This is a genomic window from uncultured Veillonella sp. (genome assembly GCF_963543145.1).
GTDB lineage: Bacteria > Bacillota > Negativicutes > Veillonellales > Veillonellaceae > Veillonella.
This window is the reverse complement of record NZ_CAUTZP010000012.1, coordinates 1-57,671: the sequence shown is the minus strand read 5'-3', so window position 1 is coordinate 57,671 and position 57,671 is coordinate 1. Positions and strand designations below refer to the sequence as shown.

At 39.6% G+C, this 57,671-nt stretch carries 56 protein-coding genes and 8 tRNA genes; 10 read left to right on the top strand and 54 right to left on the bottom strand.

The window, feature by feature from the left end:
- Positions 1–119 precede the first annotated feature (119 nt).
- A complete protein-coding gene (locus RWZ05_RS06610) occupies positions 120–1,736 on the top strand; it encodes a glycosyltransferase family 39 protein (RefSeq protein ID WP_314643062.1) in 1,617 nt (538 codons plus the stop codon).
- A gap of 158 nt (positions 1,737–1,894) precedes the next feature.
- On the opposite strand, the gene rplL is transcribed toward RWZ05_RS06610, so the two are convergent.
- The 24 genes from rplL to hcp form a co-directional block, all read right to left on the bottom strand.
- Entirely contained in the window at positions 1,895–2,263 is a 369-nt protein-coding gene (rplL, locus tag RWZ05_RS06605) for a 50S ribosomal protein L7/L12 (protein ID WP_005385476.1), read from the bottom strand.
- Between the two features lie 70 nt (positions 2,264–2,333).
- On the bottom strand, positions 2,334–2,840 hold the full coding sequence (gene rplJ, locus RWZ05_RS06600) for a 50S ribosomal protein L10 (RefSeq protein WP_314643061.1): 507 nt from the start codon (positions 2,838–2,840) through the stop codon (positions 2,334–2,336).
- Between the two features lie 174 nt (positions 2,841–3,014).
- Entirely contained in the window at positions 3,015–3,716 is a 702-nt protein-coding gene (gene rplA / locus RWZ05_RS06595) for a 50S ribosomal protein L1 (RefSeq protein WP_399554343.1), read from the bottom strand.
- An 85-nt stretch (positions 3,717–3,801) separates the two neighbouring features.
- Positions 3,802–4,227: a 50S ribosomal protein L11 gene (gene rplK / locus RWZ05_RS06590; protein WP_004693535.1), complete on the bottom strand. Its 426-nt coding sequence runs from the start codon at positions 4,225–4,227 to the stop codon at positions 3,802–3,804.
- A gap of 102 nt (positions 4,228–4,329) precedes the next feature.
- Positions 4,330–4,866 (bottom strand): transcription termination/antitermination protein NusG, encoded by a 537-nt coding sequence (nusG, locus tag RWZ05_RS06585; protein WP_314643059.1) that lies wholly within the window; start codon positions 4,864–4,866, stop codon positions 4,330–4,332.
- An 11-nt stretch (positions 4,867–4,877) separates the two neighbouring features.
- Positions 4,878–5,099: a preprotein translocase subunit SecE gene (gene secE / locus RWZ05_RS06580; RefSeq protein WP_314643057.1), complete on the bottom strand. Its 222-nt coding sequence runs from the start codon at positions 5,097–5,099 to the stop codon at positions 4,878–4,880.
- 41 nt (positions 5,100–5,140) lie between these two features.
- The gene (gene rpmG, locus RWZ05_RS06575; RefSeq protein WP_004693530.1) at positions 5,141–5,290 is read right to left on the bottom strand and encodes a 50S ribosomal protein L33; all 150 of its coding nucleotides are present in this window, start codon (positions 5,288–5,290) and stop codon (positions 5,141–5,143) included.
- 295 nt (positions 5,291–5,585) lie between these two features.
- On the bottom strand, positions 5,586–7,823 hold the full coding sequence (locus RWZ05_RS06570) for a nitric-oxide reductase large subunit (RefSeq protein WP_314643056.1): 2,238 nt from the start codon (positions 7,821–7,823) through the stop codon (positions 5,586–5,588).
- A 283-nt stretch (positions 7,824–8,106) separates the two neighbouring features.
- Positions 8,107–9,294 carry an elongation factor Tu gene (gene tuf / locus RWZ05_RS06565; RefSeq protein ID WP_314643054.1) on the bottom strand — a complete coding sequence of 396 codons (1,188 nt, stop codon included), beginning with the start codon at positions 9,292–9,294 and terminating at the stop codon, positions 8,107–8,109.
- Between the two features lie 211 nt (positions 9,295–9,505).
- Positions 9,506–9,582 (bottom strand) — tRNA-Met (locus RWZ05_RS06560).
- Positions 9,583–9,587: 5 nt separating this feature from the next.
- Positions 9,588–9,663 (bottom strand) — tRNA-Thr (locus RWZ05_RS06555).
- 32 nt (positions 9,664–9,695) lie between these two features.
- Positions 9,696–9,771 (bottom strand) — tRNA-Met (locus tag RWZ05_RS06550).
- A 5-nt stretch (positions 9,772–9,776) separates the two neighbouring features.
- Positions 9,777–9,861, bottom strand: a tRNA-Tyr gene (locus RWZ05_RS06545).
- A gap of 10 nt (positions 9,862–9,871) precedes the next feature.
- Positions 9,872–9,947, bottom strand: a tRNA-Thr gene (locus RWZ05_RS06540).
- A 382-nt stretch (positions 9,948–10,329) separates the two neighbouring features.
- Positions 10,330–10,794 carry a BREX-3 system P-loop-containing protein BrxF gene (brxF, locus tag RWZ05_RS06535; RefSeq protein WP_295276044.1) on the bottom strand — a complete coding sequence of 155 codons (465 nt, stop codon included), beginning with the start codon at positions 10,792–10,794 and terminating at the stop codon, positions 10,330–10,332.
- 28 nt (positions 10,795–10,822) lie between these two features.
- Positions 10,823–12,235, bottom strand: coding sequence for a hypothetical protein (locus tag RWZ05_RS06530; protein WP_314643053.1), 1,413 nt, complete (start codon positions 12,233–12,235; stop codon positions 10,823–10,825).
- Positions 12,232–12,885 carry a hydrogenase nickel incorporation protein HypB gene (gene hypB, locus RWZ05_RS06525; RefSeq protein ID WP_314643051.1) on the bottom strand — a complete coding sequence of 218 codons (654 nt, stop codon included), beginning with the start codon at positions 12,883–12,885 and terminating at the stop codon, positions 12,232–12,234. The genes RWZ05_RS06530 and hypB overlap by 4 nt, the downstream gene beginning before the upstream one ends.
- 15 nt (positions 12,886–12,900) lie before the next feature.
- Positions 12,901–13,242, bottom strand: a complete 342-nt coding sequence (locus RWZ05_RS06520; RefSeq protein ID WP_314643049.1) for a hydrogenase maturation nickel metallochaperone HypA — start codon at positions 13,240–13,242, stop codon at positions 12,901–12,903.
- The gene (locus RWZ05_RS06515; protein ID WP_314643047.1) at positions 13,235–14,062 is read right to left on the bottom strand and encodes a bifunctional 5,10-methylenetetrahydrofolate dehydrogenase/5,10-methenyltetrahydrofolate cyclohydrolase; all 828 of its coding nucleotides are present in this window, start codon (positions 14,060–14,062) and stop codon (positions 13,235–13,237) included. Before RWZ05_RS06515 ends, RWZ05_RS06520 begins: the two co-directional genes overlap by 8 nt.
- 118 nt (positions 14,063–14,180) lie before the next feature.
- The gene (locus tag RWZ05_RS06510) at positions 14,181–16,148 is read right to left on the bottom strand and encodes a penicillin-binding transpeptidase domain-containing protein (protein WP_314643046.1); all 1,968 of its coding nucleotides are present in this window, start codon (positions 16,146–16,148) and stop codon (positions 14,181–14,183) included.
- Positions 16,148–17,566: a CCA tRNA nucleotidyltransferase gene (locus tag RWZ05_RS06505; protein ID WP_314643045.1), complete on the bottom strand. Its 1,419-nt coding sequence runs from the start codon at positions 17,564–17,566 to the stop codon at positions 16,148–16,150. Before RWZ05_RS06505 ends, RWZ05_RS06510 begins: the two co-directional genes overlap by 1 nt.
- Before the next feature lie 69 nt (positions 17,567–17,635).
- On the bottom strand, positions 17,636–18,508 hold the full coding sequence (gene sdaAA / locus RWZ05_RS06500; protein ID WP_314643068.1) for an L-serine ammonia-lyase, iron-sulfur-dependent, subunit alpha: 873 nt from the start codon (positions 18,506–18,508) through the stop codon (positions 17,636–17,638).
- Positions 18,509–18,519: 11 nt separating this feature from the next.
- The gene (sdaAB, locus tag RWZ05_RS06495) at positions 18,520–19,182 is read right to left on the bottom strand and encodes an L-serine ammonia-lyase, iron-sulfur-dependent subunit beta (protein ID WP_314643044.1); all 663 of its coding nucleotides are present in this window, start codon (positions 19,180–19,182) and stop codon (positions 18,520–18,522) included.
- Between the two features lie 238 nt (positions 19,183–19,420).
- Positions 19,421–20,986: a hydroxylamine reductase gene (hcp, locus tag RWZ05_RS06490; RefSeq protein ID WP_314643042.1), complete on the bottom strand. Its 1,566-nt coding sequence runs from the start codon at positions 20,984–20,986 to the stop codon at positions 19,421–19,423.
- A gap of 272 nt (positions 20,987–21,258) precedes the next feature.
- Here hcp and RWZ05_RS06485 point away from each other — a divergent pair, with 272 nt between their 5' ends.
- Positions 21,259–21,984 carry a Crp/Fnr family transcriptional regulator gene (locus RWZ05_RS06485; protein ID WP_314643040.1) on the top strand — a complete coding sequence of 242 codons (726 nt, stop codon included), beginning with the start codon at positions 21,259–21,261 and terminating at the stop codon, positions 21,982–21,984.
- 162 nt (positions 21,985–22,146) lie between these two features.
- Here the strand turns inward: RWZ05_RS06485 and RWZ05_RS06480 are convergent, their stop codons facing one another.
- The 4 genes from RWZ05_RS06480 to RWZ05_RS06465 all read right to left on the bottom strand — a co-directional run bounded on the left by RWZ05_RS06480 (position 22,147) and on the right by RWZ05_RS06465 (position 26,124).
- Entirely contained in the window at positions 22,147–23,916 is a 1,770-nt protein-coding gene (locus RWZ05_RS06480; protein WP_314643038.1) for an LPO_1073/Vpar_1526 family protein, read from the bottom strand.
- Between the two features lie 9 nt (positions 23,917–23,925).
- Complete coding sequence (locus RWZ05_RS06475; RefSeq protein WP_314643037.1) at positions 23,926–24,477, bottom strand: TIGR01440 family protein; 552 nt, start codon at positions 24,475–24,477, stop codon at positions 23,926–23,928.
- A 224-nt stretch (positions 24,478–24,701) separates the two neighbouring features.
- Positions 24,702–25,262: a Fe-S-containing hydro-lyase gene (locus RWZ05_RS06470; RefSeq protein ID WP_009352515.1), complete on the bottom strand. Its 561-nt coding sequence runs from the start codon at positions 25,260–25,262 to the stop codon at positions 24,702–24,704.
- A gap of 19 nt (positions 25,263–25,281) precedes the next feature.
- Complete coding sequence (locus tag RWZ05_RS06465; RefSeq protein WP_314643036.1) at positions 25,282–26,124, bottom strand: fumarate hydratase; 843 nt, start codon at positions 26,122–26,124, stop codon at positions 25,282–25,284.
- 738 nt (positions 26,125–26,862) lie between these two features.
- Here RWZ05_RS06465 and RWZ05_RS06460 point away from each other — a divergent pair.
- From RWZ05_RS06460 to RWZ05_RS06445, 4 genes are all read left to right on the top strand, one after another.
- Positions 26,863–26,938, top strand: a tRNA-Asn gene (locus tag RWZ05_RS06460).
- Positions 26,939–26,942: 4 nt separating this feature from the next.
- Positions 26,943–27,017: transfer RNA gene (locus RWZ05_RS06455), tRNA-Glu, on the top strand.
- A 3-nt stretch (positions 27,018–27,020) separates the two neighbouring features.
- A tRNA-Val gene (locus RWZ05_RS06450) sits at positions 27,021–27,096 on the top strand.
- Positions 27,097–27,217: 121 nt separating this feature from the next.
- Positions 27,218–28,126, top strand: coding sequence for a hypothetical protein (locus tag RWZ05_RS06445; protein WP_314643035.1), 909 nt, complete (start codon positions 27,218–27,220; stop codon positions 28,124–28,126).
- A gap of 133 nt (positions 28,127–28,259) precedes the next feature.
- On the opposite strand, the gene atpC is transcribed toward RWZ05_RS06445, so the two are convergent.
- From atpC to RWZ05_RS06365, 16 genes are all read right to left on the bottom strand, one after another.
- Positions 28,260–28,667, bottom strand: a complete 408-nt coding sequence (atpC, locus tag RWZ05_RS06440; protein WP_314643034.1) for an ATP synthase F1 subunit epsilon — start codon at positions 28,665–28,667, stop codon at positions 28,260–28,262.
- Between the two features lie 3 nt (positions 28,668–28,670).
- The gene (atpD, locus tag RWZ05_RS06435; protein ID WP_314643033.1) at positions 28,671–30,095 is read right to left on the bottom strand and encodes a F0F1 ATP synthase subunit beta; all 1,425 of its coding nucleotides are present in this window, start codon (positions 30,093–30,095) and stop codon (positions 28,671–28,673) included.
- Between the two features lie 18 nt (positions 30,096–30,113).
- Positions 30,114–30,968: an ATP synthase F1 subunit gamma gene (gene atpG, locus RWZ05_RS06430; protein WP_265137783.1), complete on the bottom strand. Its 855-nt coding sequence runs from the start codon at positions 30,966–30,968 to the stop codon at positions 30,114–30,116.
- A 3-nt stretch (positions 30,969–30,971) separates the two neighbouring features.
- A complete protein-coding gene (gene atpA, locus RWZ05_RS06425) occupies positions 30,972–32,510 on the bottom strand; it encodes a F0F1 ATP synthase subunit alpha (protein WP_314643031.1) in 1,539 nt (512 codons plus the stop codon).
- Between the two features lie 16 nt (positions 32,511–32,526).
- The gene (gene atpH, locus RWZ05_RS06420; protein ID WP_314643030.1) at positions 32,527–33,078 is read right to left on the bottom strand and encodes an ATP synthase F1 subunit delta; all 552 of its coding nucleotides are present in this window, start codon (positions 33,076–33,078) and stop codon (positions 32,527–32,529) included.
- A gap of 4 nt (positions 33,079–33,082) precedes the next feature.
- Positions 33,083–33,580 (bottom strand): F0F1 ATP synthase subunit B, encoded by a 498-nt coding sequence (gene atpF / locus RWZ05_RS06415; protein WP_314643029.1) that lies wholly within the window; start codon positions 33,578–33,580, stop codon positions 33,083–33,085.
- Between the two features lie 18 nt (positions 33,581–33,598).
- Positions 33,599–33,826: a F0F1 ATP synthase subunit C gene (gene atpE, locus RWZ05_RS06410; protein WP_314643027.1), complete on the bottom strand. Its 228-nt coding sequence runs from the start codon at positions 33,824–33,826 to the stop codon at positions 33,599–33,601.
- A 23-nt stretch (positions 33,827–33,849) separates the two neighbouring features.
- Positions 33,850–34,542 carry a F0F1 ATP synthase subunit A gene (atpB, locus tag RWZ05_RS06405; RefSeq protein ID WP_399554342.1) on the bottom strand — a complete coding sequence of 231 codons (693 nt, stop codon included), beginning with the start codon at positions 34,540–34,542 and terminating at the stop codon, positions 33,850–33,852.
- 177 nt (positions 34,543–34,719) lie between these two features.
- Positions 34,720–35,088: a Tat pathway signal protein gene (locus tag RWZ05_RS06400; RefSeq protein WP_314643025.1), complete on the bottom strand. Its 369-nt coding sequence runs from the start codon at positions 35,086–35,088 to the stop codon at positions 34,720–34,722.
- Positions 35,089–35,098: 10 nt separating this feature from the next.
- Positions 35,099–35,293 carry an AtpZ/AtpI family protein gene (locus RWZ05_RS06395; protein WP_314643024.1) on the bottom strand — a complete coding sequence of 65 codons (195 nt, stop codon included), beginning with the start codon at positions 35,291–35,293 and terminating at the stop codon, positions 35,099–35,101.
- A gap of 1 nt (position 35,294) precedes the next feature.
- Positions 35,295–36,437 carry a non-hydrolyzing UDP-N-acetylglucosamine 2-epimerase gene (wecB, locus tag RWZ05_RS06390; RefSeq protein ID WP_314643023.1) on the bottom strand — a complete coding sequence of 381 codons (1,143 nt, stop codon included), beginning with the start codon at positions 36,435–36,437 and terminating at the stop codon, positions 35,295–35,297.
- 57 nt (positions 36,438–36,494) lie between these two features.
- Positions 36,495–37,646 (bottom strand): MraY family glycosyltransferase, encoded by a 1,152-nt coding sequence (locus RWZ05_RS06385; protein WP_314643021.1) that lies wholly within the window; start codon positions 37,644–37,646, stop codon positions 36,495–36,497.
- 34 nt (positions 37,647–37,680) lie between these two features.
- Positions 37,681–39,039 (bottom strand): PFL family protein, encoded by a 1,359-nt coding sequence (locus RWZ05_RS06380; RefSeq protein WP_314643020.1) that lies wholly within the window; start codon positions 39,037–39,039, stop codon positions 37,681–37,683.
- An 8-nt stretch (positions 39,040–39,047) separates the two neighbouring features.
- On the bottom strand, positions 39,048–39,323 hold the full coding sequence (locus tag RWZ05_RS06375) for an ACT domain-containing protein (RefSeq protein ID WP_314643019.1): 276 nt from the start codon (positions 39,321–39,323) through the stop codon (positions 39,048–39,050).
- 187 nt (positions 39,324–39,510) lie between these two features.
- Entirely contained in the window at positions 39,511–41,148 is a 1,638-nt protein-coding gene (locus tag RWZ05_RS06370) for a phosphoglucomutase (protein WP_314643018.1), read from the bottom strand.
- Between the two features lie 203 nt (positions 41,149–41,351).
- Complete coding sequence (locus RWZ05_RS06365; RefSeq protein WP_314643017.1) at positions 41,352–42,284, bottom strand: YitT family protein; 933 nt, start codon at positions 42,282–42,284, stop codon at positions 41,352–41,354.
- Between the two features lie 205 nt (positions 42,285–42,489).
- Between RWZ05_RS06365 and ispE the strand changes: the two genes are divergently transcribed.
- From ispE to RWZ05_RS06345, 4 genes are all read left to right on the top strand, one after another.
- Entirely contained in the window at positions 42,490–43,386 is an 897-nt protein-coding gene (gene ispE, locus RWZ05_RS06360) for a 4-(cytidine 5'-diphospho)-2-C-methyl-D-erythritol kinase (protein WP_314643016.1), read from the top strand.
- Positions 43,383–44,075 carry a GntR family transcriptional regulator gene (locus RWZ05_RS06355; protein ID WP_314643015.1) on the top strand — a complete coding sequence of 231 codons (693 nt, stop codon included), beginning with the start codon at positions 43,383–43,385 and terminating at the stop codon, positions 44,073–44,075. Before ispE ends, RWZ05_RS06355 begins: the two co-directional genes overlap by 4 nt.
- 159 nt (positions 44,076–44,234) lie before the next feature.
- The gene (locus RWZ05_RS06350; protein ID WP_314643013.1) at positions 44,235–45,695 is read left to right on the top strand and encodes an alanine/glycine:cation symporter family protein; all 1,461 of its coding nucleotides are present in this window, start codon (positions 44,235–44,237) and stop codon (positions 45,693–45,695) included.
- Positions 45,696–45,968: 273 nt separating this feature from the next.
- The gene (locus tag RWZ05_RS06345; RefSeq protein ID WP_314643012.1) at positions 45,969–47,225 is read left to right on the top strand and encodes a Glu/Leu/Phe/Val dehydrogenase; all 1,257 of its coding nucleotides are present in this window, start codon (positions 45,969–45,971) and stop codon (positions 47,223–47,225) included.
- 97 nt (positions 47,226–47,322) lie between these two features.
- On the opposite strand, the gene RWZ05_RS06340 is transcribed toward RWZ05_RS06345, so the two are convergent.
- From RWZ05_RS06340 to RWZ05_RS06295, 10 genes are all read right to left on the bottom strand, one after another.
- Positions 47,323–47,814, bottom strand: coding sequence for a QueT transporter family protein (locus tag RWZ05_RS06340; RefSeq protein ID WP_314643011.1), 492 nt, complete (start codon positions 47,812–47,814; stop codon positions 47,323–47,325).
- Positions 47,815–48,281: 467 nt separating this feature from the next.
- Positions 48,282–48,971: a 7-cyano-7-deazaguanine synthase QueC gene (gene queC, locus RWZ05_RS06335; protein ID WP_314643010.1), complete on the bottom strand. Its 690-nt coding sequence runs from the start codon at positions 48,969–48,971 to the stop codon at positions 48,282–48,284.
- A gap of 153 nt (positions 48,972–49,124) precedes the next feature.
- The gene (locus tag RWZ05_RS06330) at positions 49,125–49,880 is read right to left on the bottom strand and encodes an exodeoxyribonuclease III (RefSeq protein ID WP_314643009.1); all 756 of its coding nucleotides are present in this window, start codon (positions 49,878–49,880) and stop codon (positions 49,125–49,127) included.
- Between the two features lie 160 nt (positions 49,881–50,040).
- Positions 50,041–50,268, bottom strand: coding sequence for a hypothetical protein (locus tag RWZ05_RS06325; RefSeq protein WP_314643007.1), 228 nt, complete (start codon positions 50,266–50,268; stop codon positions 50,041–50,043).
- 12 nt (positions 50,269–50,280) lie between these two features.
- Complete coding sequence (locus RWZ05_RS06320; protein ID WP_314643006.1) at positions 50,281–51,099, bottom strand: sulfurtransferase; 819 nt, start codon at positions 51,097–51,099, stop codon at positions 50,281–50,283.
- Between the two features lie 314 nt (positions 51,100–51,413).
- A complete protein-coding gene (locus RWZ05_RS06315) occupies positions 51,414–51,959 on the bottom strand; it encodes a hypothetical protein (protein ID WP_314643005.1) in 546 nt (181 codons plus the stop codon).
- A gap of 52 nt (positions 51,960–52,011) precedes the next feature.
- A complete protein-coding gene (locus tag RWZ05_RS06310) occupies positions 52,012–53,820 on the bottom strand; it encodes a DUF262 domain-containing HNH endonuclease family protein (protein WP_314643004.1) in 1,809 nt (602 codons plus the stop codon).
- 118 nt (positions 53,821–53,938) lie between these two features.
- On the bottom strand, positions 53,939–55,231 hold the full coding sequence (gene dcm, locus RWZ05_RS06305; protein ID WP_314643003.1) for a DNA (cytosine-5-)-methyltransferase: 1,293 nt from the start codon (positions 55,229–55,231) through the stop codon (positions 53,939–53,941).
- Positions 55,232–55,312: 81 nt separating this feature from the next.
- The gene (locus tag RWZ05_RS06300; protein WP_314643002.1) at positions 55,313–56,140 is read right to left on the bottom strand and encodes a hypothetical protein; all 828 of its coding nucleotides are present in this window, start codon (positions 56,138–56,140) and stop codon (positions 55,313–55,315) included.
- 7 nt (positions 56,141–56,147) lie between these two features.
- The gene (locus tag RWZ05_RS06295) at positions 56,148–57,533 is read right to left on the bottom strand and encodes a Sau3AI family type II restriction endonuclease (RefSeq protein ID WP_314643001.1); all 1,386 of its coding nucleotides are present in this window, start codon (positions 57,531–57,533) and stop codon (positions 56,148–56,150) included.
- Positions 57,534–57,671: the final 138 nt, after the last annotated feature.

The window sequence follows — 57,671 nt, the reverse complement described above, 5'->3', positions numbered from 1 at the left end:
ATAATTCTTTTTTTGCAAATATTTTCATATTTATCAAAATCATCATTTTATCATTGATTGGTTTAATTATTACACACCCTATAGTACAATAATATAAACTATGTAAGTAAGGAGTAACTATGATTAATAATCACATGCTGCGCATAGGTGCGCTTTTTTTATTGACCGTACTGAGTTACGGCTTCTATAACGCCTATCTACCCATAACAGACCCAGTAGAATCTAACTATGTATTATCTGCTATTACAATGATAAAACATAACTCATGGATATCACCTATGATATATGATCAAGTCTGGTATGATAAACCGCCTCTCACCTATTGGGCACTCATGATAACGTACAAGCTATTTGGCATATCTGACTTTACATCGCGGATACCGAATACGCTTATTGCCGGTGGCAGTGTAGCACTTATGTATCATCTTGTATATCGCATTAAAGAATCTAAGCATATAGCTATTATGAGTGCGCTGATTTTATTTAGTGCCTTACAGTTTTGGTACATTTCACACGCAGTCATAACTGATGGCTTTCTCTTTTTCTTTTCATTAGCCATCTTTGGCTATTCCTATCTAGCTTTCACAAAAAAAGATGCAAATTTCATGGTAAAAGCCTACGGAGCAGCAGCTTTAGCCGTTGTCACTAAAGGCCCTGTTGGTATTGTTTTACCGGGCTTAATTCTATGCTTATTCGTTGCCATGCGATGGTTCAGCCAAAAAGATAATAATAATTACACACTAACTGAAGATATTAAATTACTTTTTAACCCATTAGGAATTTTACTATTTATAGTTCTTGCCAGTCCTTGGTATATTGCTATGTACTCAATTCACGGTCAAGAATTTATATCAGGATTCTTAGGCCTTCACAATATGGAGCGAGCACTAGTTTCTGAACATCCAAAATTCAATGTTTGGTATTATTACTTAATCATTGTCCCCATTGCACTTTTACCTTGGACACCATCAGTTATTTACCAACTCAAAAATATTAAATGGAAAGAAAATTTTTATCTTCTTGGGGCTATCTGGTTTATAGTGATTGTATTATTTTATTCTCTCGTAGCGACTAAGTATATAACCTATACTTTACCAGCAATAATCCCTTGTATTATCTGGGGAGCTGAGGCTATTACAAATAGCTTTCACAATAAGAGTACTAGTTTTAAATATATTGTTACCATTCCATTAGCAATATATGTTCTCTTATTCCTAGTAGCCAGCATAGTAACGCCTGAATTAAATCCAGTACCATTAATCGTTGCATTAATATTAATTGTGTTATTTACGTTATTAGCAAAACAATATAACAACAATAAGTTACCACTATCAATTTATTTAACTACACCTTTAACCATTTTATATACTGCAATCACTATAACTGTAACTCCTATTTTATTTGATCAATCCGGTCTTCAATTCAAACCATATATCGAATCAAATACACACCCTACCTATATATACGGTACATACTATACATCAATTTTGTATTATACCGAAGATACACCAACACAAGTATTTGTACATACTACAGATAACCCTCTATGGACAGCAGGCAAAACATTAATGCCAACCATAACAGTAGAAGAGTTTGAAAAAAGAGTATCCATAGAAAAAGGTGCTATCATTATTGTGCCAAATAAATATATCAAAGAATTTACTAGTTCTCCGACCAATATAATAGCAACAGAAGTTGGTAAAAGCGGAGCAGCTAGAATTTATCAAATTCATTAACCACCGATTTGATGTAGCTATATTAGTTTAATACTATATTGTTATCTTTAGGTAATTATAATTTTTACGTACTATTATGTACATTCATGACAATCTATACCATTTAATGGTAAACAAAAAAGGCGTACCCAAAGGTACGCCTTTTATTATGGCTAGAATTATTTCAATTCTACAGTTGCGCCAGCTTCTTCCAATTGAGCTTTCAAAGCTTCAGCTGCTTCAGTAGCTACGCCTTCTTTTACAGGTGCAGGAGCGCCGTCAACGATAGCTTTAGCTTCTTTCAAGCCAAGACCAGTTGCTTCACGAACAACTTTGATTACGTTAATTTTGGATGCGCCAGCATCTTTCAAGATTACGTCGAAGGAATCTTTAGCAGCGCCGCCTTCAGCACCACCAGCAGCTGCTACAGCTACAGGAGCTGCTGCAGTTACGCCAAATTCTTCTTCAATTGCTTTTACAAGATCATTAAGTTCAAGAATAGTTGCTTCTTTCAATTCAGCAACGATGTTTTCAATGTTCAATGCCATTTTAGTTTTCCTCCATAAAATAGTTTATTGTATCAGTCTTAAGCGACCAATTGATAATGCACAGAAATTATTATTCTGCAGCTTCTGCAGGTTGAGCGTCTGCAACAGCTTTGACAGCGTATGCAACGTTGCGAACAGGAGCTTGCAATACGGAAAGCAACATGGAAAGCATGCCTTCGCGGTTTGGAAGACTTGCAATTGCTTTAATACCAGCAGCATCCATAACTTCGCCTTCAACGATACCAGCTTTAACTGTTACAACTTCTTTCTCAGTATTTTTAATGAATTGTTCGATTACACGAGCAGGTGCAACAGCATCTTCTTTAGAAGTAGCCAATGCAGTTGGACCTTCTAAATGCTCAGCGAAACCTTCAAGATTCAATTCATTTGCAGCAATGCGAGTCAAAGTATTTTTGATTACTTTGTATTCAACACCTTCAGCCAACATTTTGCGGCGAAGATCAGTTGCTTGTGCAACAGTCAAACCAGTGTAACCAATCAATACAGCGCCTTTTGCTTCAGAAAGAGTTTCTTTCATTTGAGCAACGATTGCTTTCTTTTGTTCAGTGACAGCCATTAGATTACCTCCTTGTAGATTTTTTGGTGCTCTATGTACTATCTTAGCGTAAAAAACGACCTCATCGCACGCGATGAGGTCGAACTAGTCCTAGATTGTTCTAGTGTCAGCCTCAGCGGGCGGATTTTCATCCATTATACATACCAGCCGTCTACAGCTAAGAGACATATGTAATTATTGCTCTTTGGAAACGTTGCTCAATTTGAACACGTTCAAAGGCACACCAGGGCCCATTGTAGCGGATAAGGTTACAGATTTAATGTATTGACCTTTAGCTGCTACAGGTTTAGCCTTGATAATAGTATCAACGATTGTACGGTAGTTGTCAAGTAATTTTTCTTCATCGAAGGACGCTTTACCGATGGAGCAAGAGACAATACCTGCTTTATCAGTACGGTATTCGATTTTACCAGCTTTGATTTCGTTTACTGCACGAGCAACATCTGGAGTTACTGTACCAACTTTAGGGTTTGGCATCAAGCCTTTAGGACCCAAGATTTTACCAAGACGGCCAACTTGACCCATCATGTCTGGTGTAGCAACTACTACGTCGAAGTCGCTCCAACCACCTTGGATTTTAGCTACTAACTCTTCAGAACCTACGAAATCTGCACCAGCTTCTTCAGCTGCTTTAATGTTGTCGCCTTTTGCAAATACAAGAACGCGTTTAGTTTTGCCAGTACCATGAGGCAATACTACTGCACCACGAACTTGTTGATCAGCGTATTTAGGGTCGACATTCAAGTTGAAAGCGATTTCAACTGTTTCATCGAAATTTGCAGTTGCAGTTTTCTTAACCAACTCGATTGCTTCTACTGGTTCGTAGAACTTACCAGCTTCAATAAGTTTTACTGCTTCAGCGTATTTCTTACCTATTTTTGCCATTATAATATCCTCCTTATGTGGTCAAACGGGAATTCCCTCCCACCGATTTGCGCCTTATGCGCAAGTCGTACGCTTATTAGTCAACGATTTCAATGCCCATGCTGCGAGCAGTACCTTCTACCATGCGCATACCTTGTTCTACGGTATTAGCATTCAAGTCAGGCATTTTCAATTCAGCAATTTCACGAACTTTATCGCGACCTACTTTTGCTACTTTATCACGGTTAGGTACACCAGAACCTTTTGGAATACCTGCAGCTTTTTTCAACAATACTGCAGCTGGTGGAGTCTTAGTGATGAAGTCGAAGCTACGATCTTCATATACGTTAATAACTACTGGGATAATTAAGCCAGCTTGTTTAGCAGTACGTTCGTTGAATTCTTTTGTGAAAGCAACGATGTTAACACCTGCTTGACCTAGTGCAGGACCAACTGGTGGTGCTGGAGTAGCTTTAGCGGCTTCAATTTGTAGTTTTACTTGTTTAACTAATTTCTTAGCCATGGGTAATTAAACCTCCTATGCTTATACTGTGGTGGTAACGGATATACATCCTCCCACTGGCAACCAAAATCGATTGCTCTTTTTAGAGTCATAATTTATATATTAAAGAGTTTTCTCAATTTGAGAGAACTCTACCTCTACCTCGGTATCTCGGTTGAACATCTCTACATTTAGTTTCAATGTTCCTTTTTCAGGGTTAAGTTCGGTAATAACACCTAGTTTATCTTCAAAGGCCCCGGACGTAATGCGTACCGTTTCACCAACTTCTACGTCGACGTTGATGGTTGGTTTCTTATCCAAGCCCTGAGACTTAAGTATATGTTCTACTTCGGAATCAGAAAGTGGAACTGGTTTAGTGGCAGAACCAACGAAACCTGTTACACCTGGCGTGTTGCGCACAACATACCAAGAGCGGTCGTTAACTTCCATTTCAACCAATACGTACCCAGGAAATATTTTACGTTTTACTACTTTTTTAACCCCATCTTTTTCATCTATTTCATCTTCAAGAGGCACTAGAATTCGACTAATCACATCTTGTAACCCCATAGATTGAACCTTAAGTTCTAAAGTGGTTTTAACTTTATTTTCGTAGCCTGAATAGGTATGAATTACATACCACTTCTTATCTGCTTCCATGAAATGGCCCCCTATCCAACAATCCGCAACAACATATTAATAAGTTGAGCAAAAATCGCATCAAACACATAAATGAGTAAAGCAACAAATATAGTTACCAAAAATACTACAATTGTGTAATTGATGAGCTCTTTTCTTGTTGGCCAGACTACTTTTTTCAGTTCAGCCTTTACACCGCGGAAGAATTTACCAAATCCGCCACGTTGTTGTACTGCTGAGTTAGACTTTGCCATTTGTTCACATCCTCAAATCAACAGGTAATGAATGATAAGAATTATTTTGTTTCACGGTGTAATGTATGTTTACCGCAGAATTTGCAATATTTCATCATTTCAATACGATCAGGATTGTTCTTTTTGTTCTTGTTCGTTTGATAGTTACGTTGTTTGCAATCTGTGCAAGCTAAAGTAATGGCATTACGCATCCGGACACACCTCGCTTTATATTTACTAAATCTGTCTCTTGTACTCGAAAACGCTCGACTACATACTAAAGAAATATATCATACGTAGCAAGCGATGTCAAGATTTTAAGCAACTCAAAAAAGCCAGGCAACGATGCCTGACATGGATAGTATAACAGACAATGGCGCCCCTTGTCTACCCAAAGAACGCCATGTCATGTCAGCTTATAGTTACCTTATATTTCTTTATTATAGTTAATATTATCTCTAGACATTTACTATTACTTCTAGATATTTACTACTACGGCTTCGTTTATTACTGTTTCCTTGTGAAAGTTACTTTCACGATTTGCCAGAAGAAGGCCAGTGCCCCCAATATCATTATGGTATCGCCAACCATACGAAGCCAACGTAAATTTTGTAACAATGGTTGTTGCATAAACTCTTCGCTACGAGCGAACCATAAGCCTTGTGTAACACTTGCCCAACTTTGAATCAAGCCGATTGGCAATAGGCTGATAAGAACCATTAAAGCAAGGCCCCAGTTCAACGCCCAGAAGCCGAATTTCATCAATTTATCGTTGAACTCCACCTCAGGACGAATATAACGAGCGATGAGGAATACAAAGCCTAAACTCAAGAACCCATATACACCGAACAATGCCGTATGAGCATGAACAGCCGTGGTATTTAGACCTTGAATGTAGAATAAAGAAACCGGCATATTGATTAAGAAGCCGAAGATACCGGCCCCTACAAAGTTCCAGAACGCCACAGCAATAAAGCAATATACAGGCCATTTTAATCGATGCATCCACGGTGCACTATGTAGGCGTGTATAATTTTCAAACGCTTCATAACCTAAGAGTACAAGAGGTACGACTTCCAATGCGGAGAAAGATGCCCCTGTAGCTACGATAGTCGATGTAACACCGGTGAAATAAAGATGATGGAATGTGCCCGGGATACCACCGATAAGGTAAATGGCACCGGACGAAATCGCTGCTACGGTACCTGTACGATAGGACACGAGACCAAGAGTTACGAAGATAAAAGCCATCAAAGTAGTAGAGAACACTTCAAAGAATCCTTCTACCCAAAGGTGAATAACCCACCAGCGCCAGTATTCCATGATTGCCAAGTGGCTGTGTTCCCCGTAGAAGAGACCTGGTCCATAGAAAATGCCGACCATCACAACGGAGAAAATAAATGCAGCAATGAGGTTTTTATCCCCTTTATTTTTGAAAGCACCAATGATGCTACGCACCATAAGTACAAGCCAAAATAGAATACCGATATATTCGATCCATTGCCATACGCGCCCCAACTCGATAAACTCATACCCTTGGTGACCCAAGTAAAAGTTTAAGGACGCTGGAATCTCATGAGCAATACCTAAATATGTACCCGTAAAGGATCCCACTACTAATACGACAAGTGCCCAGAACAAAATGTCCACGCCCAATTTTTGGAACTTAGGATCTTTGCCGCCATTAATAATCGGTGCCAAAAATAAACCGGCACTCAAGAATGCCATCGCAATCCAGAACAATGAGGCTTGAATATGCCATGTACGAGCAATGGAGTATGGGAAATATTGCGCCAACGGAATGCCATAGAAAGCTTGACCCTCTACAGTGTAATGTGCAATGATACCACCCATACCAAGTTGTAGTAAAAATAAAGCCAAAATTGTAAACAAATATTTCCCCAAAGACCGTTGAGACGGTGTGAGATTCAATTTGGAAATCGGATCTTCCGCAGGCGGGGTCAATTCATGTTCATCTCTTTTACGACCAAATGCCCACATCCATACAACAATACCAATACCACAAAGTAAAATAATAACACTCACAACAGACCAAACTACGCTTTCCGGTGTCGGATTTTGATCTAATAGTGGCTCATGAGGCCAGTTGTTGGTGTATGTAGCATCTGTACCAGGACGCTGAGTAGATGCCATCCACGTAGTCCAGAAGAAGAAGCGTGCCATATCAATACGATCTTTTAGTTCCGGCAACGTATTATCCTTCATAGCAAAATGCTCGCGCGTTTCGGACAACTTAGGATTATCACCATAAAGCTCAACAAAATATTGTCCTGCTATATTCATAGCTGCAATACGTTCTGGAGAAAGCACTACAGTTCCATCTTCCCGAACGGCACTATTGAAGTACTCCGCTTTAACCGCTTCTTTAACAGCCGCCTTCTGCACAGCACCTAATTGGTCATAGAGAACACCAAAAGCTTGTTGCGACTTGATATCAAGCATTACGGACACTTCTTTATGCAACCAATCAGCTGTCCAATCCGGAGCTTGATATGCACCATGTCCCAATACAGTTCCTACAGATTGACCACCTGTAGATTGCCAAGCCGATTGACCATGTAAGATATCTTCTTTAGTGAACAAGACCTGTCCATCTTGAGATACATACGCAGTCGGTACCGGTGGCGCTTGATGATACACATCAGTACCCAGATAGCCAAGAATAGAAAAACCGATAATAAGAACTGCTACCACGGCTATCCAATACTTTTTGTATTCACCCATCACATTACCTCCTTTTCTATAAAAGCACAAAAGGAGAGCCTATTCTCTCCTTATATATATAATACATCTATTTGATAGATAAGATAGTATCTGAAGTCACAATATATTAAGTTTTTCTCATTTTGTATCAATATATCGCCTAAGTAATCCTGTGATCTTAATTATCTCTGCAGACTTAATCATCACACAAAACACAAAAAAGGACCCATTGGGTCCCTTTTGCAGAATCTATGATTCAGTTATTGTACTCAACGCATCACTACGATGAGCATAAAAGGTTAAATTAACCTTCGATTTCAGTTACTACGCCAGCGCCTACTGTGTGGCCACCTTCGCGGATCGCGAAACGAAGACCTTCTTCAATAGCGATTGGTGTAATCAATTCAATGTTCATTGTTACGTTATCGCCAGGCATACACATTTCTACACCTTCAGGAAGGTTTACAACACCTGTTACGTCTGTTGTACGGAAGTAGAATTGTGGACGGTAGTTGGAGAAGAATGGAGTATGACGGCCACCTTCTTCTTTAGTCAATACGTAAACTTCTGCTTTGAATTTAGTGTGTGGGTTGATGGAACCTGGTTTAGCCAATACTTGACCACGTTCGATGTCTTTACGGTCAACACCACGAAGCAATGCACCTACGTTGTCACCTGCTACTGCAGAGTCCAAAGTTTTGCGGAACATTTCAAGACCAGTTACTACGTATTGTTCAGCTTTTTCTTTCAAGCCTACAACTTCTACTGTGTCGCCTACGTTTACTTGACCACGTTCAACACGGCCAGTTGCTACTGTACCACGACCAGTGATTGTGAATACGTCTTCCACAGGCATCAAGAAAGGTTTGTCAGTATCACGAACTGGAGTTGGGATGTAGGAATCTACAGCATCCATCAATTCGTCGATTTTAGCTACATATTGAGCATCGCCTTCCAAAGCTTTCAACGCGGAACCTACAACGATAGGTACTTCGTCGCCAGGGAATTCGTAGGAAGAAAGAAGTTCACGAACTTCCATTTCTACCAATTCGATCAATTCTTCGTCGTCAACCATGTCAGCTTTGTTCAAGAATACTACGATTGCAGGAACACCAACTTGGCGAGCCAACAAGATGTGTTCGCGAGTTTGTGGCATAGGGCCGTCAGCTGCGGAACATACCAAGATAGCGCCGTCCATTTGAGCCGCACCAGTGATCATGTTTTTAACATAGTCAGCATGGCCTGGGCAGTCAACGTGTGCATAGTGACGATTAGCAGTTTCATACTCAACGTGTGCAGTGTTGATTGTGATACCACGTTCACGTTCTTCTGGAGCTTTATCGATCATGCTGTAATCTTGGAAGTCAGCTTGGCCTTTTTCAGCCAATACTTTTGTGATTGCAGCAGTCAAAGTAGTTTTACCATGGTCAACGTGACCGATTGTACCGATGTTAACATGCGGTTTCGTACGTTCAAATTTTTCTTTTGCCATTAGGATTGTATCCTCCTTCACAAAAACAAATTACATTCTAGTATTAATATAATATATTAACCCTAATTTATCAATGGAATATAACATTCTCCTAAAATTATTATACCATATATACAAACATACAAAAAAGTCGACAGATACGAAGTATTTCTATCTATCGACTTTATTTTATAAGCAGAAACAAAAAAATCCTCACCAATGTGAGGTTTAATGGTGGCGGCACACGGATTTGAACCGCGGACACACCGGGTATGAACCGATTGCTCTAGCCAACTGAGCTATGCCGCCATGTATGGAGCTAGTGACCGGGATTGAACCGGTGACCTTATCCTTACCAAGGATACGCTCTGCCGACTGAGCTACACCAGCACAATGAACGATCATTTCACTGTGAATATTTGTGGTTGCGGGGACAGGACTTGAACCTGCGACCTTCGGGTTATGAGCCCGACGAGCTACCAACTGCTCCACCCCGCTATAGATGGTGGAGGGAGAAGGATTCGAACCTTCGAAGTCGAAGACGGCAGATTTACAGTCTGCTCCCTTTGGCCGCTCGGGAATCCCTCCATAAATAAAATGGAGCTGGCGATAGGAATTGAACCCACAACCTGCTGATTACAAGTCAGCTGCTCTACCTATTGAGCTACGCCAGCATCATTACGACAAGATGTATTTTATCATCTGTCACACTAAGTGTCAAGAACTTTTTTAAAACTTTTTTCTAAGTTTTCTTCGTTCACTGCGGTATCCCTTAGTGCTTAATCATAATAACATGAAACGATACCCCATGCAAGTATTTTTTCCAAACTTTTTAAACTTCATTTCCTCCTCATTAGCAAATGTATTACCCGTAAAAGATCATAGACACAAACAGCGCATTTGAGCTAGAAACTGGTATACATTCTGTTATACCTTCTACTACACCTAAAATGAGGGCAATTACATATTGTTCCATGATATCCACCTACCTTTTATATGTGGTCGCATCTCATGGCAATATATAATGCCCTCACGATTTAATCAATATAACTCTAATTAATCAATAACCATAACACGCTCAGGTTTAGTGATTGTCACCACCGCATGTTTTGGATCATTATTGTGTTCTAGGTACAATTGATCACCTTCAAGATGTCCACGCCAACCTACAACAATCGGATATGTTTTACTAATAGTTTTTAATAGTTCAAGAGGATTCAAATTTAAAATTGGTGCAAACAACACATTAATACCATCGATAAGAACAACTTCTGTATCACTGCGACTTAATGCACGACGAATTACCTCTTCTGCAAGTTTTGGTCTTTCATCACGAGGTACTAACAAAAATTCTTCTTCAATGAGTTGTTTTGCCTCTAAATACTTCCAACCTTTTTGTTCAGATAGTTCACGAATCAATAAACTTTTACCAGAACCAGGACCACCAACAATAAACAATATACGTTCATCATCACCTTGAATTTGTTCCCAACGTTCTCTTACATCTTGAACAGTAACCATATCCTTTGCCTCCTCGCTGCGACCTACCCTACTTAACTGGACGGTCAGATAACATAACGGATTTGATATATTGGTTTTTTTCATCTAGGGCAAACTGTAAATAAGAATTGCTTGCCGCTGGATTTTTATATTCATATACAGTAGACGTTCCCGAATTCGTTGTAGATTCAACGATACGAGTTGGCATACCGTACACAAAGAGCAATAAATACTTAGTATCGCCCATCGCAATACCCCGACGTGTTGGCGTGTAAATATTTAATAGTACACGGTTGATGAGATTCTGTTTATCTACACTTACGCCGTATTCATTATAGCCAATGAACGCAGAGCCGAAGAGCATGCCCTGATGTTTCCAGTCATTATTAGAATCGTTGATGAAATGATCATTTAGCTGTAAGCCACGCAATACGAAATCGTCAGCAGTCAATTTACCCGCTTCGAAATCATATACTGGTGCTTTTGGTAAACCAAATCTAGGCCATACTTGACCACTAATCATATCAACAGCCTCTACATTGCTTTGTTTAATAGTAAAAGCAATATATTCCTTTTGTTGACCAAGCATAGATTGTTGTTGACTATTATTATTTGTATTCTCTATAGGACTCTTAAAATCCTTTTTTTGTGGCCATGAATTTTCAGAATGACCTTCATAGAGGAAAATATATGTCTCATTTTTCTGGTCACGCCACATCGCATTTGGACTGCCATAGGCAAATACCAATTCCATACGCGTGCTACCAGGGCCAATATCACGTACAGTATTAACGCCTTTTTTCGTACTGTGAATATTAGTAATAGTATTTGGCTCAAAGAAATACGTCGCCCCTTGACCGCGTAATTGATTATTCACCAATCGATCCATAGAAGGGCCCGTATATACGGTTACGGCAAGATCTTTCATATGATACGTAGTAAAGTTCTCGCGCACCTCTGTCTTTTCTACATCTTTAGGCACTACAAATTTGTCGCCTAGGCGATAGCCAGCAATAGCGTAGTCATCCTCAGAACCTAAGGATGGCAAATTGTTAGCTGTATAAGACTTACCAATATCTGCTAGATTATTTTGACTGATGCTCGGCAATGGGCCTTCATTTTCACTAGCTGCTTGCCAGAACTGTATAGAGTCACCAAATTCAGTGACTGCCATTTGTTCCGCTAGCCAACCTGTTTTGGTACGCTCATTTTTAGACGTTGCATCAGGTTTAACGACCTTTATGGGCGCATTACCAAGATAAGCTAAGCTGTCAGCTTCACCAGATGCCTCACCTTGACCAATTGCTGCAGCATCTCGGGCTGCCTCGTTCGTTTCATCAGTAGATTCTACTGCAAAAGGATTAACTGCAGAAATTGCAGACTCTTCTGCATATCCGCTAGTAGTAGCAGATAAGCCTACAAGGAGGGCCGCTACAATACGACTCTTCATAGAATAGTTCATCGATTAGTCTCCAATTGTGCACGCAACCATGTCAGCCAAGGTTCAAGACCATTATGGGCCGTGCAACTTACTTCAAATATCTCTCCATTAGGATTTAAATTACGAATATCTTGTATGGCCTGTTCCTTTTTGAAAGGCACATAGGGCAACAAATCAATCTTATTAATGAGAATGGCTTTAGACTCTTTAAAGATTAATGGATATTTAAGAGGTTTATCTTCCCCCTCAGTAACAGACAAAACCGTTACTTTCATACTTTCACCAATTTCAAATTCCGCAGGACATACTAAATTACCTACATTTTCGATAATGATCATATCAAGATCATCAAGATTTAGATCGCCTAAGGCATCTTGAATCATCTGTGCATCGAGATGACAACCACCAACTGTATTAATTTGAATGACAGGCACACCTAAGGCATGAATTCGTTCTGCATCCTTAGCTGTAAACAAATCACCTTCAATAACAGCTAGACGATAATCTTTTTTTAAATCTTGTAAGGTAGCCTCTAAAAGAGATGTCTTACCAGCCCCTGGAGAACCTAACAGGTTAAATACAAATATATTTTTTTCCTTAAACAACTGTTGTAAGGACGCTGCAATGGCATCGTTTTTTGCCAATACATTAGTTTTAACTTGAACTTGCATGTCCTAACCTTTCTATCAATCGATATCCATGGAGGTCACTTGTAATTCGCGGCCTCCGATGGTTTGTACGAAATGACTGTCACAATAAGGACAGATAAACTTATAGTTTTCTACAGGAAAAGTCTTATCACAATCTAAGCACTTTCCTTCTATGGGAATTATGTTGATGTCAATGCGTGACCCTTCAGCAGGAGTTCCTTTCGTAACGGCCTCCCAACAAAAAAGCAATGAATCTGGCTCAACCCCACTCATAAGACCTAAATCGAGCTGCACAGAGTGGATGACTGTTGCATCGTGTTGACGCAATGTATCAAGAGCCACATCAAGAATGCCCTCAGCTATAGACATCTCATGCATGGTACGCCTCATATACAGCTTCTAGCATCATCGTCGTCGTTACAGAACCAACGCCACCTGGTACAGGTGTAATGGCAGATGCAATATTCTTTACCGCATCATAATCAACATCACCTACCGTTTTACCATCCAACTCATTAATGCCTACATCGATAACTACAGCACCTGGTTTAATCATATCCGCTGTAATCATATGAGCACGACCCGCTGCAGCAATAACGATATCACCACGTTTTACTTGTTCTGCCAAATCAGGGGTTCTAGAATGGCACATTGTAACAGTACCATGTGCACCAAGTGTCATAAGAGCTACCGGCTTACCAATCACTTGGCTACGACCGATTACTACCACATGTTTACCCTCTACAGGAATATCATAGTGGTTTAAAATCGCCATGCACGCCTTGGCAGTACAAGGGGCAAAGCCACCTTTACCGGCAGTTACAAGACCAATATTATACGTAGTTAGACCATCGATATCTTTTTTAGGATCTAGCATATCGATAAGAGCCTCTGTATCAATGTGTTTAGGCATCGGCATTAACGGTAAAATCCCATGAACAGCCGCATCATTATTTAATTCTTGCAATGCTGTAACTACTTCATCCTGTGTAGCCGTTTCAGGTAATTGTTTTAACACAAAGCCATAGCCAAAGTTCTTGGCTGTCTTTTCCATAAATGTAGCGTACATATGAGCACCGTGGTCTTCACCAACGAGTAATACTGCCATAGTAATTACAGAGTCGCCAACTGCTGCAACTTTTTCTTGTAAAATCGCCTTGTGAGCGTCTGCTACTGCTTTACCGCGTAATTCGATCATGTGTATCTCCATTCATTCAAACTATCTATAAAATAAGGTGCCTCCGGAGAGGCACCTAAGTCTCTTATTCTATTATATAACGAACTGTCTATAATTTCTAATTATGACCGAATTCGTTTTATCTACGGAAATGAACAGTAATTGCTGTACCAGCCTGAACAGTTGTACCGCTACTTTCATCTTGAGATGTAGCCGTACCAGTTCCATCCGGTTTAAAGGCAAGTCCCGCCTTATGTAACCAATCACGCACTTCACCATAGGTAAAACCAGTAAAGTTAGGCAATGTAACAGAACCATCACTTCCCGGTTTTGGTTCAGGTAATGTATTAGCAGCTTTAACAGCTACCGGTGTACTTTCTTTAACATACGGACTCATTTGGTAATACCGTACAAGTTGAGATACGATGTCCTTAAATACAGGGGCTACAATTTGACTACCATAATAAGAACCCTTTTGTGGGTCATCAATAACGACAAGAACTACAAATTTTGGATCCTCTACAGGGCCAAAGCCAATAAAGGACGCAATGTATTGTCCGTCGAGATAACCGCCATGTTTGGTATCTAGTTTTTGCGCCGTACCAGTTTTACCGCCGAAGTGATAACCTTCTACCATCGCTTTTGTACCGCCACCTTCGGATACTTCTTTTTCTAGAATATCTACGATGGTTTTAGCAGTTTCCGCAGGAACTGGTTGGCCTACAACAGATGTTTCTGTCGTACTTGTCACATCCCCTTGAGAGTTACTATAGGACTTGATAATATGCGGTTTCATCATAGCACCGCCATTAGCAAGGGCACCAAAAGCGCGAACCATTTGTAATGGTGTAACCGCAACACCTTGACCAATAGACATAGTCGCAACGTCTAGCTTACTCATATCATCCGGATTATATAAGATACCTTCACCTTCACCAGGTAATTCAATACCTGTTTCAGAGCCAAAGCCATAATCACGTATATATTTCGAGAGAATATCTGCACCTGTTAATGTACCAATTTCAGCCATACCAGTATTAATAGAGTACTTCAAAATATCTAGCAAACGAACAGGACCATATCCCTCACCATTCCAGTTTCTAATGATATGTCCATTGGCAGCGAAGGCCCCTTTATCGTTATACACAGTCTCTAACTTCCATTTACCTGACGCAAGGGCTGCAGATGCAATGATAGGTTTGAATGTAGAACCCGGTTCATATAGATTCGTAACTGCAATATTTTTGAAAGCTTCTTCACCACTTTTATTATAGTTATTAGGATCATAACTTGGACGATTTGCCATAGCTAGAATTTCACCAGTTTTGGGATCCATGACGATAACGCTGGCATGTTTAGCGCCCGTATCTTCCATCGCTTTATCAAGGGCACGTTCCGCAATAAATTGAATAGTCGCATCAATCGTTAAGGTTACACTTTTACCCTTATCAGGCAAGAATTTAGACAATACAGAGCCAAAAATCGCATTACCTTTATTATCTGTAGCAACGATTTCTTGTTGTACACCGCCCTTTAATTCATCATCAAGAACCATTTCAAGGCCATCAAGGCCCTTATCATCAGTGCCGACAAAGCCTAACACTTGAGCTGCTAGTACGCCATTTGGATAGTAGCGCTTAGACTCCTCTACAAAGTTGAGACCTACAATGTGATTGTCCTTAATAACTTGTTGAACCGCTTTAGATTTATCGGCATCCATCATGCGATTTATCCATACAAAAGCCGTATCCTCTTGCAAGGCTTTTACAATATTCTCTTTGGACATCGTTACATAGGGTGATATGAGATCTGCAATCTCTTGAGGAGACTGTTTAATCATCTTCGGATCTGCATATAAAGATTTTGTAACTACACTCATGGCCAAAGGCTTACCATTACGGTCATAGATTGTACCGCGTGGGGATTGTAATTTTCTATCCACCTGTACTTGTAATAAGTTTTTCTTCTCTAGGTCAAAGGTATCAAAGACCTGTAACTGTGCTAAACGACCGACAAGGACGAAAGCAACCGTCATGAGTATGGCAAGACACCATGTAGTGCGATTCCAATCACTCATACGTAATAACGCTTTATTTAATAACTTCATCATTTCTCCACTGGACGGCATAACTTATGGTCTAATGCGTGATATAGCGCATCTGGTTCATTAGGGATGACTCCATTTTGTACCTGACCTAATAAATATTGCAATCCTTCCCCTACTTGATTCCCTGCGAGTTCAAGAACCCTTTTATCATACCGCAAATCCTTTGTATGTACAGGCATTTCCAAACTAAGATCGGCCATACACGCTCCAAAGGCTAACGTTCCATCAGTTGATGCATAGGGCTTCCCACAACCTAATACATCGGCAGCACAAACCTTGGCTAATTGCTCCCATGCAGTTCGCATGATTTGGCTATCCCGAAACTCACCGCTACGAGCCTCTTTGCGAAGCCATTTCTTTTCATTGGCTTCGCCATTTTGTACAAAATAGTGAAAGCGCATATGATTTTTTACAATCCAAGCTACTCGATGCACAAATGCTTTTGGGTAGCCCAAGCGGGTAAGCAACTTCTCAGTCATCTCAGCACCTAATGTATCATGGCCACGATCCGTCAACCGACCGTTAATAACAGCTCGTACCGTAGGCATCCCCTTTGCTACATCGTGTAACAATGCGCCCCAACGCAATATCAAATCCGGTTCTGTATGAGATACAACGGCTAATGTATGATACCAACCATCAAATTCATGAAAGTCTCTTTCTTGTGGTAAATTCACAAGATGATATAGCTCTGGTAAAATAGGCACTTCACGAGCCACACCATTTTCTACGACGCGACAAGAACACTCTGCCAACCGAGATTGTACCAATACATCTAATCCTTTAGCCACTGCTGGTTCAAGCATAAGACGATTTATTTCATCTCGAACGCGCTCTAAAGATAATCCAGAGACGCGATGAAAAGCCTTCGGCATAGCTTCTAATAAATCTTTGCTAGGCAAAAAGTCTAGCTTCGCCACAAAACGACAAGCTCTAAAGAGACGCAATGCATCCTCTTCAAAACGTTTCTGCGCATCACCAATGGTACGCAATGTCTTATGTTTGATATCGCGGCGTCCACCTACAAGGTCAATGACCTCACCAAAGCGATTCATAGCCATTCCATTTACAGTAAAGTCTCGGCGTAATACATCTTCTTCTAATGTATCGGCATAGGTAATTTCTTCTGGTCGATGACTATCCGCGCCATATCGTTCAGTTCGATACGTTGCAATTTCATATTGCTTCCCCTCTAATGTAGCTACTACTACACCAAAGGATTTTCCTACTAAGTCTGTCGTTTGAATACCTTGTCCCCGTAGAACTTCAATTACCGTATCAGGACGTGCAGACGTCACAATATCAAAATCATGAGGCTTTTGATGCATCAAAATATCGCGCACTGCTCCGCCAATGATATAGGCTTCATAACCTGCTTCTTCTAACACAGTCAATATTCGATTTGCTTGTTCCATCATGCACACTCCTTTCTGAACTAGTCTAACTTTTATTTTACTACAAATGAAAGCATGAAAAAAGTGCAATCCTTATAAGGATTGCACTCTTTCCGCAATAGCTGTACCTGTCGGTGTTACCGCAAGACCACCATCACTTGTTTCACGCAATGCTGCAGGCATAGCGCGACCTATATTATTCATCGCTTCGATGACTTCATCTGGTGGAATTTGGCTTTCAATATTCATTAACGCCATTTCAGATGCAGTTATGGCATGAACTGCATAAAAACCATTACGTTTAACACACGGTACTTCTACGAGTCCCGCTACAGGATCACAGGCTAGGCCCAATAAGTTTTTCATACACAATGCTATAGCATGGCCTACTTGACGTGGCGTACCACCCATCATTTCTACAATGGCACCAGCAGCCATACAAGCGGCTGTACCAATTTCAGCTTGGCAACCACCAACCGCACCAGCAACGCAAGCGCGATTTGCCACTACATTGCCAATCCCAGAAGCAGCTAAGAAACCTTTTACTACTATAGCTCGATCTAATTTGTAGTGGTCAGCTACAGCTTTCACCGCACCAGGCATAACACCACAAGAGCCCGCGGTAGGACATGCAACAATGCGGAACATTTTAGCATTCGCTTCATTTACGGCAATAGCATAGGTCATAGCCTTATACGCAATATCACTCATAAATATTGGTGTTTGGCCATTAAGCTGTGCCGCCTGACCACCGGACATACCAGAGGCCGTTTTCTCCGCATAGTCTATACCATCTCGAATAGAGCCTTCAAAAATGTCTAAACGATGCTCTATTTCACGGATAACCGCATCTTCACTACGGTCGTAATTTTCTAATTCATAACGCAATACTACATCGCCAAAAGAAATGTTATTTTCCTCTGCTAGACGAATAATATCTGCAATTGTATCATATGCATAACTCATCATTCGCCCTCCTATAATGCTTCAAAGGTCATCACATCTTGGATACCTGGAAACTCGCGCATAAACTGAACAGTAATAGGATTTACAACTGTGTCCGTAGTAATAACCATAACAGCGTCCTTGTGTTTACCCTTACGGAATACGCGCATTGTAGCGATGTTAATGTCAGATTCGCTCAATGCTTGGCTCACAAGAGAAATTGCACCAGGCCGATCCTCATGAAATACGACGAGCGTGAACTCATCACCTGTGATAGACATATCATTGCCATCCACTTCGGTAATCATAATTTGACCACCGCCGAGAGACCGGCCAATCACGGTCATATGGCGATTATGGTCATCATACATGTCAAAACGAACAACATTTGGATGCCCTACATCAAGAGGAGACTCTATAAAGGAATACTCCATTCCCTCTTTTTTTGCTAAGTCATGAGCGATACGAATATTCGTATCATCCTCTTTATAACCTAACAAACCGCCTATCAAAGCACGATCTGTACCATGACCTTTATAGGTCTTAGCGAAAGAACCATATAAAGTTAAATCTACCTTTTTTGGAGTGGAGCGGAAAATACACCGCGCCATCTTACCTAGCCGCGCAGCCCCCGCTGTATGCGAACTAGACGGACCAATCATAACAGGCCCTATAATATCAAAAATACTATTCATACACGCCTCTATATACACATAAACAATGTGAAAAAATCTTACGTTACCTATAGTATAACAATCAATATTCAAACATGTCTATATGCACATTAGAGGCATCTTTGTGTAACTATAGAGGACTTATAGTATGGTAAAAAACGCACCTTAGGCGAACCCAAGGTGCGTTATTTATAACAACAGTCCTAAATCATAAAAGAGAGGGGAAGTAGGACTGTGGTTAACAAGTTAACAGATCCTATTAACCCAAGATAGCTTTCATGTCAGCTTCAGGAGTTGTAATTGGATGCAAGTTGAATTTCTCTACCAAAATGTTCAATACATTGTTGGAGAAGAATTTAGGCAAGGATGGGCCGATGTAGATGTTGCGGATACCCAATGCCAACAATGTTAACAAGATACATACCGCTTTTTGTTCGTACCAGGACAATACCAATGTTAATGGCAAGTCGTTTACGTCACATTCAAAGGCACCAGCCAAAGCTACTGCTACTTGAATAGCGGAGTAAGCATCGTTACATTGACCCATATCAAGGATACGAGGGATACCGCCGATTTCGCCGATATTAAGGTCGTTGAAACGGAATTTACCACAAGCCAATGTCAATACTACTGTATCATCTGGAGTTTGTTTTACGAATTCTGTGTAGTAGTTACGGCCTACTTTAGCACCGTCACAACCACCTACTAAGAAGAAGTGTTTGATTGCGCCAGCTTTTACAGCGTCGATTACTTTATCAGCAATGCTCAATACTGTACCATGACCAAAACCAGTAGTTACTTCGTGACCACCGTTGATACCAGTGAATTCTTGAGCTTCTTTATAGCCGCCCAATTCGATTGCACGGTTGATAACTGCGGAGAAGTCTTTAGTACCGTCTTCTTTTTCTTCGATGTGTGCACAGCCGTCGAAACCTACCATATCTGTAGTGAAGATATTTTCTCTGTAGTTTTCTTTTGGTGGCATAATGCAGTTTGTAGTGAACAAGAATGCGCCAGGAACGTCAACAAATTCTTTTTGTTGGTTTTGCCATGCAGTACCGAAGTTACCTTTCAATTGAGGATGTTTTTTCAATTCAGGGTAAGCGTGGCAAGGCAACATTTCACCATGAGTATAGATGTTTACACCTTTACCATCAGTTTGGATCAACAATTGTTTCAAGTCGTGAAGGTCATGACCAGTAACAACGATGAAAGGACCTGGTTCTACAGTCAAAGGTACTGTAGTTGGTACTGGAGTACCATATGTTTCAGTATTAGCTTTATCAAGAATAGCCATGCATTTCAAGTTGATTTGACCGAATTCCATCAACAAGTTCAACCATTCTTCAGCGCTGTGGTCTTTTGCGAATTCTACCAAGCCTTTAATGAACCAAGCATCAACGTCAGCATCATGGAAACCAAGGCGTGCAGCATGCCATGCATAAGCAGCCATACCACGCATACCTAACAATAATGTGGAACGAAGGGATACGATATCTTCTTCACCTTTCCACAATTGTTCCCAATCAAAGTTTTGTTGAGTGCTGTCCACTTGTGCATGGTAAGCGTTTACTTCGTCGATGAACGCTTGAACGCGGTCTTCAGAGAAGTTAACGTTTGTTACACACATGAACAAACCACGCATTAAATAATCGATACCTTCTTTAGTGTGGCCTTTTACGTCTAAAGCGCGAGCCAAGCCAACTAAAGCAGCAGTTAATTCGTCTTGTAAGTTTGCAACTGGTGCAGTTTTACCACATACACCTTGTACAGTACAGCCGCCTGGTGCTGCAGATTGTTCGCATTGATAACAGAACATACTCATTTAAAAATCCTCCTTTGCGAGACTTCCTCGCATTCAAGCTAGATAATATAAAACCTATACATTACACTGATGAATTATCAGGTGTCTGAATGATTACATTTGAAAGTATAACGTAAAGGTGATACAATTTCTGTAGCTTGAGCAACAAATAAAAACTTTTTCAAATTTTTTCCTGACTCCCCTTGTGGAACAGGTAGACCATTTGGCCCTATTCTATTATTATACAATAATCATTATACATTGCTATAGATTTTGTCACACCGGAGGTGCTTATGAAGCAAATACTTTCAGAAGATATTATCAATCAATATATGCCGACCCTCATAAACTGCCCGCTGTTCAATAAACTTGGAGAAAACGAATTGCGTGGCTATTTACACAATGCCAAAGTAATTGTTCATAGCTACAAGAAAAATGATTTTATCGCCCTCTCTGGTGATCCCATGGATGGCATTGGCGTTATCTTAGAAGGTAGTGCACTTTTAACTCGCGAAAACGTAATAGGCCAACGTGTTATCATGGCCAATCTAGAGGAATCCGATATATTCGGGGAAGCATTACTATTCAGTAAACAACCGCTATGGCCAGCTACTATCAAAGCTATAAAAGCTTCTAAGATTATGTTCATTCCCCTCGAAACATTTATCGACACCTTACCAGATTGTCAACAATGCCAAACTAAAATCTTATCCAATCTATTAGAGGATTTATCTGAAAAAGCAATTCTCTTAACGAGAAAGGTTCATTACCTTACATTAAAAGGGATGCGTGAAAAGATCTTTGCTTACTTAACAGATCTATATAAGCGTCAACACTCTACTACTATTCATTTACCTCACAATCGTGAGCAAATGGCTGAGGTGCTCAACGTATCTCGCACAGCGCTTAGCCGTGAACTTGGCCGCCTTCGTGATGAAGGTCTCATCGATATTACAGGCCGCACTGTAGCAATAAAAAATATTGAAGAAATTGAAGAATTCGGTTTTAATAGTTTCTAAGCATGATATGGCTTAATATTTTTATGCATAATAAGGTTACTAGTTTCTAAATTATATAACCCTTAAAAGCTTCTAAACTCAGTCAATGTTAAACTGAGTCGACGAAAATAAAAGAGGTCTCTCTAGATTATCTAGGGAGACCTCTTTCATATGTATTAAGTATTAGAACCAATGAGATAAATCAAACTCTTCACCAATCGTTGCTTTCACATGAGCTCGGCCTAAGTAAAGGCCTAGCAAGGTCAAGCTAATTTTAGACATCGGCGTTTTATCAAACACATCAGCCAAGTCCAAAAGAACTGGAGAAATATCATCCATAATATCACGCGCCTCTTGCCCTCTGAAAGCAGTTGGTTTGCTCTTCATAAGTGCCAAAAGATCTCGTTGAACCATGGAGTCAGAAATACGAGTTTGTCTAAAGAAGCGTGGTGCCATGGATTCATCAACTAAAGCCAATTTATATAAATTAGAGTTTAGGCTGCGCACCACGTAGCGTGGATCTACACCATGACCATCAGTGGCACGGAATAATTCTTCCTTAGAGAATCCACGATAATTAAATACAAATGGATAAGAATTAGATAATACTTGTGCCAATGTAATCGGCTCACGTTCCTCTTGAGTACAGCGCAGGTAATCTAGCTGACGATAGAAGGAATGATTTTGTGGCAGATCAGAAATAAATGGCTCAATATATTTTTCTACATAATGTTGGAAATGAATCAATCCATAGTTATTGGAGTTTCTAGAGTATTGCAATAATAAAGTTAACGCCATGACTTGGAAGTGACCTAGTGTTAAATGTGGTAATACGCGCAATGCGTCAAAGGCCACTAAATACGGCGTACTAGACTTAGGAGATTGCACAACATCGAGGAAAGCCCCTAATGCAGCGGACTTCATCCACTCCGTATTCGTTGCAGCATAAGCCTTTTGCATGCTCATCAAAGCTTCTTGAATAACAATATTGTCTAACAACGCATTCACTTCAGCTAGCTTTGTAATATTAAGTGCCGCCAAAGCATCTCTTGTAATATCTTCTACATAATATTGTGTATCCCCATGCAGTACGCCAAAAGCATGTACAAATGGAGCTATAGCTAGTTCGATGCATTTATCTTCATGCGCTGCTTTAGCCCATTGGCCAGTAGGAACCTCTTCATCAACTAAGCTTGCTGCAGCTAACTGTGCCTCAATTTCAGAGGCATCAAACAAACGAGTTTCATCTAATACAGATGGTCCTTCAGCAACTTGTACCTCGTCAGCACCGCCAATCATTTGAGTGACTTCCAAATTTTCAGCTGCATCTGCCTCGAAAGCCTCAACAGATTCGCCCATAGCAATAGTATCCTCTACAAAACTTGGTCGATTACGAAGCTCATCAGTTACCTTATCTAGGACAATAGTCTTATCCATTAATGAAGTAGCTTGATTGCCATTAGGTTCAGTTCTTGTAGATTGAGATGCACTGATTTCACCAGTATTAGACGCAGTACGAGTTACAGCCTCATTGTGATCCCCTAAGGCCAAGGAGTAACCGGTAGATGTATTTTCTACATGTGTATCCTTACCATCTCTTCGATTGAAAGATGTATCTGTAGAGTCTACTAAAGCCTCTTCAGGTTCATCGTGTACAACCTCTGTAGATTTATCATGTAAAACTTCGCCAGATTGATCTTCAGTGGAATCAGCAATCGATGCAGTATATACATTAGTACCACCTGCATGAGTTATCGTTACATCACCATGCTTGGATTCCATTGCAATTGGACTATCATTATTCTCTTCAACACTATGGTCTACATCTGAATTTCTATGCGTCTTAGGCTTTGATTGATTTTCACCATCACCACGACTAAAAACGGCGTAACAAATAGCAAAAAATCCAAGCGCCACAACGGCTAATACAAAATACGGTATTACGTTTGACATACTATCCCCCTACATCAATGCTTCATTATATGCAGCACGTTCCCCACCGATGCTCTTTGGACGAACACGACAAGCCGTTACATGGGCTTTTCCAATTTCTTTTACACTAAGACGTACTGGTACTGTAACATGTTTCATGTGCATGCCTATGAAAGTATCACCAATATCGATGCCTGCATCAGCTTGAATAAATTCAACCATTACAGGATCATCAAAACGTTCATACGCAGTTACAGCCATAGCACCACCTGCATGACGTTGAGGCACTACATTAACCTCTTCCTCCCAGGTCATTGCACTCCGCTCCATCACAAGAGCACGATTAATATGTTCACAGCATTGAACTGCCAAATTAAGGCCTCTCTCCTTAATAGCTGTATATATTTCATCAAATACGACCTGAGCCACATCTAGATGGGAATCAGTACCGATTTTTTTACCTACAATTTCGCTAGTGGAGCAGCCCACAACGAATAGTTGACCTTCTCGAACCTTTGCCAAATCAAGTAGTTCAGCCATCGCTGTGCGAACTGACTGACGAATAGTTTCTACAGAAGTCATGTTATCGCCTCACTCACTTTGAATGTATAAAATCTATATGTATATTATCATAAAATGGACAGAATCGGTAGACTTTACTCTACACATCTGTGGTGAACATCTCATGATGCTAACTTATAAACTGTAAAAGTATATCCTTATCCTATTATCATACTATTAAAGAATGAAGGCAACAAAAAGAGGCTTGCAAATGCAAGCCTCTTTTTAATCACTCAATGGTGATATTAGATTTTTCTGTAAGGTTTTTGACCTTCTTCGTAGAAGTTGTTACCTTCAGTATCGCCAACTACGATGCAAGGGAAGTCTTCAACAGTCAATTCAGCCAAAGCTTCTGGACCAAGTTCACCATAAGCAAGTACTTCGTATTTTTTGATGGATTTTGCAATCAATGCTGCAGCGCCACCAACTGCTGCGAAGTATGTGCAACCATTTTTCTTCATGGATTCTACTACTGCTGGTTTACGGGAACCTTTACCGATCATGCCTTTGATACCTTGATCAAGCATTGTTGGTGTGTAAGCATCCATACGACCAGAAGTTGTAGGACCAGCAGAACCAATTGGATCACCAGGTTTTGCAGGTGTAGGTCCTAAGTAGTAAACGAATTTGTTTGTCCAATCGATTGGTAATTTTTCACCACGTGCTAAAGCTTCAGTCATAACTTTATGAGCAGCATCACGAGCGGAGTAAATTTTGCCAGTGATAAGTACGCTATCGCCAACTTTTAATTTACGGGAAAACTCTTCATTATATTCTTCAGTATTAATGCGAATTGTTTCAGCCATTGTAATTACCTCCTACCGATTAAAGTACTACGTGTTTATGACGAGCAGCATGACACATAATAGTAACAGCAACAGGAAGGCCGGCGATATGAGTTGCACCCCATTCGATGTTTACACCGATACAAGTTGTTGTGCCGCCCAATTGTGGACCGATACCAGTTTTGTTAACCATTTCCAAAATTTCTTCTTCCAATTTTGCATACTCTGGATCTTTATGAGGAGTGCTAATATCGCGAAGCAAAGCTTTTTTGGACATAACAGCTGCTTGGTCCATAGTACCACCAATACCAATACCAAGTACGATTGGAGGGCATGGGTTAGGGCCAGCATGTTTTACGATTTCAAGAACTGCATTTTTAACGCCTTCAACGCCATCTGCAGGTACCAACATAGCTACGTCAGATTTGTTTTCAGAACCGAAACCTTTAAGTTCTACGTTGATTTCTACTTTATCGCCAGGAACGATATCGATGTAGATAATTGCAGGTGTATTATTTTGAGTGTTTTTACGGTTGAACAATGGTTCTGCTACAACAGATTTACGAAGGTAACCTTCTACATAACCTTGAGCAACACCTTCATTGATAGCTTCCTTAAGATCACCACCAACGAAATGAACATCTTGACCTACTTCTAAGAATACCAATGTCATACCAGTATCTTGGCAATATGGACGATCTTCAGCATCAGCAATTTCTGCATTTTTGATGATTTGATCGAGAACGATGCAACCAACTGGAGACTCTTCTGTTTCACGGCCTTTTTTCAAGCCTTCATAGATGTCTTTTGGCAAGTGGTAAGCTGCGTCCATACACATTTGACGGACTGTTTTTGTGATTTCAGATACTTGAATCTCGCGCAAGATAATCCCTCCTCAGGAACATAGTTGAATATTAATTCTAATACCGTGAGATAACTTTTGCTCTCAAGTATATAAGATTGATTTATCTCATATACATCGAGATTAACTCTATGCATCAATCGTAACACACAATATACAGCCTTTCAACGCTTTAACTATACAGTTTTCTCAATGCTTTTTAGTTTTTGAGAATTATTTTCATGAATATTATTGTATATATTTCGGTATTTTAATGGGCTCTATGAACCTCAATTTATAATAATGAAAGCATACTCACAATGTGATAAAAGTCATAGTTTATCACACATTAATCCCCTTTTTATGATCCTTATCTATATGGACTTACTAATATATAGATTTAGTTTATAATTACCCACAAACCTAGACTATATCTAATAAGATAAATACGCTTTTCTATTAACTGATATTTCTTTTCAAATAAATCTTTTAAACTTTTCTACAATGCATATGTATACCGATTATCTTCAATATACTTATATTGCTAACTCTCTTGTATATATTGTGACATAACAGCTTATAAACCTAGCAATTATCTGTACTTGTTATACTCTATAGATTTTATTGATTTTTATTACTCACTTATCAATATTTTTAATAACTAGTTTTACGTATAAAGTTATGTGTTTTAGTCATACTTAATAAGTTTTAATTTATAGTAGTTTTAAAAAAAAGGCTTGCTTTTATAATTAATCTAACATATAATAACAATCGTACCATTCCTCGATAGCTCAGTCGGTAGAGCAATCGGCTGTTAACCGATCGGTCGTAGGTTCGAGTCCTACTCGAGGAGCCATTCTGGCCCGTTGGTCAAGCGGTTAAGACACCGCCCTTTCACGGCGGTATCCCGGGTTCGATTCCCGGACGGGTCACCACATGGACGATTAGCTCAGCTGGGAGAGCGCCTGCCTTACAAGCAGGATGTCGGCAGTTCGATCCTGTCATCGTCCACCAGACTAAAGGAGCAAGCATACTGCTTGCTTCTTTTTTTTGTATATGTGATATAATAGTACCAGTTGTTTTGTTTGTAATTTTATTTTGTGATTTTAAATGAGTTTTATTAAGAGGAGGAATTATGTTTCGTAACTTCGGACTCTGTAAACGTCCCCTACTTACAGTACTAGGTGTACTACTTGCATCCACATTAGCAACAGCTAATGCTGCTACAATCGATATGAGTCAATTAACTTCTAATGGAACTAAACCGGTAGTAATTAGTTCTGCAGCAGTTAACCAAAATAGTGCTGCACCTATCGTAAATATCGAAACCAATACACAATCAACTACAAAGGTAGTAAATACACCGTTATCTACACCAATTTCAAGTGCCCCAGAAAAGGCAACTATTAATGCATCTAATGCTAATTACGATGGCCATTTAGAGAACTTCCCAAGTCGCAAAGTAACTATCGTTGTACCCGCTAAATTACGCAATGAAAATACAGCACAATTTGGTCGTTATATGACAGATCGCTTGTCTAATACGCTTAAATATCCTTATTATGATACTGCTATTGTAAGTACTAATACACCAACTGCACAAATCAGAGCTGTTGACCTTGCTCAAATTGCAGCAGCACAAAATTCAGAAATCGTAATTATGCCTGTCCCACTACAAGATATCTATGTACAGGTTAGTGGTATAAATAGCCCATATGCATATAACGATGAAGATCGTGAAACTTACATTACTGCAAAAGTGAATGCATTATTGTACTACTACGATGTAAACGACAAAGTTGTTCACACCCTTCGCACAGGCTTTAACCAAACCGATGATTCTTTAACTATGCCAACCCATAAAACTGTTTGGAACAAAGTTATGACAATATTACTTGATAAATTGCCATACAAACGCATTCCCACAGATCGTGACCGCTACCAAGCGCCTGGTATTAATTCTGAAACACCAGTTGTACTTGATTTCCAAGTAGAGCAACCAAGAAATACAGCATACTCCTTAAAAGGCGTTAGCGTGTTATAATGAACAGATAAAAGGATCTACAGATGTAGGTCCCTTTATTTTGTAACAACTATAATAATTTAACAACATATAAATACGCACTAACACGCAAATACGCACAAGAAAAGGCTAGCCCCTCGGCTAGCCTTTTATCTTATAGTTGTTTAGTTACATGCAAACGCAATAAGGCACGTTGCAATGCCGCTTCTGCTCTTTCTACATCAATATCAGGTGTAGGATTGGACAAACGACCTTCAGCACGCTCTTTCGCACGCTGTGCACGCTCCACATCAATAGATTCTGGATCTTGGCAATCTGGTGTTACAATACTCACCTTATTATGTTCGATTTCACAGAAGCCACCAAATACTGCAAGTTCACGAGATGTTCCATCTGGTTGATCAATGCGTAAAGGTGCTAAGTCCAATGCAATAATCATAGGTGCATGATTTGGTAAGATACCAAAAGCACCGTCAATAGCCTTACCTACAAAAAATGTAGATTCGCCTTCAAAGACAATTGCATCAGGTGTGATTATTTGCAGGGTCATAGGTTCCGCCATGGATTATTCCCCCTTCTCTTGCATTTCCTTTGCTTTTTGAACGGCTTCATCGATGGTGCCAACCATGTAGAATGCGCCTTCAGGCAATTCATCATGTTTACCATCTAAGATTTCTCTAAAGCCTCTCAATGTTTCGGACAATGGTACGTATTTACCAGGAGAACCTGTAAATACTTCAGCTACGAAGAACGGTTGACTCAAGAAACGTTGAATCTTACGTGCACGAGATACAGTCAATTTATCTTCGTCAGATAATTCTTCCATACCAAGGATTGCGATAATATCTTGAAGATCTTTATATTTTTGCAATACTTCTTGCACACCACGCGCTACAGCATAGTGTTCTTCACCAAGCACATGTGGGTCCAAAATACGGCTCGTAGAGTCTAACGGATCCACCGCTGGATAGATACCAAGCTCCGCAATGGAACGAGACAATACTGTTGTCGCATCCAAGTGAGCGAATGTTGCCGCTGGAGCAGGGTCAGTTAAGTCATCGGCAGGTACGTATACAGCTTGTACAGAAGTAATAGAGCCTTCTTTTGTAGATGTAATACGTTCTTGTAATGCCCCTACGTCATTAGCCAATGTAGGTTGGTAACCTACGGCAGATGGCATACGACCTAAGAGGGCAGATACTTCAGAACCCGCTTGGATAAAGCGGAAGATGTTATCGATGAACAAGAGCACGTCTTGTTTCTTCACATCACGGAAGTATTCAGCCATTGTAAGGCCAGTAAGACCTACGCGCATACGAGCCCCTGGTGGTTCATTCATTTGACCATATACGAGGGCTGTTTTGTTGATAACACCGGACTCTTTCATTTCATTCCACAAGTCGTTACCTTCACGAGTACGTTCGCCTACGCCGGAGAATACGGAGTAACCACCGTGCTCTGTAGCAACATTGTGAATTAATTCCATGATTAATACAGTTTTACCTACACCGGCACCACCGAAAAGACCGATTTTACCACCTTTTACGTATGGAGCGATAAGGTCAACGACCTTAATACCTGTTTCCAAGATTTTTGTATCTGGAGAAAGGTCATCAAATTTAGGTGCTGGACGGTGAATCGGCCATTTTTCATCAGCCACAACTGGCGCTGGATCATGGTCTACCGTTTCACCAAGTACGTTAAAGATACGGCCCAATACGCCTTCCCCAACAGGGATGGAAATAGGATTGCCAGTATCTTCCGCTTCCATATTACGTGTCATACCGTCAGTAGAGCTCATCGCAACACAACGAACTATGTCATCCCCTAAGTGTTGCATAACCTCTACTACGATTTTTTGTCTATCATGTGCTTTATGGTCATGGTAGATGTGGATGGCGTTGTAGATGGCTGGCAAATGACCAGCATCGAAGCGCACGTCTACAACCGGACCGATGACCTGCACAACTTTACCAATATTATTACTCATCGACAGATGTCTCCTTATCTATTGCAAGGCATTAGCGCCACCAACGATTTCAGAAATTTCGTTTGTAATACTAGATTGACGCAACTTGTTATATTCAAGGCCTAAGGACTCAATAAGTTCCCCTGCATTATCTGTAGCAGATGTCATAGCTGTCATACGAGCACCTAATTCACTAGCTGCAGATTGCAACAATCCATTATAAACAGTAATTTCTAAATATTTTGGTAGCAACGCCTCCAAGACGGATACAGCAGATGGCATGAAATCATACTCCTGCCCTTTTACCTCATCTTGTGGTTGCTCTATCGGCAACAAGCGCTCAGCCTGTGCAATTTGCGTCATAGAATTTACAAAACGTGTATAGATCATGATGACTTCGTCAACTTCATGACGTTCGTATAATGAAAGTGCTTCATGCATAATAGCACGAGCATGTTCATAGGAAGGTTTATCGGAGAAGCCCGCATAGGACTTATCGATATGAATACCTCTAGATTTCATGCTGTCTCTAGGTTTTCTACCCGCCGTGATTACACGGTATGTACTAGGATCTTTGCCTTTTAATTCTTCCATAGCAAACTTAAGTACATTAGATGAGAATGCCCCAGCAAGACCTTTATCTGCACCGACTACAATATAGCAAGTACGTTCAACAGGTCGAACATCTAAAAGAGGACTTTCAAAGCCTTCTAAATCACTATTAGACATATGACGCAAGATTTGCCCAATCTTTTCTGCGTAAGGGCGCGTAGCTTCCGCTTTTGTTTGTGCCCTACGAAGACGAGCAGAAGCTACCATCTTCATCGCTTTAGTAATTTGTTGCGTATTGGTAACACTTTTTATGCGTTTTCGCAAATCTTGTGCACTAGCCATACATTACGCCTCCTTACGAGACACTAATGTATGAGTAGAACCAAATGCTTCTACACATTCTGGGATTGCTTGTTTCAATAGATTTTCAGTTTCGTCCTCGATTTTCTTGGACGTTTCAATGTTTGTGATAATTTCAGGATAGTTAGCTTTCACATAACGTAACAATTCTGCTTCGAAGGTCAATACATCCTCAACTTGAATGTCTGCCAAATATCCTTTTGTGCCCGCATAGAGGTTAATAACCATTTCAGCTACGCTCATTGGCTCATATTGGCCTTGCTTCAACATTTCAGTCAAACGTTCACCACGATCAAGTTGTGCTCGTGTAGCCGCATCAAGGTCTGAACCGAACTGAGCAAAGGCAGCCAACTCACGATATTGAGCAAGGTCCAAACGCAATTGGCCCGCTACTTGTTTCATCGCTTTAGTTTGTGCACTACCACCTACACGGGATACGGACAAACCTACGTCAACAGCTGGACGAATACCAGAGTAGAACATATCTGTACCCAAGAAAATTTGGCCATCCGTAATGGAAATTACGTTTGTTGGGATGTAAGCAGATACGTCACCCGCTTGAGTTTCGATAATAGGCAACGCTGTAATGGAACCGCCACCAAGTTCAGGTGAAAGTTTCGCAGCGCGCTCTAATAGACGGCTGTGTAAGTAGAATACGTCGCCTGGATACGCCTCACGCCCTGGTGGACGGCGTAACAATAGGGACATAGCACGGTATGCAGCCGCTTGTTTTGTTAAGTCATCATATACGCATAATACGTGTTTGCCTTGATACATGAAGTATTCACCCATGGCAACACCAGCGTAAGGAGCGATGTATTGAAGAGGAGCACCAGTAGATGCACTAGCAGATACTACGATTGTATACTCCATAGCGCCTGCTTCTTCAAGCTTTTGCACTACGCGAGCTACAGTAGATTCTTTTTGACCAATGGCTACATAAATACAAATAACGTCTTTGCCTTTTTGGTTCAAAATAGTATCTAATGCAATCGCAGTTTTACCAGTACCACGGTCACCGATAATAAGCTCACGTTGACCACGACCAATTGGTACCATCGCATCAATCGCTTTAATGCCTGTTTGTAAAGGTTCGTTTACAGATTGACGATCCGCAATACCAGGTGCTGGATGTTCGATAGGACGACGTTCTGTAGCTTGGATAGCACCCTTTCCGTCAAGAGGTTGACCAAGGGGGTTCACTACACGGCCAATCAAGGCATCCCCGGCAGGAACATCCATAATTTTGCCAGTACGGCGTACTTGGTCGCCTTCTTTGATCAAGAAGTCATCACCTAATAGTACGGCACCAACATTATCTAATTCTAAGTTCAAAACTAAGCCATATACGCCGTGAGGCAATTCTAATAACTCACCGGCCATGGCTCTTTCAAGACCATAAATATGGGCGATGCCATCCCCTACGTCGAGAACAGTACCCACGTCATCGACATTGAGGTCAACATCATAGTCCTGAATCTGCTGTTTGATTATAGCAGTGATTTCTTCAGGCTTCATTTTCATATATACCCATTCACCCCTATCTAATAGAGTTCGTTCTTAATAAAGATTTTTCTAATTCTTCTAAACGGCGAGCTACAGAGCCATCGATGCGTTTATCCCCTACTTGGATAACGATACCACCCATAATTGATGGATCTTGACGCACGGATAAGATGACATCTTTTCCTGTAACCTCTCTTAGTTTAGCTTGTACAGATGCTTCTACATCAGCTGTGATTGGTTCTGCTACAGTTACAGTAGCTTCTAAAATACCACGAGCTTCACGAGATTTTTGAATAAACGCGGCAATAGCTTGTGCTATATAGCGATGACGTCCACGTTTAATCATCACATAGATAAAGTGTAGAGCAACTTTGTCAATACTAGATTCAAAGATTCTACCAACAAGTTTAATCTTCGCCTCTTCTGTAACGATTGGATTTTCAAGAAATGAACGAAGTTCAGGCTGTTCCGCCATAACGGATGCTACATAGCCTAATTGCTCCTCCATGAGTTCCAAATTATTTTGTTCTTGAGCTAATTCAAACATAGCCGAACTGTATTTATCTGCTACAATTTCTATGCTCATCGTATCACAACCCTATCGTTTTACTATCAAGTTGACGAATAGCGTCTTCGATCAATTTTGTATTAGTTTCGCTGTTCATATCTTTAGCAACAACTTTACCAGCCATAGCGACAGATAAAGAAACAACTTCATTGCGTAAGCTATTCATAGCACGATCACGTTCGATAGCAATATCTTGACGTGCACGATTTTTTTCTTGTTCAATTTGCTCACGAGCTGTTGCCAATTGTTCTCGTGTTGTATGTTCTGCTTCTTGAATTGCTTTTTCAACAATTTGTTGTGCTTCTACACGAGCATTAGAAATTTGAGCTGCATAATCAGCTTTAAACGCCTCTGCCTCTACACGGGCTTGTTCAGCAGCTGCTAAGTCTTTAGCAATTCGTTCTTTACGTTCTGTCATCATAGCCAATAATGGTTTATATGCAAAACGTGCCAATAGCCAAACTAATATAAAAAAGTTCAACATTTGAGCAAGAATCGTTCCAAGGCTTAAGTCAACCAAGGTTATTCCTCCTCATTATTATCTGAATAACAAAATAAATGCAATTACTACACCGATGATAGGCATCGCTTCGATCAAACCAATTGCTACGAACATAGTAGACATCAATTGACCACGCAATTCAGGTTGACGTGTAATACCTTCGATTACTTTACTAGATACAAGACCGTCACCGATACCTGCACCAATGGCACCACAACCTACTGCGATTGCTGCTGCTAATGCGAATAAACCTTGAGCTTCCATAATATATCCTCCATATACAATAATTAATGTTCCTCACTAAGAGCCATCCCCAAGTAGGATGCCGTAAGAACTGTAAAAATAAAGGCTTGAATAATACCGATAAACAAACTAAAAGCAATCCAAATCCATGGTAATGGTACAAACCAAGGCAAGTTATATAATACTTCTAATAAAATTTCACCAGCTACGATATTGCCGAATAGACGGAAAGCAAGCGTAACAGGTCTGGCAATCTCTTCAAAGATATTAAGTACTAGCAAAGCCTTGTAAGGTCGTACAAAATGCTTAAAGTAGGATAAGCCTTTAACTTTAATCCCAATAACCCATACTACTAAGGTACTACATAAGGCCAATGCAATTGTAGTATTGATATCAGCTGTTGGTGATTTTAATGCCTTAAATGTAGGCAGTAAGCCTAATTGATCTTCTACAACAATAAATAAGAAAAACGTAAATAACAAGGAACTCACCATCGGCCAATGACGACCCAAGTTCGGAGCTAATTGCCCCTCTAAGCCTTCTAATATAGATTCCACTATATTTTGCAAGCCTACAGGCACCAATTTACGTCCTCGGGTGGCTAATACTGTTACCAGTATTACAATAGCCATAGCAACCCATGTAGCAATTAAGGTATCTATATGAAATGTCAAGCCCAACCACTGCACGACCTCATGGTGTCCCGCATGTAATTCCACGTTCTCAACCCCTTTCATAGATATAATAAAAACCTAATATATTTACAAATAATATAAATATAATATATATGTATCATCATACATCGTTATAGATATATAATCAACACTTGAAAGGCGAATAATTCTAATTACTCATAGATACTTTGTGTATAATGCATTATTAGAATATTTCTATTCTTTATTAGTATCTCAAGATTAGAAATGACGACTAAGCCACCAGTACACAGCATATAATGCAGGCTGAATAAGAGCTATACCTATAAACATGCTAACAGCCTCAACACCTGGAATTTTTAGACCTAGGACTACTAAAGAACCTACTAACATAAGACGCCAAATCATCTGTCTGCGAGCTTTATGAACGGCTTTATAAGGATTCCCCGACACAATAGATTGTCCATGCAAAGCTAGACTAAGCAAGTAAAGAACCATGATAAAAATTCCCCAAAACCAGCCCCACAAATACTGTTCTAAGCCACATAAAACTTGTATTATACCGCCTAAAAAGGCAATAAAAAAACAAGTCAGTAGCACGCGCACTATGAATTTAATATATTGATTCATATATACCTCACTACTTAACTTGTTTGTATAACATATAAAAACCTGTTATAGCTCCAATTAAACCAAGTATAACCATACAAAGCGGCTCCGTTTGAAGCCATCCATCTAGTTTATACCCCAGCCAAATAAATCCGCCTATACAGGAGACCAGTGTGACCCCCGCCGATGTTGCCATAGCGAGGGCTTTCACAAGATCCTTGTCCATATTATTTACCAAATCGTTCAGGACGATTTGGGTCGCCCAAGAACTCATGGCGTAACGCTTGGATGATACGTTCAGATGCTTTGCCATCTCCGTAAGGGTTAACAGAGTTAGACATCAATTTATAAGCTGCTGCATCGCTCAACAATTCATGAGCCGCTGCGTGTACTGCATCTTTATCAGTACCTACTAAGCGAACTGTACCCGCTTCAACAGCTTCAGGGCGTTCAGTTGTATCACGCAATACGAGAACCGGTTTACCAAGGGCTGGCGCTTCCTCTTGAATCCCACCAGAATCAGTAAGAATCAAATAAGATTTAGCCATTAAATTCGCAAATGGTTCATAATCAAGTGGATCGATTAAGGTAACACGTTCTACAGAACCAAGTTCCTCTTGTACCACTTGGCGAACCTTAGGATTCTTATGTACAGGGAACACAACTTGAATATCTTTAAATTCATTTATTAAATCACGAATAGCTTGGTATACACGGCGCATAGGCTCACCCAAGTTTTCACGGCGATGTGTGGTAACAAGAACCGTACGTTTTTCGGGGTCTAGTCTATTAATAGCCGCATCATCAAATACATAATTATCTTGTACCGTTGTATCAAGAGCATCAATAACAGTATTACCTGTTACATATAAATGATCTATATTGATATTTTCTTTCTTGAGATTGCTTTCAGAACTAGAAGTTGGTGCAAAGTGATAAGACGCAATAGAACCTGTCAATTTACGATTCATTTCTTCTGGGAACGGAGAGTAAATATCACCAGTACGAAGGCCCGCTTCTACATGGCCTACAGGAATCTCTTGATAGAAAGACGCCAAAGCACCTGCAAAGGTAGTTGTAGTATCACCATGTACAAGAACTACATCAGGTTTTGCCTCTTCTAATACATCCTTAAGCCCCATCAAGGCACGATTTGTCACATCGTACAAGGTTTGTCCTTGACTCATAATATTCAAGTCGTAATCTGGGGTAATATTAAACAAGTTTAGTACTTGATCGAGCATATCGCGGTGTTGTGCCGTAACGGTTACAATCGGTTCCATATCTGGTGCTGCTTCTAATGCTTTTACAAGAGGAGCCATCTTGATTGCCTCAGGTCTTGTACCAAAGATTGTCATAACTTTTAACATAGTTGCCTCCAACATAGTAGGATAGAAAAAATGGGGCGCCAAGCGCCCCACATATGGTTATTCCTTATGGGAACCCTCTGATTCCTCTAAAGTTTTTACCAATTCTTCACGATCAAAGGAAATAGTTTCATCTGAATCGCTGCGTTCAATTGTAGGACGTGGTAGTGGATGTCCAGCCGCATCACTATGAGTAATAACCCCAAGACGACGAGCCACAAAAATACTAACTAAGAAAATAACGAGTACCAATGCGATGCCAATCCATGCATTGACCTCTGCTACGATGACGGATACGCCACCGAAAAAAGCTGTTACGGCATACATCATCAACACAGCTTGTTTTTGAGTTAAACCTTGTGCTAATAACCGATGATGCACGTGACCTTTATCGGGTTTGAAAATTGGACGACCGCTAATTTTACGGCGTACAATAGCAAATAATGTATCAAGAATTGGTAGACCTAATACGATAGCTGGCACTACTAATGCAATGGTAGTAGCTGTTTTAACGGCTCCCATAACAGAAATAGCAGCCAATGTATAACCGAGAAGCATAGAGCCCGTATCACCCATAAAGATTTTTGCAGGATTAAAGTTATACCGCAAAAAACCTACCGTGGCACCTGCCAAAGCAAGAGAAATACATGCTAGGTCTGTTTGCCCAAGTTGTAATGTCATCGCACTTACGGCGATACAAGCGATAAAGGAAATACCTGCTGCCAAGCCATCAAGTCCATCGATGAGGTTCACGATATTCGTAAAGCCTACAATCCAAAAGATTGTCAATGGAGCCGCCCAATATTTTAGGTATACTACACCCCCCCAAGGAAGGTTGATGAAATCTACACGAATATCATAAGCTACCAAAATAGCCGCTGCTATGATTTGGCCCATTAACTTAGTTTTTGGCTCAATCTGTTTAATATCATCCCAAATGCCCACAAGGACCAGAATAACAGTCCCGAGTATAAGGCCAAATAATTTATGATCATGCGGGATAGAACCATTAAAGAGGACCGACCCGACATAACCGAGAAAGATCGCTAATCCACCAAGTCGTGGAATCGCGCCCTGATGCACCTTACGGGCATCTGGTTTATCTATTGCCCCGACGGCAACGGCAAAGCGTTTCACCAAAGGGGTTAGTGCAAAGGTTATGATGAACGCTAGAGCAAAGGCCCATACATAATCGAGCACATAATCACTCATAAGACACCTCCAACAACTAGGTTGTAAAACCGTATTAGTTCGTTAAGCTACGAATAGGTGCAGGAATACGACCGCCACGAGCGATGAATTCAGCCGCACTATACGGACTCACTTCAATAATTGGAGCATAACCTAATAGGCCACCAAATTCAACAACCTCTCCAACAGTTTTACCAGGTACAGGAATTACCCGAACCGCAGTTGTCTTATTATTAATCATACCGATAGCTGATTCATCTGCAATAATGGCAGAAATTGTATCAGCCGTTGTGTCGCCAGGAATAGCGATCATATCAAGGCCTACAGAACATACACATGTCATAGCCTCTAATTTGTCAAGTGTTAAGCTGCCACAAGATACGGCATCAATCATGCCCGCATCTTCAGAAACAGGAATGAATGCACCACTAAGACCACCAACATGAGAGGAGGCCATAAGACCACCTTTTTTCACTGCATCATTCAATAATGCAAGTGCTGCTGTAGTACCATGACAACCACAAGAAGATAAGCCCATTTCTTCAAGAACGTGAGCTACAGAGTCACCTACAGCTGGCGTTGGAGCCAAAGATAAATCGATAATACCAAATGGTTTACCAAGACGGCGAGATGCCTCTTGTGCTACCAATTGGCCTACACGAGTAATTTTGAAAGCAGTACGTTTAATAGTTTCTGCCACAACATCAAAAGATTCACCACGAACGGATTCAAGGGCATGTTTAACAACACCTGGGCCAGATACACCTACAGAAATAGCGCTATCCCCTTCAGTGACACCGAAGAAGGCACCCGCCATAAACGGATTATCCTCAACAGGATTACAGAAAATAACTAGCTTAGCACAGCCAAGAGCATCATTATCCTTTGTAAGCTCAGCAGTTTTCTTAACGATGATACCCATGTCGCGCACTGCGTCCATGTTGATACCAGTTTTAGTGGAACCTACCGCAACGGAGCTACATACGATATCCGTAGTTGCCAATGCCTCAGGAATAGAGTCAATTAAAATGCGGTCAGCTCGTGTAGCACCTTTTGTTACAAGGGCTGAGAAACCACCGATAAAGTTAACCCCAACCTCCTTAGCAGCACGATCCATAGCTTCTGCTACAGGAACATAAGATGTTAAGTCACTACCACCGGCTACAAGAGAAATGGGAGTTACAGAAATGCGCTTGTTGATGATAGGAATACCAAACTCGCGCTCAATATCTTCCCCCGTCGCCACAAGATGCTCAGCTTCTTTTGTAATGTGATCATAAATGCGATCACATAGTTCTTTACCAGAACTAGATGCGCATTCTAACAAGCTAATGCCCATTGTAATCGTACGAACATCAAGCTTGTTGTCATGAATCATCTGATTCGTTTCTAAAATATTGTCGATAGATAACATAGTGCCTCCTATCCTACACGGTGCATGCTCAAGAAAATATCAGCATGTTGTGCACGGATCTCAACACCTAGTTCTTGACCTAGTGTAGTCAAAGCCTCTTGAATAGAGGTAAGGTCTTTCACATCTTCAGACTTCGTTTCACACATCATAATCATATTAAAAACACCATCAAGAATGGTTTGATTAATAGACATAATATTAACATCGTGGTTAGCAAGTACAGTACTAACCCCCGCAATGATACCTACGCGGTCAACGCCGACAACGGTAACAACTAATTTCATAACATCACCTTTTCTAAGCACTACAAACTATATAGCCGATATAGGCATTCAATAAACTATATTAATATATTATATCACATTTATTACTTTTCTACGGTGAAATCTTCATGAGTTTTCACGTAAAAGCAGTATATTCCACTTCATCATACACACAGCAGCTGTTATACTGCATCATGCAATGTGGCGGTTACACTTCGTCAGCCAATGCGGCTGTAACAATTTCTTCACCAGCCGTCAATAATGCGATAAGGCCTTTATCCCCTTTATAGCTTTCACCATAAATTTTATATAAGTCTTCAGTGCCAGAAGGACGAGCCACAAACCAACCTGTTTCTGTTTCTACACGAACACCATCGATAGGCATATCCTTGTACAAGGACGTAGTGCGTACATTCGTAATAGCATCTCCATCAACCTCTGTAGCCGTAATAGAGCTTGCATTTAACTGTTTCAACTTAGCCTTAGCAGCCTTCGTACAAACCGCATCAATTCGACCAAAACGAGGGTCTCCACAACCTTCGACTATATTGTTGTACAACCGTTCAACAGTGGCCCCCATTACGGAGTACATTTCCATCGCTAATAGAGCCATTACCATACCGTCTTTATCAGTAGTCCATACGGTACCGTCTTTTTTGAGGAATGATGCACCAGCGGATTCTTCGCCACCAATGCCAATTTCACCATCAAACAATAAAGAACTGAAATATTTAAAACCTACAGGTACTTCATAAACAGGAATGCCTTTGACGGCTGCCCATTTATCTATCATTGTGGTACAAACAACGGTTTTACCTACCCCTTTATTCTTCCAACCACGCGTTGTAAACAGATAATCTGCAGCAGTTACAAGGAATGCATTTGGAGAAGTAAAACCATCGGCACTAACGATACCATAACGGTCATAGTCAGGATCATTACCTACGGCCAGAGCATAGTTACCGATTTGTTTAATAACATCAGCCATGGCATATTCAGAAGAGCAATCCATGCGAACTTTACCATCATGGTCATACGTCATAAAGCTAAAGGTTGGATCATACTCGTCATGGATAATATCCATATTGAGGTTATAACGTTCTTTAATGGCACGCCAATAACCAAGACCACTACCGCCAAGAGCATCTACAAGAACCTTCGGTTTAGCACTTTGAATAGCTTCCATATTAATGATAGAAGATAATTCTTCAACATATAAACCTTTATAATCGTATGGAACTTGTTGGTCTGGTTCAATATTATCAATACTAATGCGCTTGAAGCCTTCTAATTTGCAGTAGGCACGTACATATTCATTAGCGCGAGTTTCAATCCACTTTGTAATGAGCGTATCTGCTGGACCACCATTCGTCGCATTATACTTGATACCACCATTATCTGGAGGATTATGAGATGGTGTGATAACAATACCATCCGCTTTATGATTGTGGCTTTCATTATATCGAATAATAGCGCGAGATATGGATGGAGTCGGTACGAAATCCATATCCGCATCAACCATAGCCGTCACACCATTACCAGCGAGTACCTCTAGCACCGTTTCTAGGGCAGGCTGAGACAACGCATGTGTATCTTGACCAACAAAGAGCGGACCAGTAGCTCCAAATTGCCCACGACCATCACAGATGGCCTGTGTAATAGCCGCTACATGTAAGTCCGTAAATGTACCATTTAAGGATGTACCTCGATGACCAGATGTCCCAAAGGATACGAGTTGTGTCGGATCTGTAATATCCGGTGCATTATCAAAATAAGCATCCACAAGGGTTTGCACATCAATAATATCTTGTTCTTGTACAGGCGTACCTGCTAATTTGTGAGCCATAGGAACCTCCTAACCTCATCATGAAAGAATCTCTCTCGAATTACTAAATTTATATTTTTACAATCAGATACGAGTAATCTACAAAATGTATATAATATTCACAGAACATTATATTTACCCATAATTAATATAAGATGACAAAAAACAACAATTTCAATACCATACGTTAGTTATATTTGTTATTTATTTCTTATTCTTGCTTTTTATCTATTAACTGTTCTAGCATTTACAGTACCTTGTGCATTAGTACCTTGTGCTTGCAATTGGTCAGTTACCTCAGTGGGCAGTATAGGTCGTGTAAAACCTTGTCCAATAACCTCTTGAGCATCAGTAATCAAGATAAATACATTTGGATCTGCTTCTTCAATAACCTCTTTCAATTTATTAACTTGCAGTAGGTTAACCGCGACCATAACGATATTTTTTGGCGATCGAGTATAGGCCCCAATACCTTCGATGATTGTTGCGCCACGACCAACTTTGTTGATGATACATTCGCAAACTTCATCGGTACGATAAGTGATGATGAAAGCAACCTTTCGTTGGTTGAAACCGATGACAACCTTATTGGTTATAATTGTGTATACATACACACTAATAAGTGTTACCGCTACAGCTTCAAGGCCAACAACACCAACAGCGGCTAATAAAATCGCACAGTTGATAGCACTATTAATGGATCCCATTTGAAGGCCATAATATTTACGAACAATAAGAGCAATTGGGTCGAGACCACCTGTATTACCGCCTACACGATAGACAATACCAAGGCCCAGACCAGTCGTAATGCCAGCCATCATGGAACTCAGCAATGGATCCTTAATAATCATGTCATACTGCAGGAAACCAAAGAGATCAATCATCCAGGATAACATAAACGTGCCATATAAAGTCTTGATAACTACACGTGTACCGAGCCACTTCCAGGCAGCCCAAAATATAGGAATATTTAAAATTATATTCCAAGAACCAACAGATAAGCCTGTTACATAATACAAAATTAAACCTACACCACTAATACCGGTACTAACCAGTTTGTGAGGCAATACGAATGCATTAATGCCGGCACCAAATATGGCACACCCAACAGCGACCACAAAGCATTGATACACAACATCTTTATACTTGGCGAACATAGCTTCCTCCAAATTGCCATTTCACTATAAATATTCTATAATGAACTAACTAAACCACACGCTATTTACAATACTGTCAGGAATTGAACAACATGTGTATACAAAATCATCATAAACCACTTAATGGTTATTTTCAATCACTTTATAACAGTATAAAATAAACATATAAACTGCATATATTATGTACATTACGAACGAGGCTATTATGAGTAAAAGTTTTGAGCAACTCGGTTGCAGTAAAATCAACATTGGTCTTGCTATTACAGGTAAGCGTGACGACGGCTACCACGATATCGATTCCATCTTCCAATCTATTCGACTTAGTGATTCTATTTATTTTGCTAAGCATCATTCTGTAGTATTTTCTGGCGGCGCTCCTGAATTACCTGAATATATGCAAAAACTAGTAACTTACGGTGAAGATAATCTTGCACTAAAGGCATTGCGTGCCGTGCAAGATTACACCGGTTGCAAGGCTGGTGCAGCCATTCATTTGTTAAAACGCGTTCCTATCCAAGCCGGCCTCGGTGGTGGTAGCGCAGATGCAGCAGCCATGTTATTAGGTCTCAATCGTTTCTGGGACTTACAGCTCCCCCAAGAGGAGCTGTTAAAAATCGGTGCTACCCTTGGCTCTGACGTACCATTCTTATTGCAAGGTGGTACAGCACGCGGCACAGGTCGCGGCGAAATACTAAGTTTTAAACAATCACCAGAACCACATTGGTTATTGCTTGTTAAACCAAAGGTATCGGTTTCTACAGCAGCTGCATACGGTCGTTTTAACGGCAAATCAGATGCTACTAAGAAAACAATTGACACCGTATTAAGCCACATTGAAAACAATGATTTGAAATCTGCTTTCACTAGTAGCGCTAATACCTTTGAAGAGCTATTATTCCCAGATCACGAAGAACTTGTAATCTGTAAAGAGTTCTTTACAAGCCGTGGATACCCAACCATCATGACTGGCAGTGGTCCAACGATGGTAGTATTACTTAATAAACCAATGGAGGCATTGCAGCTCCAAGAGGAAATTAAAGCAGCTGGCCACGATTGGCTCTCCCTCATTACAAAAACGTGTACACAGGAGGACTTACCATGACAAAACGGTTACAACCTATACGACTCGATGCGTATAAACCACTAAGAGAAGTTGTAAGTGAAACATTGCGTCAAGCCATCCAAGATGGAATATTAAAGCCTGGTGAACGTCTCATGGAAATCCCTCTCGCTGAAGAGTTGGGCGTGAGCCGCACTCCGATTCGCGAAGCTATTCGTAAATTAGAACTAGAAGGCTTTGTCGTTATGGTTCCTCGTCGTGGTACTTACGTGGCTAATATTTCTTTAAAAGATATTACCCAAGTATTTGAAATTCGATCAGCCCTCGAAGAACTTGCTGCAGGTCTTGCTGCAGAGCGCATCACCGAAGAAGAAATCGAAACCTTAGAACGAATGCTTGTAGAAATCGGCGACCACATGGAAAATAAAGACATGGATTCCGTCGTAGCTGCGGATGTAGAGTTCCACGAAGTGCTATACCGTGCATCTCGTAACGAACGATTGGCGGACATTGTCCATAACTTGCGCGAACAAACTTATCGTTTCCGTAGTTTCTCTATGAACCAACCTGGTCGACTTAGAAAAACGTGGGAAGAACATCGGCAACTCGTAGAGGCTATCGCGTCTCATAACGCTACTCAAGCGCGTAAGTTAGCTAGACTCCACATGGAGCATTCAGAACAAACCTTATTGCAAGGTATGGAAGAATCTCAGGAATTTACTAAATCTTAAAGAAACATTCTAGTTGCTCATCTTGGTGGCTATACAATTATAAATTATTAATAAAATCCTTCACTCTTGTGAAGGATTTTTGTTTTACAGAGTCTATAGAAATTGATACAATAACATTAATAATTATATGAATTCTTTTTATAAGAAAGGAGCGTTTTTATGGAAGCAATGCTCAATGATGCTATTTCTACCATTAATGGCTATTTATGGAGTTATTTCATCATTTTTATCCTCATCGGCGCAGGTCTCTTCTTTACTATGACAACGAATTTTGTACAAATTCGTATGATTAAAGAAATGATTCGTCTCGTAGTTAACGGTGCAGGTAGTTCTACTGAAAAAAATCATGTATCCTCATTCCAAGCATTTTGTGTTAGCACCGCATCTCGTGTAGGTGTTGGTAATATCGCAGGTATCGCCATTGCCATTGTACTTGGTGGTCCTGGTGCTATTTTCTGGATGTGGGTTATCGCACTTATCGGTGCTGCAACAGGTTTCATTGAGTCTACATTAGCTCAAATTTATAAAGAACCTGTTGCTAAAGGCGGGTTCTACGGTGGTCCAGCTTACTATATTCGCTACGGTTTAAACAACAAAGCCTTATCTGTTTTATTTGCTATTCTAATCAGTATTACATATGGTTGGATTTATAACTCTGTACAAGCGAACACATTAGCAGCGTCTCTTCAAGTATTTAACTTTGATGTATCCTACACAGGTGCTGTTGTTGCAGTACTTCTAGGCCTCATTATTTTTGGTGGTATTCATCGCGTTGCAAAAGCATCTGAAATCATCGTTCCTATCATGGCTGTACTGTATATTGCTACTGCATTATTCGTGGTCATCATGAACATCACCCAATTCCCACATGTTATTTATACTATTATTACTTCAGCCTTTGAACCAGTCGCTGCAGGTGGCGGTCTGCTTGGCGCTACTGTAATGAATGGTATTAAGCGTGGCTTATTCTCTAATGAGGCTGGTGAAGGCTCTGTTCCAAATGCAGCGGCAACTGCAGCTGTTAATCATCCAGTTGAACAAGGTCTTGTACAAGCATTTGGTGTATTCCTTGATACCTTCATCATTTGTACAGCTTCAGCATTCATTGTCCTCATGGTTGGCGACTATAGCACAACAGGTTTAACTGGTGTTGCTCTAGTACAACATAATCTAGAACAACAACTTGGTTCTTGGGCACCAACAGCGGTGGCAATCTTTATCGTAATGTTCTCCTTCAGTTCCTTAATTGGTAACTATTACTATGGTGAAATCAACATTAGCCACTTAACAGAAAAGAGATTCTATCTTCATTTATTCCGTATCGGTGTAATTATCATGACATTTGTAGGCTCCATCGCCTCTCTTGATCTCGTATGGAATCTAGCCGATTTATTCATGGCTTTCTTAGTATTAACTAATGTAAGTTCCATCGTTCGTATGGGCCGCACAGCTGGTCTTGCTCTTGATGACTATATCAAACAACGTAAGGCTGGTATCGAAAGCCCTGTATTCAACCGATCTGTTCTTAATCATACCTACGGTATTGTATGGTGGGGTGACGGCCAAACTACAGACTCCACCGTTCCTCCAACTCCAGTTGAAGATACAGTGGAAAAATAAAATATTTGTTCCTAAGAGACTATTGAAAATATATTTCAATGGTCTCTTTTTTGTAAAAGTATCCATTTTCAGAGCTACAACTATATCATCTAACCAACCTGTTACAAGTAACAACAATCACAGTAACTTCCTATATTTTTTACGTTTTTTTACACTAAAAACTATAGAATATAGTTATAAAAACTAAAAGGGTATTATGTATACAACGTCGAATACATAAGTATGTGAAAATTTAGCACTAATAAAATTTACTCTTATATACAGGAGGCAATTATGAGCGGTTATAACCCATATGAAAACATGCTAAACACTTTAGACGTAGCAGCTGAGAAACTCGGCTACTCTCGTAGCGATTACGAAGTATTGCGTCATCCGGAACGCGAATTGAAGGTAGCAGTACCTCTTCAACTAGACAATGGTGAAGTTCGCGTATACGAAGGCTATCGTTGCCAACACTCCACATTACGGGGCAGTGCTAAAGGTGGTCTTCGCTTCCATCCAGATTCCGACGAAAACGAAGTTCGTGCATTGGCAGCGTGGATGACTATTAAAAACGCTATCGCTAACATTCCTTACGGTGGTGGTAAAGGCGGTATTAAAGTTGATCCTAAAACGTTAAACCCTCGCGAATTAGAACGCTTAACTCGTAACTTCGTACGTCGTATTGCTCCAATCATCGGCGTTAATACTGACGTTCCAGCGCCAGACGTAAATACAAACTCTCAAATCATGAGCTGGATTGCTGACGAATACAGCACATTAAAAGGCGAATGGAGCCCTGGTATCGTTACTGGTAAACCTATCGAAGTAGGCGGTTCCTTAGGTCGTAATGAAGCGACTGGTCGCGGCTGTCTCATCGCATTACAAAGCTACTTAGCTAAGAAAAACATAGACATCAAAAACCTTACTGTAGCAGTTCAAGGCTTCGGTAACGTAGGTTCCGTAGGTGCTCGTCTTATCGCTCAAGCAGGCGCTAAAGTTGTGGCTATCGGCGACGTAAGCGTTAACATCTACAACCCTAATGGTCTTGATGTTGAAAAAGCATACGAATATGCTAACTCCCATGGTCGTTCCCTTGAAGGTTACAGCGAACCAGGTATGACTACAATTGGGGCTCAAGAATTATTAGCTCAACCAGTTGATGTATTGTATATGGCAGCTCTTGAAAACCAATTGAACAAAGACAATATGGAAAACATTCAAGCTAAAATCATCTTGGAAGGTGCTAATGGCCCTACTACTAATGATGCAGATAAATACTTCTATGAAAAAGGAATCGACATCATCCCTGACGTTCTTGCTAACGGCGGCGGCGTAGTTGTATCCTACTATGAATGGGTACAAAACAAAGCAAGCTTCTACTGGACTGAAGAAGAAGTTAACGAAAGATTAACTAAAAACATGCAAAATAGCTTCGAAGCTGTATGGGAAATGCAACATAAATACAATGTACCACCTCGTCAAGCAGCGTACATGGTTGCTCTTGAACGCCTAGTAGTTGAAACTAGATGGCGCGGTTATAACTGCTAATCCTTTCTACCTCCATAACATTTAGCCATAAAAAAGGCGTAAGCTCATTTGAGCTTACGCCTTTTTGTTTGCCTATAAACCTTTTTATGTACCTATTTTATTTGAAAGCACCTAACAAAGCAGCCATGCTTGGACGGCTGATCAATACTTTCACCAAAACAGAGCCAAGAACAGCTGGGATTGTTTGACCTACGATAAGGTTCAATACTAATGGCCAGTATGGAAGACCAAGCAATGGGCTCAGCCATAATGGTACGCACAATGCAGGTACAAAGATAATTGGCAATATCACCCACCAAGCACTAAGGCCAAGCTTACGCATACAAACAATAATACCTGTTGTTAAAATACCGACGCCAAAGCCCCCCATCATATCGAGGATACCAAGACCGCCGAATAGGAAGTTAGAAATGAGGTTACCAATCCCCATTGGAATTACCAAGAACGGAAAGGCATAAGCAAGTGCATATAATGATGTTGCTATACGAATTTGATACGCTCCGAAAGAAACGCTTTGCGTTACATACAATACAACGATGTACAATGCCACCACCATGGCAGAAATAGTCAATTTACGTGTAGTAATCATAACACTCACCTCCTCAAATAAAAAAAGCATGGCAAAACTACCATGCTAAAATGCTTATGAATTTCCGTAGTTTTGTTTAGAGACAGGATGGTTTCAAACTGTCTTATATAGTTGTGCACTTATAGTATCATATATTTTCGATATTTACAAGTCGAGGGACGTTTAAAGCGGCCTGTTACAGTAACTACTATCAGTGTAATATTGGCAAGGGCGGGGTGGCAGGAGATACCTTTCCTCATCGCTCCACTGGCTTAACGGTCGTCGGCCTAGGGCCTCGACCTGCCAAAGTCACTCTTTGAAAAGGTATCTCCTACCACTGCGAATTTAGCAAATCAACATTGCGATTAGTCGTGACGTAAAAGGCCGCTTTTCACTATATCAGAGCACCGACAATAGATATCGCCTCTATATAACATCACATAGTGACAACTATGACTAACCCAGTTTTAGGAAGGGAGAGAAAAAAGTTATAAAGCTGGGTCTTCGACGCCGTTGGCGTGGAAGGCGGCTTGTCTGTCGATGCAGGTTCCGCAGTGTCCGCATGGTTTGTCGCCGCCTTCGTAGCAGGACCAGGTTAGGTGGTATGGAACGCCAAGGCGTAGTCCTTCTTTTACGATGTCCGCTTTGTTGGAGTTGATAAATGGTGCTTCTAAGGAGCATTCGTTACCAGATCCTTCGAAGATGGCGTCGCCCATGGATTTGTAGAAATGTTCTGTACAGTCTGGGTATGCATTGCCAGCTGCATCATCTCTATGGGCACCGTAGTATATATAGCCACAGTCTAAGGATAAGGCTAGGGAAGCCGCCGCAGATAGAAACAGACCATTTCTAAATGGTACATAGGTGCTGACAGTACCTTCCCCTTCTGCCTCTTGTTGTTCTTTATAGGATCCTTGAGGAATTTCTTCAGTAGATTGTGTTAATAGTGAGCAGTTACTGAAAGCAAATAGTTTGGTAACGTCCATCGTTTTACCTTCAATACCATAGTGCTCTAAAATAGCGACAGCCGCTTCTAGTTCTTTACTATGTTTTTGGCCGTATTGAATGGATAAAGGCACTACATTGTCTTTGCCAAATCTTTCAATGGCAAGGGCTAAACATGTAGTACTATCTACACCGCCGCTAAATAATACAACAGCTTTTTGTTTTTGAGCCATATTATCTCCTCATTTTGAACAATAGTATTTATAAACACATCTACGCCATCTAAAGAAAAAAGTAAATGCATCGCTAAGGAACGTGATATCTCTTAATCCAATTATAACAGCCCCATCAGTAGATGAGGCTGTGCTTTTACATTTCCTAAAATTTTATAGATCAATGACCAATTCTACTGGACAATGATCAGAGCCAAAGATTTGTTGGTGAATTTTTGCTTCTTGAATCTTGTCGTCAAGACGTTTAGAGGTGATGAAGTAGTCAATTCTCCATCCTGTATTCCGCTCACGAGCTTTGCCCATGTAGGACCACCAACTATATTGCTCAATTGCATCTGGATAGAGGTGACGGAATGTGTCTGTGAAACCAGCACCTAACAGTTCTGTCATTTTAGCACGTTCTTCGTCAGAGAAGCCCGCATTTTTACGGTTTGTTTTAGGATTTTTAAGGTCGATTTCTTGATGCGCTACATTGAGGTCACCACAGAGAATGACTGGTTTTTTCTTATCCAATTCAAGCAAATAGTTACGGAATGCATCTTCCCATGTCATACGGTACTCAAGACGAGCTAATTCACGTTGGCTATTTGGTGTATAGCAGCATACTAAATAGAAATTGTCATATTCAGCAGTAATAACACGGCCCTCTTGATCGTGTTCCTCAATGCCGATACCGTTAGTTACGGACAACGGTTTAATGCGCGTAAATACAGCGGTACCACTGTAGCCTTTTTTCACAGCGCTATTCCAATATTGCTCATAGCCTGGCAATACCAAAGAAATTTGTTCTGGTTGCAATTTTGTTTCTTGCAAACAGAAAATATCTGCATCTAATTCGTTAAAGGACTCCATAAAACCCTTTGTTACAGCGGCGCGTAGGCCGTTTACATTCCAAGAAATTAATTTCAATTCTTACTCCTTTGCGATACTTCGCACCAATCTAATCGTATTCACCGTATTTAACTTGGTGAAAGTCTCTTTCACATAAAATATAAGCCAAGTTTTTGCTTAATGTAAGCTAATTTAAAGATTATATGTTAGCTAACCTAAGGATTATATGTTAGTGATATTACTGTTTTTTATGTTTCTTAGCATGTCTTGCTTCAGCGCGAGCCTTGCGCGCATTTTCGTTGGCCTTTAGGTCGCTTTCACGTTTCTCACGAAAATAATTAGCCACCGTAGACAAAACGAGAATCACCAACACTGTCACATTAAACATACCGGGACCGAAGGTATAAATGTGATAACACATGTATCCAAAGGCAACAGCCGTTAATAAATGTTTTAAAAGATTCATTTGACGCCCCCGTTAATTTAATGTTTCCACACCTGTATTGAGAGGGAAACCTTCATAAGTTACCCAATCACTAGAGCTACCAACATATAATGCTGATTCAAGACCTACTTCGCTCATAGTTAACAATGCATTACAAGCTGTAACACCAGAGCCACAGTACGTTACTATAGGTCTGTTTTGATAGATTTCATTATAATACTCTGCTTCCAAGTCCTTCACAGACTTAGGCCCATCCGCTGTATAGCCACTTTCATAAAAATGATTAACAGCACCAGGAATGTGACCAGTCATGCCATCCATCGTATCCACTTGAGATCCATCGTAGCGGAAAGGTGCACGAGCATCAATAATAACATGATCACCACTTTCACTAGCCTTGAGAACCTCATCACGACTCATAACCATATGCGTTTGCAGTTCATAGTTAAAAACAGACGGTTCTACAGGTAATGGAGTTGGCTCTTTAGTTAAAAGATGACCTTCCTTGACCCAACGTTCAACACCGCCAGACAATACGCGTACATCCGTTAAGCCCATGTAGCGCAACGTCCACCAAAGGCGTCCCGCCAAGAAAAGCCAAGAGTCATACACAACAACCTTGGAATCACGAGTAATACCATACGACTCAAAGGTATGAGCTAAACGCTCCATATCTGGCAACGGATGTCGGCCACCATGTTCGCCCAAAGGACCTGTTAAATCCTTATCTAAATCCACCGCGTAAGAACCTTTAATATGGCCTTTTTTATAATCCTGATAACCGCGAGCATCTAAAATAATGACCTCGTCAAGACAAGCTAATAATTCTTTAGGAGTGATAAAATTTGACATGTTGTACTCCTTTCATTGATTATATCGAAAAATACAAATCTGATAATATTATTATATAACGTTTATAGTTCTATGGACAGTCTATATTATATAATTCTAATACTACGTCTTATTAAATTGCTATTCTTATATCGATTATATCTACAAGAAAAATAGGACTGGTTTGCTACGTAGTCGCAAATCATTAAACCAACCGCTATGCGGGTGTAGCAACGAAAGTTATACAAAAAATCACCTTACTTAAGTATAATATGGGTGTTCAAGCCACATTATATGCAAAAGAAAGGTGATTAGTAATGAAAACTAAAATTATACTAAAATCTTAGCCGATAAGCCTTATAAAAAGCTTCAGCTGCAAGATCATAACCTATAGTTAAAAACTTAGTTTGTTTTGATTCATAGCCATAAGGATTACTGCTTAAATCTTCTATTAAAATCCCATCTAAATTATATACTTTCTTTATTCTATGTCCACCTTCAATTCCGGAGTTTTGATATTTTAGCCTAACCACTTCAGCCTTAAAGTCGTCAATAGTTTTAATACTACTAAACTTATTATTTTTTAACAGCATTTCATATGAGTAGTTATAATCATAATTAGAGATTTCTTCAGTCTCTAAAATATAGCCTTGATTATAGTTAACATAATATGTCATGTACTTCAAAGAGTAATAAGGAGGATTATATCTTATACTTTGAATGGAATTTACATTTAAATAAGCATCACCATCGTTTTTTGAACCAACATTTACGAACTGAGAAACGGTTTGTAACTCAGATAGTGAAATAGCAAAACTGAAATTAGAAAAAAATATTAATGGACATACTAGTAAAATCATTTTAACAATAATTTTGTGCATTTCAATTAGCCCCCAACAAAATCTTATTCCCTATTTTAATAGCTGTATAGTCTTAAATATTCCATATTTCTTTAGCAATTTTTGCAAGTTCTTTAGCTCTTTTTTGTACTTCATCATGATTAAATTGACTTGGATACTTTTCTAATAATCGCTTTACTAATTCAAAAGTAATAACCGGTGTGCCTTGCGTTTGACCATTGCACCCATTATTATATACATCTACTTTCTCTTGATATAGATTATTACTTGCTGAAGTATTATCATCAGGGAATAATAATAATTTATTTCCTATATTTTCTACAACAGACTCTGTAAAACTATCTAAAATTTCTCTTGGTGGTAACGATAGTGGTTGATACCACTGAGAAATATCTGGTAACTTTTGCGGAATGATATGCTCAACAGTTAAGTCTCGTGATAAAGGATCTCTCCGTCCAGATTGCTGTCTTAGATAAGTCTCAATACGCCTTAAATATACAGCAGATACTTTATTATCACTCGGCGAAAAGCCTTCAAAAGCAGTTATAAATAAATTATCAGGAACATTATTTCTTATATAGTCCTTCAATTTATCAATGGTAACCGTTAGTGCAGCAGATTGATTTTTCATTGCATCTATACATTGCGAGAATAGATGATCTAATTTATTCATACTTTTATCACAAACTTGCATTCTTATAATCAACGTTAATAAAGTTTGAATAAATTTTAGAAAAGTAGGATTATTTATTGTATCTATGCCATACTGACTTATTGTAGCAAACAAAAGTACATAAACCTGTTCAACTTTTAAAGCTTTAAACTCCCATAATATTTCATTAACAGTAGCATTACGAGTGTTCATCGTACGTAATGTCGAATATAGCTCTGCTTGTCTAAGAAGGTCATTATAAAAGTATAGAAAATCACTAGTAGCAGAAGTCTGATAAGCTCTTCTAAACTCATCAGGTAATTTATTTTTGGGAATACGTTTTCCAGATGTATAAAAAAATAAACTTATGAAGAAACCAGATAAGAAATCTTCTCCAACAGCACTTACTAAAGCATCCCATTTTTGTGCACCTTGCCCAACAGGTGCCCAAGAAATAAAAATGTTCTTAATTCGATCTGCAGCGGTCAAATCTAATCCTTTACCATTTAATGAATCAAACACTTGAAATGCGTCAGCTGCTGCATTACAGTCGATTTCTACAAATGTTAATCTATTAGTTATAATATCAAATAATTTAGTATAAAACTCTGTATTACTATGTAAAATATTCTGCTGAACCATTTCATCTCTTTTTTTTCTGATTTCCTCCCTATACGTTTTAAAGGCTGTAACTAAGCGCTTAGCCCCTCGATACACTTTATTACCATCAGAATATCGTTCATCAAGTAGATGATTGTAACATGCACCTGTATTACCATTTAGAACTAATCTAGGTGCAAATAATGTAGGACTACTAATAGAAGTATTTCGACCAAACAAAAAATTATGTAATTGATGTTGAGTATAAAATGTCTTAGTAGCTGTATCTATTGTACTGTCAGAATCAACTAATTCCTTTAAAACATTTAATAATATAGAAAATGAAGTTAATCGTTGCTGTCCATCAACAACATGCTTTATTTGATTAGGTGTAATATTATAATCCAAATACTTTATACTAGAATTTGTCGCATTATTTATGTCATAAGGAACTGTTACCAAAGCACCAAAAAAATGATCTGAAGTATTCGTTGGATCTTCCAATATAGAAAAGACATCCTCTATCAAGGTTGAGTTTTGAGCATTTGTCCATTCATAATCACGCTGATAATCCGGTACAGAATAATAAACGTTTTGACATAAAATATGGTTAATACTAAGAAAATTCATCACAATCTTCTCCTTAAAATAATTAACAATCCACCCCAGACTTCATTTCTTCCTCATTTTATTATATCAGATTATTAATATTTATCATAAAAAAAAGCTCTTTCGAGCTTTTTTTATCCTACTTATCAATTTTCTGTAGTTCATCACCAATACGTTTTACAATCCCCGTTACGAGTGCATTACCCATGAAGAACATACGCATCCGATCAGAAACTTCTACAACTTCACCCTTTGAATTGAGTTTATAGCGAGTCCAATCATCTGGGAAGTCTTGTAATCGCTCTGCTTCAATTGGGGTAATAAGACGATATTTACCATTAATTTTCAAAAGATGTGTAGAGCGATTTACACTACCTTCAGAAGTAAGCATTGTACGCCCCGGCAGCTCAAGCGAGTCATATTCACTCATACCACCTTCAGAGAAGGTATAAGTATGTCCGTTTGCTGCAGTCCGTGTAATTTTCTTAGGTCCCCGAAGATATTTAAATTTTTCTAATTTTTCACCATCAATATAATACTCTTTCGGCACTTGATTAGGTGAAACCACAATCTCTTTCATTGGTATTGGTTCTTCATCACCTTTAGGTTCAGTTTCAATCGTATAATAGTACCCATTTGTCATGAGACCAGAGTTCCACATCTTTCCATCTGAGAAGTTTGTAGAAACTTCAGCAATATCTTCATCAAGCTTATTTACATTAATACGTTTCTTAACTGCTTCATCTTTAACAGGGAATTGACGAGCAAAAAGCCCATCTTTAAAGATATAAGGTGTATAACAAGCTAAACGAGTATCTAAATCAGCAGCAGTAGGCAATGTGGCTTCATATTTAGTATGTAGTCGTTTTCCCCACTTTGTGTCATTTCTAAATACAAAGAAGAACACGCGACGTCTCCGTTGCGCACGACCATAATCAGCAGCATTGATAACACGCCACTCCACAGAATAACCTAATTGATTGAAAGCAGCCAACATAATCGCAAAGTCACGACCACGTTGGTTAGAAGGAGCCTTCAATAAACGGTCAACATTTTCTAAAATCAAATACTTTGGCTTAATGACTTCAGTCGCTCGGATAATTTCCCAAAAGAGAACTCCTTTTTTCCCTTCGATACCAAGTTCATTCTTCTTACTACGTGCAACCGAATAATCTTGACAAGGAAACCCACCAACAATCATATCTACACCATTAGCCTTCATTTCCTCAAACTTTTCATTAGGAATTAAAGCTACATCAGTTGGAATATGTTCCATATCAGGAAATCTATATAAGCCTACTTCATAGGCATCTTGAGTCTTACGGGATGGCTCATATTGGTTAGAATATAGCGTTTGGAAAACTTCTTTAGAAGAATTCTCTAATCCTACTATAAACCCACCTACACCATCAAACATGGAGAATATTTTCATTACCTTACCCCTTGATTTATAAACTTTATAGATCCTTATTATAGCAGAAATTCAAAAAAAGATCAAGATCAAAATTAGTTATTATTTTTTCGATATTGACTTCTTAACTTCCACACCTTCAGGAGTAACTATCCAATAGCTATTAGCTAAATTAATTAAGTCCTCCTGTTTAACAACAATATTTAAAGGCTCTTCATAAAGCTTATCAGGTGGTGTTAATACCCACTGGGGATATTTATTGACACTTAAACAATCTGAGTCAAAATCCAAATGCTCCTTATTGTAATCAGGAGTATCATCAAGTGCATTAATCAAGGGCTCCAATCGATGCTCTAGTTCTAGACGATTAATTCCACGTTTTTTCATCTTTCTCCGCAATATATCAGCTTGTGTCTCAAAAGTTTTGATATCTTTACTGCCCATAGCACGCATTATAAGTTTATCTCTTGTTTTTACTTTAGGAATTGATAATACTTCAAGTTTCAAGATATCCTCGCACACTAAATTATATCTATTAGCATCAGGTTTAATCCAAAGCCAGCAAAGAAAGTATGCATGAGTATCTTTATATTTTTCATTTGTAAGCCACCCTCTTTTTAATTGCCCATCTTTTACATAAGAAATTTCAAATGCAAATGTTGATAAAGGTCTATCCTCCAGATTACTTCTAGCATAATGTATAGCTGCTTTTTCATCGATATTTATACATCTAAATTGCTCTGCATCATCTTTAACTATATACATAATTGTATCGATACCTTTATGTTGCTGATCAAGCGTTGTATCAGAGTTAAATGAATCTATTATCCCATCTGCAACTAAATAACTATATAAATATTTTTGTAAAAATTCATTTACTGCGCCTTCACTTTTTAAGTCTCCTCTAAACGTAGACCGTTTCACTACCATAAAATCCTCATTTCAGTTCTTTTACTATCTCTGCAATGTATTCTCTGTTTAACCAATAGCATTGTTTTGTTATCTCTTGACCGTCTGGCAGCACAACTTTATCATTTCCATCTTTACCCTTAGGGCGTATATGGCAAACACCATTAAATTTAGCTCCTGGCAAGTTATTTGACACGCCATTACGTACAGGTTTGAGTTCAACGCCAGTTTCCAAAATTGATTTTGTAGTTTTCCAAAGATCTTTTAATTCATGTTCAATGATAATTTCTGGCATATTCCAGAGCATAATCCCCTTTAGATAAGGTTCTCTATCTTTATTTTGTGTCGCTATTTCATCATATTGAAAGACCACAAATAGATATTTTGTGTATTCAAAATTCTCGTAAACTTGGGACCCTTCCCAGTCATCACTAATCCAACGATTAAAATCAACTTGTTCAAAGGACATATGTTCACGTGGAACCCCATTAGGCTCCAATCTAATTGTTTTGAATTTAATATTCGCTTTATTAAATTCTCTGAGAGACTCTAGCTTAGTCCCCTTTACACCTAATATGGCGCTAATAAGATTAGCATTAAAGGCCTTATTCGTACTAACAGGAATATTCATTAGTCTTGCAATCTCAGATACCCTTTTCCCAATATATGGAGCAAAACGTTCTCTTAATAGTTGTAATGTAGTCTTACTCTTAAGTTCATCAACATTAAAGAGTGATGGGATTGACTGCCTTTCAATAACACGTCGAGCAAACGCAGTCATATAGGAACTTTTAAGAGAGAAGGCACGTTGTTTGGCAGGTATATCTGAGAACGGTTGTTTTCTCACTGAATTAGCATTAACACCCTTAGTACATGCAGCTAAATACATCGTGTCACTTTCAGAAATATTATGCGCTTCACCTTGCTTAATTTTATTTATAATAGTTTGCCAGTCTTGTTTTATGATTTCCAAATCTGCAGGATCAAATTTGTGTAAAACAGATTTAACTATCGGAAACTCCTTCTTATCTAAGTCATCCTTATATAAGTAGAACACAATTAATAGATTCTTATTTTTCTGCCAAAAAGTAGAATTATCAAAAGAATCCTTATAATCTTCTTCGTAATTGATTATATTAAGAACTAACCGTTCTTTGGCTGAAAAGTCATTCTTTTTATTCTCTTTAATAGCCGTTACTTTTAGTTCTAATCCCAAATTTACGAAGTCGGCTTCGGCACGACTATTCACCGCAATTTTAAAGAGGCCTTCTTCTAAAATCTGACCTATCCCACCCTTATTTCCTTTACTTTCTAAACGATTATTTATATCGAATTCGCCTACCGTTTTTCCTTCCGCAGATTGCGCTACATCTAATATATCTTCAATAGAGTTATACACCTTATCTAAATTCATTAGAACCGCCTCCCATCGCATATATATAAATTATATCAAAGGTATAAAGGAATATACTAATTTAACTTGAACCATCTCATTTCAGGCAGTGTAATATATTTTGTGTAAACTGTTCTCAAACAATTGAAAAGAGAACCA

Coding starts and splice junctions, on each gene's coding strand:
- RWZ05_RS06610 (WP_314643062.1), top strand. CDS start 120: ATGATTAATAATCACATGCTGCGCATAGGTGCGCTTTTTTTATTGACC.
- rplL (WP_005385476.1), bottom strand. CDS start 2,263: ATGGCATTGAACATTGAAAACATCGTTGCTGAATTGAAAGAAGCAACT.
- rplJ (WP_314643061.1), bottom strand. CDS start 2,840: ATGGCTGTCACTGAACAAAAGAAAGCAATCGTTGCTCAAATGAAAGAA.
- rplK (WP_004693535.1), bottom strand. CDS start 4,227: ATGGCTAAGAAATTAGTTAAACAAGTAAAACTACAAATTGAAGCCGCT.
- nusG (WP_314643059.1), bottom strand. CDS start 4,866: ATGGAAGCAGATAAGAAGTGGTATGTAATTCATACCTATTCAGGCTAC.
- secE (WP_314643057.1), bottom strand. CDS start 5,099: ATGGCAAAGTCTAACTCAGCAGTACAACAACGTGGCGGATTTGGTAAA.
- rpmG (WP_004693530.1), bottom strand. CDS start 5,290: ATGCGTAATGCCATTACTTTAGCTTGCACAGATTGCAAACAACGTAAC.
- RWZ05_RS06570 (WP_314643056.1), bottom strand. CDS start 7,823: ATGGGTGAATACAAAAAGTATTGGATAGCCGTGGTAGCAGTTCTTATT.
- tuf (WP_314643054.1), bottom strand. CDS start 9,294: ATGGCAAAAGAAAAATTTGAACGTACGAAACCGCATGTTAACATCGGT.
- brxF (WP_295276044.1), bottom strand. CDS start 10,794: ATGGTTACTGTTCAAGATGTAAGAGAACGTTGGGAACAAATTCAAGGT.
- RWZ05_RS06530 (WP_314643053.1), bottom strand. CDS start 12,235: ATGAACTATTCTATGAAGAGTCGTATTGTAGCGGCCCTCCTTGTAGGC.
- hypB (WP_314643051.1), bottom strand. CDS start 12,885: ATGCAAGTTCAAGTTAAAACTAATGTATTGGCAAAAAACGATGCCATT.
- RWZ05_RS06520 (WP_314643049.1), bottom strand. CDS start 13,242: ATGCATGAGATGTCTATAGCTGAGGGCATTCTTGATGTGGCTCTTGAT.
- RWZ05_RS06515 (WP_314643047.1), bottom strand. CDS start 14,062: ATGATCGAATTACGCGGTAAAGCAGTAGCAGACGCTCACAAGGCGATT.
- RWZ05_RS06510 (WP_314643046.1), bottom strand. CDS start 16,148: ATGAAGTTATTAAATAAAGCGTTATTACGTATGAGTGATTGGAATCGC.
- RWZ05_RS06505 (WP_314643045.1), bottom strand. CDS start 17,566: ATGATGGAACAAGCAAATCGAATATTGACTGTGTTAGAAGAAGCAGGT.
- sdaAA (WP_314643068.1), bottom strand. CDS start 18,508: ATGAGTTATGCATATGATACAATTGCAGATATTATTCGTCTAGCAGAG.
- sdaAB (WP_314643044.1), bottom strand. CDS start 19,182: ATGAATAGTATTTTTGATATTATAGGGCCTGTTATGATTGGTCCGTCT.
- hcp (WP_314643042.1), bottom strand. CDS start 20,986: ATGAGTATGTTCTGTTATCAATGCGAACAATCTGCAGCACCAGGCGGC.
- RWZ05_RS06485 (WP_314643040.1), top strand. CDS start 21,259: ATGAAGCAAATACTTTCAGAAGATATTATCAATCAATATATGCCGACC.
- RWZ05_RS06480 (WP_314643038.1), bottom strand. CDS start 23,916: ATGTCAAACGTAATACCGTATTTTGTATTAGCCGTTGTGGCGCTTGGA.
- RWZ05_RS06475 (WP_314643037.1), bottom strand. CDS start 24,477: ATGACTTCTGTAGAAACTATTCGTCAGTCAGTTCGCACAGCGATGGCT.
- RWZ05_RS06470 (WP_009352515.1), bottom strand. CDS start 25,262: ATGGCTGAAACAATTCGCATTAATACTGAAGAATATAATGAAGAGTTT.
- RWZ05_RS06445 (WP_314643035.1), top strand. CDS start 27,218: ATGTTTCGTAACTTCGGACTCTGTAAACGTCCCCTACTTACAGTACTA.
- atpC (WP_314643034.1), bottom strand. CDS start 28,667: ATGGCGGAACCTATGACCCTGCAAATAATCACACCTGATGCAATTGTC.
- atpD (WP_314643033.1), bottom strand. CDS start 30,095: ATGAGTAATAATATTGGTAAAGTTGTGCAGGTCATCGGTCCGGTTGTA.
- atpG (WP_265137783.1), bottom strand. CDS start 30,968: ATGGCTAGTGCACAAGATTTGCGAAAACGCATAAAAAGTGTTACCAAT.
- atpA (WP_314643031.1), bottom strand. CDS start 32,510: ATGAAAATGAAGCCTGAAGAAATCACTGCTATAATCAAACAGCAGATT.
- atpH (WP_314643030.1), bottom strand. CDS start 33,078: ATGAGCATAGAAATTGTAGCAGATAAATACAGTTCGGCTATGTTTGAA.
- atpE (WP_314643027.1), bottom strand. CDS start 33,826: ATGGAAGCTCAAGGTTTATTCGCATTAGCAGCAGCAATCGCAGTAGGT.
- atpB (WP_399554342.1), bottom strand. CDS start 34,542: ATGAAAGGGGTTGAGAACGTGGAATTACATGCGGGACACCATGAGGTC.
- RWZ05_RS06400 (WP_314643025.1), bottom strand. CDS start 35,088: ATGAATCAATATATTAAATTCATAGTGCGCGTGCTACTGACTTGTTTT.
- RWZ05_RS06395 (WP_314643024.1), bottom strand. CDS start 35,293: ATGGACAAGGATCTTGTGAAAGCCCTCGCTATGGCAACATCGGCGGGG.
- wecB (WP_314643023.1), bottom strand. CDS start 36,437: ATGTTAAAAGTTATGACAATCTTTGGTACAAGACCTGAGGCAATCAAG.
- RWZ05_RS06385 (WP_314643021.1), bottom strand. CDS start 37,646: ATGAGTGATTATGTGCTCGATTATGTATGGGCCTTTGCTCTAGCGTTC.
- RWZ05_RS06380 (WP_314643020.1), bottom strand. CDS start 39,039: ATGTTATCTATCGACAATATTTTAGAAACGAATCAGATGATTCATGAC.
- RWZ05_RS06375 (WP_314643019.1), bottom strand. CDS start 39,323: ATGAAATTAGTTGTTACCGTTGTCGGCGTTGACCGCGTAGGTATCATT.
- RWZ05_RS06370 (WP_314643018.1), bottom strand. CDS start 41,148: ATGGCTCACAAATTAGCAGGTACGCCTGTACAAGAACAAGATATTATT.
- RWZ05_RS06365 (WP_314643017.1), bottom strand. CDS start 42,284: ATGTTCGCCAAGTATAAAGATGTTGTGTATCAATGCTTTGTGGTCGCT.
- ispE (WP_314643016.1), top strand. CDS start 42,490: ATGAGTAAAAGTTTTGAGCAACTCGGTTGCAGTAAAATCAACATTGGT.
- RWZ05_RS06355 (WP_314643015.1), top strand. CDS start 43,383: ATGACAAAACGGTTACAACCTATACGACTCGATGCGTATAAACCACTA.
- RWZ05_RS06350 (WP_314643013.1), top strand. CDS start 44,235: ATGGAAGCAATGCTCAATGATGCTATTTCTACCATTAATGGCTATTTA.
- RWZ05_RS06345 (WP_314643012.1), top strand. CDS start 45,969: ATGAGCGGTTATAACCCATATGAAAACATGCTAAACACTTTAGACGTA.
- RWZ05_RS06340 (WP_314643011.1), bottom strand. CDS start 47,814: ATGATTACTACACGTAAATTGACTATTTCTGCCATGGTGGTGGCATTG.
- queC (WP_314643010.1), bottom strand. CDS start 48,971: ATGGCTCAAAAACAAAAAGCTGTTGTATTATTTAGCGGCGGTGTAGAT.
- RWZ05_RS06325 (WP_314643007.1), bottom strand. CDS start 50,268: ATGAATCTTTTAAAACATTTATTAACGGCTGTTGCCTTTGGATACATG.
- RWZ05_RS06320 (WP_314643006.1), bottom strand. CDS start 51,099: ATGTCAAATTTTATCACTCCTAAAGAATTATTAGCTTGTCTTGACGAG.
- RWZ05_RS06315 (WP_314643005.1), bottom strand. CDS start 51,959: ATGCACAAAATTATTGTTAAAATGATTTTACTAGTATGTCCATTAATA.
- RWZ05_RS06310 (WP_314643004.1), bottom strand. CDS start 53,820: ATGAATTTTCTTAGTATTAACCATATTTTATGTCAAAACGTTTATTAT.
- dcm (WP_314643003.1), bottom strand. CDS start 55,231: ATGAAAATATTCTCCATGTTTGATGGTGTAGGTGGGTTTATAGTAGGA.
- RWZ05_RS06300 (WP_314643002.1), bottom strand. CDS start 56,140: ATGGTAGTGAAACGGTCTACGTTTAGAGGAGACTTAAAAAGTGAAGGC.
- RWZ05_RS06295 (WP_314643001.1), bottom strand. CDS start 57,533: ATGAATTTAGATAAGGTGTATAACTCTATTGAAGATATATTAGATGTA.